The following is a 57,671-nucleotide window of genomic DNA, read 5'->3' as shown; positions in this document are numbered from 1 at the left end:
TGCCATCGTATTCTCCGTGCCCACTATTTAGACGCCAACCTGCCACAAGACTTCCAAATTCTTGATTCAGACGATCAGCAGCGTTTGCTACGTCGGTTAATTAAAGCGCAAAACTTGGATGAAAAACACTGGCCCGCCAAGCAAGCGAGTTGGTATATCAATGGCAAAAAAGATGAAGGCTTGCGTCCCAAGCATATTGATACCCGCCATGATCCGGTTGAAAGCACTTGGTTGCGGATTTATCAGGCGTATCAAGAAGCCTGTGATCGCGCCGGTTTGGTGGATTTTGCCGAGATTTTGCTGCGAACCTTAGAGTTATTGCGCGACAAAGCGGTGATCCGCGAGCACTATCAAGCACGTTTCCAGCACATTTTGGTGGATGAGTTCCAAGATACTAACAACATCCAATATGCGTGGTTGCGCATGATGGCGGGCCAACAGGCGCATGTGATGATTGTGGGGGACGACGACCAATCCATTTACGGCTGGCGTGGCGCGAAAGTCGAAAATATTCAGCGTTTTCTGGATGATTTCACCACCCCGCAGACCATTCGTTTGGAGCAAAACTACCGCTCAACCAGTACGATTTTGCAAGCGGCGAACACCCTGATTGAAAACAATGCCGACCGGATGGGCAAAAGCCTGTGGACCGAGGGCAAAGAGGGTGAGCCCATCTCTGTGTATGCCGGTTTTAATGAGCTGGATGAAGCGCGTTTTGTGGTCGGGAAAATCAAAACCTGGCAAGACGAAGGCGGCGCGCTCACCGACAGTGCGATTTTATACCGCAACAACGCCCAATCTCGGGTGCTGGAAGAAGCCTTAATTCAAGCCGGTCTCCCTTATCGTATCTACGGCGGCATGCGCTTTTTCGAACGTCAGGAAATCAAAGATGCGCTGGCCTATTTACGTTTGATGGCGAATCGCAATGACGATGCGGCGTTTGAGCGGGTGGTAAACACGCCCACTCGGGGGATTGGTGATCGCACCCTTGAGACGCTTCGTGGCGCGGCGCGCGATCGTGGCCAAACCTTATGGCACACGGCCGAGCAAATCTTGGCAGAAAAAGCACTGGCAGGACGCGCAGCCAATGCGCTGGGCCGGTTTATCGAGCTGGTCAATGCGCTAGAAGATGACACCCGTGACATGGCACTGTATCAACAAACCGATGCGGTGATCCGTCACTCCGGCTTGCGCGCCATGTACGAGCAAGAAAAAGGTGAAAAAGCGCAAGCGCGTGTCGATAACTTGGAAGAGTTGGTGACGGCTACGCGCCAATTTACGCCTCCTGAAGAGGCGGAAGCGGAAGGGATGACACCGCTGTCGGCGTTCTTGGCCCACGCCGCCCTTGAGGCCGGTGAAGGCCAAGCGGACGAGTTTGATGATGCGGTCCAATTGATGACCTTACACAGTGCCAAAGGCCTCGAATTCCCCTTAGTCTTTATGGTCGGGGTGGAAGAGGGCATGTTCCCCAGCCAGATGTCAGCCGAAGAAGCGGGCCGCTTAGAAGAAGAGCGTCGCCTTTGCTATGTCGGCATGACGCGAGCGATGGAAAAGCTCTATCTGACCTACGCAGAAATGCGCCGTGTGTACGGCAAAGACATGTTTCATAAGATCTCGCGCTTTATACGTGAGCTGCCCGAAGCCTGCTTGGAAGAAGTGCGGATGCGTGCCAATGTCTCACGCCCTGCCGCAAGCGGTGGTCGTTTTTCCAAAACGCAGACTCAGGAGAACTTTAACCAAACCGGGTTTAGTTTGGGTCAGCGGGTTCAACACCCTAAATTTGGTGAAGGCACCATCATCAACTTTGAAGGCAGTGGCGGACAAAGCCGCGTGCAAGTTGCCTTTAATGGTGAAGGGATTAAGTGGTTGGTGACTCAGTACGCCAAACTGGAAGCGCTTTAAGCTCGACCGGTTAACGGTAAAAAACGCAATACGCCCAGCCTCGGCTGGGCGTGTTGGTATTTATCCTATCACCTGCGTTTTTCAGCTGCGGCGTTAGCCGAACACGCCGGCTTGCCAAACGACCGCGCCACCTAGCAGCAAAAACAACAACGCACACAGGCCATCGATAACTGGGGCGACTTTGGTGAGCACTTGCTGTACGCGACTGCCTGATAGCAGCCAGGCAAGCGAAGAAAACCAGCCTAATGAGAGTAGGAACACGACCGCCACGGCCATGGCTTTGCCGCTGGCAGACATGCTCGCCGGCACCAAGGTACTCATCAACGAAATAAAAAACACCAAGGCTTTAGGGTTAAAAAGGTTGGTCAGCACCCCTTTCCAAAAGGCCTGTTTTTGGCCGCGTACCGCAGGCGCATCATTGGCGGTTTGCGCCGGTGCTGTGGCGGCGGCGAGCAAGCCTTTGATTGCGCTAAGGCCTAAATACATCAGCATACTGCCCCCCGCCACTTGCACCCACATAAAGAGTTGTGGGTGCTGATGCACCAACAGGCTGATGCCGGTAATGCTCAGTATTGTGTGCGCCAAAATACTGAGCGATAACCCTAGTGCGATCGCTAAGCCAGTGGCACGGCCATAACGGGTCGCATTTTGGAGCACCAAGGCAAAGTCGGGCCCGGGGCTGAGCAGCGCAACCATATGCACCCCCGCCAGCGTGGCGAGAATAGCGAACTCATTCATCCTGATTTTCCTGCTGACAAAGGCGTGGTCTCTATCTTGGCTTCTTGCTGGCGCTTAGCTCGATAGGCATCAAAGCTAAATATCGCCAAGGCGGCCCAAATAAAGGCAAAGGTGGTGGCTTTATCTGGGGTAAAGGGTTCGTCATACAAGCCGACGGCAAGTAAAAACATTAAGCTGGGGCCGATATATTGGAAAAAGCCCAATACCGTCAAGGGTAAGCGGGTGGCGGCGCCGGTAAAGCACAGTAAAGGCACCGTCGTGATCAAACCGGCAGCGGCCAGTAGCATATTCAGGTTGATGGGATTATCGAGCAGGTTGGCGCTGGGTGTATCGGCAAACTGCCACAGATAAATCAGCGCAACGGGCAAGAGTGTGCAGGTCTCCACAAACAAACCCGGCACCGCAGGGAGATTGATTTTTTTGCGCAGTAAGCCGTAAATCGCAAAACTGGTGGCCAGCACCAACGCAATCCAAGGCAGTGAACCAAAGGTGATCAGTTGTACTAATACCCCTACCAACGCTAGCGCGGCGGCAAGCCACTGTAGACGGCGGAAACGCTCACCAAGAAAGATCATCCCCAGCGCTACGTTCACCAGTGGATTAATGTAGTAGCCAAGGCTGGCATCTAGCATGCGGTTATTGACAATCGCCCAGATAAAAATCAGCCAATTACAGCCAATAAAGCAAGAGGTGAGCATCAACATCAACAGCTTTTTCGGCTCGCGGATAATCGGCTTGAGCTGATAAAAACGACGGGTGAAAAAAAGCAGTAATGCCAAAAAAACAAACGACCACAATACCCGGTGCGCTAAAATTTCCGGCGCCGGAATATGGTTGACCGTTTTAAAGTACATGGGGGCGATACCCCACATAATGTAGGCCGCAAGGGCCAATAACACGCCTTGGCGTGTACGTTTTGGATCAGGAATCACAGCGCAGTCTCGTTATAAGTGTCGGTCAGGGATGAACACGAACGTGTGCATGTTGCCTAGATGTAACAAGTTGTAAGGGCGGGCGCAAGCACCTTTCTCTGTGCTCAGGGTTTCATCGCTTACGGGGTGTCGGTAGAATGAGCGCCAGTTTGAGTAATGAGCTTGATTATGTCCGCCACCCCCGCCCATGCCGATGCGTCAACCGCGACTGACGTCGCTACCGCTGATCCTGCCATGAGTCCTGCCCATCAGGTACTCAAAGCGGTGTTTGGTTATCACCAGTTCCGCGAGGGTCAGCAAGCGGTGATTGATGCGGCGATTGCGGGGCGTGACGCCTTGGTGATTATGCCGACCGGGGGCGGGAAATCACTGTGCTATCAGATCCCTGCGTTGGTGCGCACTGGCTTGACCGTGGTGATTTCACCTTTGATTTCATTGATGAAAGATCAGGTTGACCAGCTTAATGCCAATGGTGTTGCCGCGGCGTGTTTAAACTCAGCGATGACGCCTGAGGCGCAAGCGGACACCTTGCGCACGTTAAATCAGGGGGAGGTGAAGCTACTCTATGTGTCGCCTGAGCGCGCGTTAGGGCGCGACTTTATCCATCGCTTAACGGAGTGGCAACTGGCGTTGATTGCGGTCGACGAAGCGCACTGTATTTCCCAATGGGGCCATGACTTTCGCCGCGAATATGCCTCTTTAGGCCAGCTCAAACAGCACTTTCCTGATGTGCCTGTGATGGCGCTGACAGCCACCGCAGATGCCACCACGCGCGAGGATATTTTATCCCGCCTTGCCCTGCACGATCCCTTGGTGCATCTGGGTAGCTTTGACCGCCCTAACATTCGCTACACCTTGCTGGAAAAGCACAAACCTTTGGCCCAATTGGTGCAGTTTCTGAGCGGTCAACGCGGCCAATCAGGGATTGTCTATTGCAATAGCCGTAAGCGGGTTGAGCAGGTCACTCAAAAACTGTGTGATAACAATATGCTCGCCGCTGCCTACCATGCGGGAATGAGCACTGAGGCGCGCGGCTCTGTGCAAGAGGCGTTTCAACGTGACGATGTCAACATTGTGGTGGCGACTGTGGCGTTTGGGATGGGGATCAATAAGCCCAATGTCCGTTTTGTGGTGCACTATGATGTGCCGCGCAATATTGAATCTTACTACCAAGAAACCGGCCGAGCAGGGCGAGATGGACTGCCGGCTGAAGCGGTGTTGTTGTATGACCCCTCCGACATGGGATGGCTCCATCGCTGCTTGGAAGAAAAGCCGGATGGGCCCCAAAAGCAGGTCGAAAGCCATAAACTGACCGCGATGGGCGCGTTTGCTGAAGCGCAAACCTGTCGCCGTTTAGTGCTCCTAAACTACTTTGGCGAGAATCGCCAAACCCCTTGTGGCAACTGTGATATTTGTCTCGACCCACCCACCCATTTTGATGGCACCGAACAAGCACAAAAAGCGCTGTCGTGCGTGTACCGTGTTAACCAAAGCTTCGGGGTTGGATATGTGGTGGAAGTGTTGCGCGGGATGCAAAATCAGCGCATTAAAGATCATGGTCACGACAAGCTCTCTACCTATGGCATCGGGCGAGAGTGGAGCCATGAATACTGGGTGAGTATTATTCGCCAATTGATCCACCGCGGTTATCTGGTGCAAAACATTGCCCGTAGTTCGGTGCTGCAGTTGACCGAACAAGCGCGACCATTGCTGCGCAGCGAGATTGCCCTCGAGCTGGCGGTGCCGCGTATTGGCCTCAGCCCTCGCACCAAAGCCAACAAGCTGAGCCAGCGCCATTACGATAAAAAACTGTTTGCCAAGCTGCGTAAGTTACGGAAAGCCATTGCTGACGAAGAAGATATTCCGCCTTACGTGGTATTTAACGATGCCAGTTTGATGGAAATGGCCGAGATGCTGCCGTCATCTCAAGCGGAGCTCCTGGCGGTGAGTGGCGTGGGGCAGCGCAAGCTAGAAAAATTCGGCGATGCATTTTTGGACTTAATTGATGATCATCTCAGTGTGAGTGAATTTGGTTATGGCACCGAGTAACTGGCAACTGATGGCGTCCGACGGCGCCTTGGCGTTTTATCAGCCGCAGCTGGATGCGGATAATGCTAAAGAAGTCTGTCAGCCATTGTTAGAAACCCTCGCAGCCTCTGTGCTTGAGCGGCAACAAGACGCTGACATGATGACCTGGCTGATTGATTTTGAAGGCACGCGCTTGATGCTTAAAGCGGCACATTATACCCAGAGCGTGTGGTTAGAAGCGCTGGATGAGGAGGGCGACGAGGTGATTAGCTTTTTGCGCCGCTGGTGGACGCGTCGTCCGCCTCTCTAAATTGCACTGGCACCGTCGATTGATTGCTGTATAATTCGCCACCTCGCGCTACCTGCAGACAGGTAGCTAAGTCTTTTGGGTTCCCTCGCCCCCAATAACAAAAAGGTGCACTATGAGCCACTTTTCTCTTGCTCAGCAGCGTAAAGCGCTGGGCTACCTCGTGATTTTTCATTTACTGATCATTGCCTCCAGCAACTACTTGGTGCAGATCCCCTTTACGGTATGGGGGTTTCATACCACGTGGGGAGCGTTTACCTTTCCGTTTATTTTCTTGGCGACGGATTTAACGGTCAGGATCTATGGTCCGGCATTGGCACGCCGTATTATCTTGCTGGTCATGGTACCTTCGCTGCTGATTTCTTACGTATTATCCGTTTTGTTTTACCAAGGCAGCTATCAAGGCATGGAACAGCTGGGTACGTTTAATCTCACCGTTGCGCGAATTGCGATTGCCAGCTTTATGGCTTATCTGCTCGGCCAGATCTTAGATATTCATGTGTTTAACCGGTTACGCCAGCAACGCCAATGGTGGGTCGCGCCGAGTTGTTCTACCTTGTTTGGTAATGCGTCAGACACGCTCGCGTTCTTTGCGATTGCGTTTTACCAAAGCCAGGATGCCTTTATGGCTGAGCATTGGGTTGAAATTGCCTTGGTAGACTATGCCTTTAAGCTGATTATTAGCTTGGGGCTGTTTATTCCTATGTATGGGGTGTTACTCAACTTGATTATTCGACGAATCACACAGGTGACGCCGTCGGCGACGGTACAGCAAACGTCCTAATTAGTAGCAGAATAAAGAGTCGCATCGCGGCTCTTTTTTTACATCAATGCGGGGAGGTGAGATGGAAATTCGTGCTGGGCACTTAGAGGAGGCGGTAACGGTGCTTAACAGCGTGCCCGAGTTGGATGCGGGTGTATCCTTGGAGCAATGCCACGCGCGATTAGCCGGACGCACGGCATTGGTATTGGTGGGATATCTACACGGTGAGCCTGTGGGGGCGAAAATAGGCTATGCCACCAGTGAGACCCAGTTTTATAGCTGGCTCGGCGGAGTGACCAAAGCGGCCCGTGGCAAAGGGGTGGCGAAAGCGCTACTCAAGGCTCAAGAAGCGTGGGTTGATGAGTCGGGGTATCAAACGCTTGCGGTTAAATCACGCAATCGCTTTACCGCGATGGTGTGCATGCTGGTTTGTCATGGCTATCAGATTGTGGCGTTGGAGGAAAAGGGTCAGCCTGCTGACTATCGCCTTTATTTTGAGAAGCAGATCAATAATTGAGCAGTGAATGCAAAATAATCGCATTTTCTTCTTGATGAACGATAATGAGAATGGTTATTATTAACTTGCACTCAGGGCAAGCCCACATGCTTAACCCTGAAGGCACGACATTGCTCACATTGCTTCCAGTGTATTAGCGGGGCGCTTATCAGACAGTGATTAAGTTAGCCTATTTTTGCTAGGCGACACCTTTCGGGGTGTCGCTTTTTTCTTTTCTGGGCAAGGGCTTTTCGAACCCGGGTTGTTGGTGTGATGGCTGTGGGTGCAATGACAGTTTGATGACAGTGAGAGAGTCTGCGCACAAGATCAACAAATGAAAAAGATTCTCAATTAAGTGTTGAAAACGGTAATGAGAATGGTTATTGTTAACTTGTCTTCAGGGCCAAGCCCATATGCTCAGCGCTGAAGGCACGACATTGCTCACATTGCTTCCAGTGTATTGGGGCCAGCAAACTGTTACTAAGACAGCTTTGATTTTGCGCTCACTTGTTATAGCGACGCCCATCTCGGCGTCGCTTTTTTCTTTCCTCTTCTTTGTCTCTTTGTGGATGAGCGTGGCTTAGGCGAGCTCAACCAATTTTTTTACCATACGATTGATGCCAACGGCCGCATCAGTGACGGATGTCGCGAGCATATAGGCGGGGGTGGAAAGCAGATGGTGACGTTGGTCTAACACATAATCCGATACCGGACACTCTATATGTTCACCACCCATACGGTTAAAGGCGGCGGCGATATCAGGCTCATTACCAATGGTGCCTTTGACGCTTTTCGGGTAGATCTGCGGGATCATAATAGGGGCAATACACATATAGCCAGCAGGCTTCTCGGAACGGGCAAAGGCCTGACACACCGCAAACATATCTTGGTGCACCTGAACCGGATCGCCATTGTAGGCAAAATCCGACAAGTTTTTCGCTGCCCCAAAGCCCCCGGGAACCAGTAAGGCGTCGAAGTCATCGGCGTTCAGATCGGTCAGCGGAAGAATATCTCCACGTACAATGCGGCTGGCTTCAGTGAGCACATTACGCGTTTCGCTCATCGCCTCGCCAGTACGATGGTTAATGACATGGTGCTGATCGATATCTGGCGCAAAGCACTGCCATTGGGCATCGTTTTGCTCAAGGGCAAGTAGGGATAACACAGTTTCTTGGATCTCGGCACCGTCAAACACGCCGCAGCCAGATAAGATCACAGCAACCTTTTTCATGACGCTCTCCTTGTATCGGCATTTACAATATTGCAATCAGAGTGGGCAATGCATAAAGCATCGTCTACGCTTAATGGCGTTTGACAGTGTCGCATTGGCCAAGGGCTTATGCGAAATAGTAGTCAAGATCGCAAGATAAATTGGTGATTATCTCCGCAGTTTGTGATGACTTTCTCTGCAACCTTTGACACCGATAGCGATTTCTTTTTCCACACCACAGGATCCTTTTTCGATCAAGATCTAGATCCTGTGTTTTTATTTAAGTTAATGTTTTTATTTAATAAAAAATCCATTTTTCATGCTTGTTTAGACAAAATCAAAATCCTATAAAATAATTACCAACAAAGTTATCCACAGATTGGCGACCTTGTGGGAAAAACCATGGTTAACAGGGGTCGAGACTCGTGGCATGCTTAACGGCTAACGTGTTTAACTGGCGATCAAGATTCTGATATGGCAACTCTTCCCGACAATCCGTTAATCCTTGTGGATGGCTCTTCGTATCTTTACCGGGCATACCATGCGTCTCCCAATCTCACTAATAGCCAAGGCGAACCCACTGGCGCGGTGTTTGGGGTGGTGAATATGCTGCGCAGCCTGTTGCGACAGTACCCGCATTCGCATGTGGCGGTGATTTTTGATGCCAAAGGGAAGACGTTCCGTGACGACATGTACGAGCAGTACAAAGCCAACCGTCCACCGATGCCAGAGGATCTACGCGGGCAAATTGAACCTTTGCACAAGATTATCAACGCGATGGGCTTACCTTTACTGGCGGTAGAGGGCGTGGAAGCCGACGATGTTATCGGCACGCTCGCCGCTCAAGCCTCGAAAGCGGGGATGCCGGTGCTTATCAGTACGGGTGACAAAGATATGGCGCAGTTGGTGGATGAGCATGTCACCTTAATCAACACCATGACTAATGTGGTGATGGATCCTGAGGCGGTGCGTGAGAAGTATGGTTTCGGCCCTGAGCATATTATTGATTATCTGGCTCTGATGGGCGACAAAGTCGATAATATTCCTGGCGTACCGGGTGTGGGCGATAAAACCGCGACCGCGTTGATTGCCAATCTAGGTGGCTTGGACGATATTTACGCCAACCTTGATAAGATTGCTGAGCTCAGCTTCCGCGGCGCCAAAAGCATGGCGAAGAAATTGACTGAGCATCGAGAAGCCGCTTACCTGTCATATCAACTCGCTACGATTAAATTGGATGTAGCGCTCGATTTCACCCCTGAACAGCTGGTCAAGCAAGCGCCTGATAATGACACCTTGGTGACCATGTATCGTGATTTGCAATTCCGCCGCTGGCTCAAAGAGCTGGATGAAGGTGATGCGCCGGAAGAAGTGGTGTCTGATGAACCTATCTCGCAAGCGACCACGATTGACCGTAGTGGCTACCAAACGCTATTAACGCGGGACGCACTAGACACTTGGCTGAAGAAAATTCGTGACGCTGAGGTGGTGGCGGTCGATACGGAAACCGATAGTCTCAACTATATGGAAGCCAATCTGGTTGGGATTTCATTTGCCGTCGCGCCAGGTGAAGCGGCCTATGTACCCGTGGCTCATGATTACCTGGAAGCGCCCGCTCAGTTATCGCTGGATGAAGTGCTGGAGGTGTTACGCCCTTGGTTGGAAGACCCTTCAGCCGCGAAAGTTGGCCAGAATCTGAAATATGATGCCAGTGTGTTTGCGCGTCACGGGATCACCCTAAAAGGGATTGCCTATGACACCATGCTGGAGTCGTACGTCTACAACAGTGTCGCGGGACGCCATGACATGGACAGCCTCGCTGAGCGCTACTTGCAGCACACCTGCATCAGCTTTGAAGAGATAGCGGGGAAAGGCAAGAAACAACTGACCTTTAATCAAATTCCTCTTGAGCAAGCGGCACCTTATGCGGCGGAAGATGCCGATATTACGTTGCGTTTGCATCAATACCTGATTAGTAAAGTCACCAGTGACGAGAAACTGAAAACTATCTTTGAGTTCTACGAGATGCCGCTAGTCAGCGTGTTGTCGCGCATGGAACGTCATGGTGTGCTAATCGACAAAGACAAGCTGGCGACCCAATCAGAAGCGCTACATACTCGCTTGATTGAGCTTGAGCGTGAAGCGTTTGAGATTGCCGGCGAAGAGTTCAACTTAAGCTCGCCCAAGCAGCTACAAGCGATTTTGTTTGAGAAAATGGGCCTGCCGGTGGTAAAGAAAACCCCATCAGGCAGCCCCTCAACCAATGAAGAAGTGCTGCAAGAACTCTCACTCGATTACCCGCTGCCAGCGCGGATTTTGGAATACCGCGGATTGGCAAAACTCAAATCGACTTACACGGACAAATTGCCGCGCATGATCAATGCGCAAACCGGCCGCGTGCATACCTCGTATCATCAAGCCGTTACTGCAACAGGGCGCTTATCGTCCACCGATCCGAACTTACAAAATATCCCCATTCGTAACGAACAGGGTCGCCGTATTCGAGAAGCCTTCACCGCGGAACCGGATCACACCATTTTGGCGGTCGATTACTCGCAAATCGAATTGCGAATTATGGCGCACCTATCCGGCGATAAAGCCTTGCTAGAAGCGTTCCGTGACGGCAAAGATATTCACGCCGCCACCGCAGCGGAAGTGATGGGGGTGAGCCTCGACGAGGTCACCAGCGAGCAGCGCCGCCGCGCTAAAGCGATCAACTTTGGTCTGATTTATGGCATGAGTGCTTTTGGTCTGTCCCGTCAGTTAGGGATTGGCCGTCAAGAAGCACAAAGCTACATGGATACCTACTTTGAACGCTACCCAGGCGTGAAAGCCTATATGGACCGCACCCGTGAGCAAGCGGCGGAAAAAGGCTATGTAGAGACCATTTTTGGTCGTCGTCTTTATTTGCCGGAAATTAAATCGCGTAATGGCATGCGTCGTAAAGGGGCAGAGCGCGCGGCAATCAATGCGCCGATGCAAGGAACCGCCGCCGATATTATCAAGCGTGCGATGATACTGGTTGATCAATGGATTCAAGCCAATGCGGCGGATGATGCTCGCCTAGTGATGCAAGTTCACGATGAACTGGTGTTGGAAGTCAAAACGTCATCAATGTCCAAAGTTGAAAGCCAAGTACGGAAATTGATGGCATCAGCGGCTGACTTGGATGTCCCTTTGATTGCCGAAGCCGGTTTCGGGGATAACTGGGGAGAAGCCCACTAAGTTCAGGGTTTTTATTGACCTTTCTGTCGTTTTATACYGAAAGCCGATATTTTTATCGGTTTTTTTTGGTCACTATCCACCTGATCTTTGGCGTTTTTACTCTAAACCGCCTTATTTTTATGAAAAAAAATTACGTAAGATACTTTTCAATACTGAGTGATTGATATACAGTTAACAACGTAGGGTACAGAGGTAAGATGTTCTATCTTTCAGACCTTTTGTTTCACGTTATTGGATTTGGCTGATTCAGCAGCCCCAGTCAGGATACTGACTGGGGCTTTTTTTATTGGCTAATCGTCAACGCGATGAGTCGACCCTGCCACTGCCTTTTTTSTGTTTTGCTGATTCGCATCATCCCATTCTTTTCAAAAAAATTAGAGTAATTACTTTAATTGTGGCTGGAGGCTTGGTTATAATGCGCACAGCTTCTTGTTCTTTATGTGTCTATGGGGGCTGATTGAGCTCGCTTACGCACAAAGATTCGCCGACTCTCGTATTGAGGGTCGGCTTTTTTTTATCTGCGTAAGCGACAGGTGGGCCCTACCCGTCCAAGAGGGTTAATCGGTTGGCTGTGGGTCGTCTGCGATCACCGGGGGTGTTTGTTGATACCAAGCGTCTAGTTTACGGCGCAATTTATCGACGCCCATCCCTTTGAGCGATGAGTACAACTCGACCTCAACATCCCCGCAAAAGGCCAGTGACGCTTCGCGGATTTTCATCAGTTGCTGCTTACGTGCCCCTGATTTCAATTTGTCGGCTTTGGTCAGTAGCACTAACACCGGTAAGTGAGATTCAACCGCCCAGTAAATCAGTTGCTGATCCAAGTCTTTCATCGGATGACGAATATCCATCAAGACCACTAATCCGCCAAGTTGATCACGTTTTTGTAAATATTCCCCCAGCGAACGCTGCCACTTCTCTTTCATTTCCAACGGGACTTGGGCATAACCATAACCAGGTAGGTCGACAATGTGACATCCTTCGTCCACTTTAAAGAGGTTAATTAATTGTGTGCGCCCGGGTGTCTTACTGGTCTTTGCTAGGCTCTTTTGGTCACAAAGACGGTTAAGGGAGCTAGACTTACCGGCGTTGGAACGGCCAGCAAACGCAATCTCTATCCCCGTATTATCAGGAAGATGGCGAATGTCGGGTGCGCTGGTAACAAACTGGGTGTTACGGTAATTAAGTGATTGCTCCACTGTTAACTCCGTCTCGTCTTGGTGTAGTAGACTGATTACTTTTGTGTGAATTTGTGTAAAATAACCGTGCTCGGTTTTTGATCGGTAATTGTACCATGACGGTAACTAAGTAGTGGTACTGGAAGCTTGATAATTATAAACGGAATGTCATGAAGAAATTAGCGCTAATATTGACTCTCCTCGCCAGCACTTCAGTCTGGGCCCAAGGAGATGCTGAAGCGGGCAAAGCAAAATCCAATACCTGTGTCGCCTGTCACGGTGCTGACGGTAACAGTGTTTTGCCTGATTACCCAAACTTGGCGGGTCAGCACGCCAACTATCTAGAGAAACAACTGAAAGAATTTAAGCTCGGCGCGCAAAGCGGCGGTGAGCAGGGGCGTTATAACGCTGTGATGGCTGGTATGGTGGCACCGCTCTCTGAGCAGGACATGGCAGACTTAGCGGCTTACTATGCAACCTTAACACCCAAGCCTGGCACCACGCCCGAAACGGCCATCGAAGTAGGCCGTCAGCTCTACATGGCGGGCGATCCGGAGCGCGGTATTGCAGCCTGTACAGCCTGTCATGGTCCTCGCGGGAATGGCACCCCTTCTTCTGGTTTCCCGAAAATTTCTGGCCAGCCTGCGAAGTATCTAGCCAGTCAGTTGAAAATGTTCCGTGCCGGAGAGCGTCATAATGATATGAACAAAATGATGCGCTCGGTTGCGGCGAAACTGACGGACAAGGAAATTGATGCACTGTCTAACTACTTAGGCGGGCTCCACTAATAACCGAGCTGTCCAACGAAAACGGTGGCGTAATGTACGCTACCGTTTTTTTTATCTCTTCCATTTATGCGACAGTCTATGGCGCTTGGCACGCATTTTGTCAGCACATCACTGATAGCGACAACGGCGACCTTCTGCGTAAGAGATTGGCTATTCTCTTGCAAGAAAAACACGTCATTTTTTGAAAGACATATTTTAGGTTTATTTAAAATCAGTCAGTTACCTCTGTGTCTTGTTTCCTGACTCAATATTTTATGGCTGGTATTCTAGGCAGTCGCGCTCATTGCGATATGCTACCACTATCAACAGGACGTTGGTCTTAAGGACAAGTGATTGAGCCAAGCAAGGCACATGAGCACCAGGACGGTCTGACCACAGGATGTGGATGTTGCCAAGGTAGGCGCACAAGGACGACGTGACACAGGATGTGTGGTGGGTGTCGAACGACAAGGACGCAGGAAGCGACTGACACGCCGTTTGCGACCCACGATAACAGGACGTTGATACTAAGGCGCCAAGCGCCATGAGTCAGGGATGAACAAGGTACCAGGACGGACACTATCCGCTTATTATCGCAAGCGCGATACGCGACAGGCTTTATGCCTGTCGCTTTTTTATTGACCCACTTTCTGCTACATTCGCGCCAGCTTTTGGCATAGATGAATGATATGCAGCATTGCCCTTTATGTGAGCACACAACAACCCATCTTTATCATACCGACAAACGCAGAGCGTACCTTCAGTGCGCGGCGTGTGCGTTGGTGTTTGTTGAGCGCCAGGCATTGCTCGCGCCTGAAAATGAGAAAGCTATCTATGACTTACACCAAAATCACCCTGAGGATGACGGTTATCAGCGTTTTTTATCGCGCGTGATCAACCCTTTACTCGACCGCTTATCGGTGCCAGCAAAGGGATTAGATTTTGGTTGTGGTCCTGGGCCTGTCTTGGCCAGTATGCTGCGAGACGCAGGGCATGATGTCGCCTGCTATGATCCCTTCTATGCGCCACAAACCGACGTACTGGATGCACATTATGACTTTATTACCTGTACGGAGGCCATCGAGCATTTCTATTGGCCAAAGGTGCAATGGCAGCAGTGGTTGTCGATGCTCAAGCCGGGGGGTTACTTGGGCATCATGACCAAGCTGGTTAAAGATCCAGACGCTTTTTCACGCTGGCACTATAAGAATGATCTGACGCATGTCAGCTTTTTTAGCCGATATACATTCCAGTTTTTAGCTCACCAAGCGGGGTTGGAACTGACGTTTATCGGCAACGACGTAATTTTAATGAGGAAACCAGAGTCATGACGCGTAAAAAGAAAACGCGCCGCGTAGGATCGGAAGGCCCGGCGCAATACGTAGATAAGAATCAGAACGAGCAAGACCGCATTGCGCGAATGCTGAAAAAGCAAAAAAAGCGTAAAGGCAAAAAAGCCGGCTCGCGTCATTCAGAAGAAGACAACAAGCAAGTGCGTCGCAGCGGTGGCAAAAAAGACCCGCGCATAGGCAGTAAAAAGCCGATCCCATTGGGTACGGATGCAGAAAAACCTAAGCAACCCAAGCTCACACCAGAGCAAGAGCTCGCCAAGCTTGAGCAAGATCCACAATTGAACGTGTTGTTGGATAGAATCGAAAATGGCGAGAAATTAGGGGCGGGTTTACAAGCTTATGTGGATGAGAAGCTGGATCGGATTGAGGTGCTGATGGATAAACTGGGCCTGCTTGCCGACGATAACGAGTTGGATGATGGCGACGACCTGCTGGCTAAATTTGAGCAACAGGACGATTAACAAGGAGTAACCGGTGCAGGAGTGGATCTGGATATTGGCAGGACTTGGGGCGCTCATTATTTTAGCGCTATCGGTTTACGCAGGCGTATTGCTGGCGAAGTTAAAGCGACAAACCAAGTGGCAAGCCGAGATGAAAGAGGCAGCGATCAACCAACGCAATGACAAAATCATTGAGAGTGTTGATGTGATTGCGTTTGCCGCACTACAGAATCAATGCGATTTATCGGAGGCTGCGATCCGCCTTTACATGATCATGGATCATCTACAAGGCGATAAACGGGTTGCGTTTGATAGCCGCTACCCGGCCTTGTTTGAACTGTATGAGGCGGTAAAAGATACCCCTCGCGGTGAGGCAAGGAAAGGATTGAAAAAGAATGAGCGCATGCGACTCGACTTAGACCGAGCCAAACATGAAGCGCGTTTGGAAGAGGCGATAAAAGTTGAGCTTGCGGAAATCCTCGCCTTCACCGGCGCGCGTCACATCCCTGATCATATCCTCACGCACTAAGTGTGACTGTCTGGAATGCAGCCTATCGTGGCTGCTTTCCTCTGTCATTTTGCCTCAATACCCTTATAATTATTGGGCGAAAATCGATCTCACCGACACTTTCGCAACACCAGTGCGGGTAGTGCTAAACACCTTACTCAAGGCTGTGGCACACTAGACGCTGTTACTCCTTTCCTAAGCGCTTTTGCGGAATGTAAGCCATGTCATCACCACAAATCATTTGGGATCAAGCCCTTATCAATAAGTACAACTATTCAGGGCCCCGTTATACGTCGTATCCGACGGCACTCGAATTTCATGAGGCGTTTGCGCCCGCGGAATTTGATATGGCGTGTAGTCAGTACCCTGAGCGCCCGTTGTCGTTGTATGTGCATATCCCGTTTTGCCACAAACTTTGTTATTACTGTGGCTGCAATAAAGTGGTGACACGGCACCAACACAAGGCGGATGAGTATTTAGATGCGCTTGAGCACGAAATCCGTCAGCGCGCTTTCTTGCTGGGTTCACGTCGAGTGACTCAGCTGCATTGGGGCGGTGGCACGCCCACCTTTCTCACCAAGGCGCAAATCTCCCGCTTAATGGGATTGTTGCGTCAAGAGTTTGGTTTTGAGCGCGATGCGGAAATCAGCATTGAAGTCGACCCGCGCGAAATTCCACTCGATATGCTCGATCACCTGCGGAGCGAAGGTTTCAATCGCATCAGTATCGGGGTGCAAGACTTTGATAAAAAAGTGCAGCAGCTGGTCAATCGCGAGCAAGATGAAGACTTTATTCACGCCTTGGTTGAACGTGCCCGCGAACTGGGCTTCCGCTCCACCAACCTCGATTTGATTTATGGCTTGCCCAGCCAATCTCCAGAGGGGTTTGCCAAAACCTTAGCGCAAGTTTTGACGATGCGTCCGGGTCGACTCTCAGTGTTTAATTACGCGCACTTGCCTAATTTGTTCGCGGCGCAGCGCAAAATCAAAGAAGAGGATTTACCGTCTCCGGACGCCAAGCTCACCATGTTGCAAGACACCATCAATACGTTAATAGGGGCAGGTTATCAGTTTATCGGGATGGATCACTTTGCTCTGCCTGATGATGAGCTGGCGGTGGCGCAGAGAGAAGGGCGTTTACATCGCAACTTCCAAGGCTATACCACGCAAGGTGACTGTGATCTGCTCGGACTCGGCGTATCGGCGATTTCGATGATTGGTGATTGTTACGCGCAGAACCAAAAAGAGATGAAAGCGTATTATCAGCAAGTGGATGCTGAACGCCATGCACTGTTTAAAGGCGTGATGCTTGAGCCGGATGATCGCATTCGTCGTGATGTCATAAAAGCGCTGATGTGTAACTTCACCTTAGAAAAAGCGGACATTGCGACACGTTACCAGATAGATTTTGATCAGTATTTTGCTGAAGATCTGGCGTTACTGCAGTGCTTTATTGATGACGAGTTGGTGCAAGTGACCGATCAAACGATTACGGTGACCAAAACAGGCCGTATGCTGATCCGCAATATCTGTATGAGCTTTGATGTTTATTTGCGAGATAGAGCGCGTCAGCAACAGTTTTCGCGGGTGATTTAGCCGTAAAAAACCGCCAAATGGCGGTTTTTTTACGGCGCGAGGCTCGTGTGGAGAGGCTCTACGGCGACCTATCGTGTTGCCGCGTGGGCTGTCAGTGCGGCTTTCTCGCTATCAGACAAGAAAGCAATCGAAAGACCATTTTCTTGCAATGTGGTGATTTGCGCAGGGGTTAAGCCTGCGGCAGGGGCAGCCACTTCATACTCATAGGGCAGCTCAATGCCTTCTACCGCTGGGTCGTCGGTATTCAAGGACGCCAAAATGCCATGGTCGAGGAATTGACGCACAGGATGTTGTGCGAGATCGGCAATGGTGCTGGTTTGGATGTTTGACGTCAGGCAAGTTTCGATACCTATCTGGTGTTTAGCCAAATAATCCATCAGCGCTGGGTCCTCTATTGCCTTGACCCCGTGACCGATTCGGGTGGCGCCGAGCTCATTGATTGCCTGCCACATACTGGCGGCGCCAGCGGCTTCGCCCGCGTGCACGGTGACTTGCAGGTCGCTGGCCCGTACTTTGGCAAAGTGCTCGGTGAATTGATCACCTGGTTGGCCCAGCTCATCTCCGGCCAGATCGATGGCGACTAAGTGTGATTTTTGCGTCAGTAGCGCATCGAGCTCGGCCATACATGCTTGCGTGCCGAAAGTACGGCTCATGATACCAATCAAGTTGGCTTTCACGCCAAAGTCGCGGCTACCCGCCTGCACACCATCTACCACGGCTTCTACCACCCCTTCGAGGGGGAGCTGATGCTTCAGCGCCATGTAGTAGGGCGAAAAGCGCAACTCGGCATAATCAATTTGAGCGTTTAAGGCATCTTCTACGTTTTCGTAGGCGACGCGACGAACGGCATCTAAATCACCTAATACTGCCACGCCCCAATCGAGCTTAGACAGGAACGCGACCAAATCGGGTTCGGTCTCAACCACTTGCACATGTGGGCGCAATGACTCGATATCAGTAGCGGGTAGCGGCATCGCAAATTTTTGCCCTAATGCCAAAATGGTTTCGATACGAATATTGCCGTCTAGGTGGCGGTGTAAATCCGTCACGGGTAAGTCTTTTCTTATCATCATCGGTTCCCAGCAGGTGAGTTGGGGCTCAGTATAGCGAGTGACCTGCTCATCGTCAGTAGTCAGTGTGTCGATGGCGTGACAGCTATCGCGTGGGGAGCTTGTCCGTTACCCGTTCTGTTGGTTGCTCGGTGAGGGGCAGAGGTTTGGCAAACAAGAAACCTTGTGCAAAATGGCAACCGATGTCGCGCAGCCGCTCTGCTTCTTCCTGGGTTTCTATCCCTTCGGCCACTAGGTGTACATCCATGCCACGTGTCATAGCAACCACGGCTTCAATGATGCGTTGGTTGGTGCTGTTTTCAGTCATCGAGTGAACGAAGCTGCGATCAATCTTAAGGCTATCAAACGCCATTTGGTGAAGGTATGCCAGCGATGAATAGCCGGTGCCAAAGTCATCGATAGCAATTTTAATTCCCAGCGCACGGATTTTGGTTAACCCTGAAGTTGCCAAGTGTTCGTGGCTCATCAGCTGTGACTCAGTGATCTCCAAGGTTAAATTATCCGCTGGCAGTTGAGTACGATCCAGCACGCTTTGCAGTTTGTCGATAAAGTCGGCCGACAGTAGCTGACGAGCGGATAAGTTCACGTGTAGCTGATAATTGGCTGGCCATAAGCCTTTTTGAATCTGCGCCACGGTGTCATAGGCGGCTTGCTCAAGTACCTGCATGCCGATTTGATTAATCAAGCCACTTTGTTCGGCCACGGGAATGAATTCAGCCGGGGAGACCATGCCGCGTGTAGGGTGGCGCCAGCGCACCAAGGCTTCTGCGCCGCAGAACCGGCCATCAAGCAAGCGGACAAAGGGTTGGTAATAGACCTCAAACTGGTGATGCTGAACGGCGTGATGAAGCTCGAGGAGAAGCCGTGATTGCTCTTGAATCCGTGCCTGCATATTGGCTTCAAAGTACACGTACATCGCTGTTTCACTGCGTTTGGCTTCACTCAATGCGAGACCAGCGTGATCAAGGCCTTCATAGATGGCATCGCCAAAGGTGTAGCCAAAGACTACGCCCGCACATGCGTCGACCAGGACATCATCGTTGCCGATGGTGACGGGGCGCTTAAATAAACTCAGTAACTGATCGACCAATGCCTCTGATTGCGTTCGGTTAGTGGTATTGGGCGCGAGAACGGCGAACTCATCGCCACGTACGCGTGCCAGTAGCATCCCAGAGCCATCGGAGAGGGCGCTGAGTCGATCGGCAATCGCGCATAAAAGCGTGTCCCCGCCTTCTTGTCCCAGGCTGTCATTAATATTACGAAAGCCATTGATCCCCAAAATCACCAAGGTATTGGGAGCGTGATAGCGTAAGCCCGTGGCCTGTTCAATCAAGCCTTCCCGCGTATAAAGTTGCGTGAGGTTATCTTGGCGGACTTGTTGGCGCAGCGCATCGAAAGAGTGCTGCAATTTGACCGACATATTGTTAAACGCTTCTTTGAGTATCGCGATTTCCCGCAGGCTTGCGGGTGTATTAATGCGGTAAGTCAAATTGCCGGATGCCAGTTTGGCTGCCGCTTCAGCGGTGTCTCTCAATGGGCGAGTCAGTTGGCGTATAATGAAATACACCACCGCAAGCCCGACCAGTGCCATGGCTACCACCAGATAAATACTGATTTCTTGCTGGCTAAGAAGGTTTTTTAACAGTAGCTGATCGGGCAGTGCGACCACCACATACCACTGATGCTGAAAGGGAGCGGGCATCGCCACTTTTTTAATGGTGCCATAAAAATGGCCCTTATCGGCAATATCGAAATTAAAGGGCTTGCCTAAACGGCTGGGGTCGGGCGGCCACGCATTTGCGACCTGGCTAATCGTATTGTCGAGGACTGGATTATGGGTAATATCAGGAAAATGTAAGATATTGCTGGGGCTCTCTTGGCCACTGTGGGCGACCATTCGGCCCTCATCGTCGACAATAAATAATGCCCCGCCGAGCTTTTGTTGACGTTCGCTGAGGAAGCGGTTAAACGCATTGAGCTTGATGTCGCTGGCGACCACGCCCCACACATTATCATCGACCATCACCGGGGCGATGGCCGATAAGGAGACTTCACCAACTTCATCGGCATCACGGTAAATGTCGGTCCAGCGCGGTTGCTCGCGATTAAAAGCAGGAATGTACCATGGTCGGATGCGTGGGTCGTAATCGCTGTCTTGGTAAACGACGTTAGCGTTTGGCGTGCGGCCATCAAAAATACGCAGCGTGCCTTGGGTTGCGTCACTCTGCTCCATCAAAATATATTGACCCGCTTGGCTTTTGCGGTAGCCAAAATACGTCCCTTCGGCATCCACCCCAATACTGAGTACCTGCATGTAAGGCATGGCTTGGTAGAGGGAGGTGTAGCTATTGAGAAGATAATCACGCAGCCCTGAGTCAGTCATTGGCGCATCGCCAAGCCGGGCGGCTAGGCTGTCGGCGACAAAGATGTTGGCATTAAAGGGGTGAGCAAGATACTGGCGCAAGTCTCGCTCAATACCGACGGAGTAGTCTTCGAGTAACAATTTGCCGACAAATTGCGAGCTGGCGCGATAGTGGTTGTTGATGGTAATAATGATCACGACCAACGTCAGTGTTAGGACGAGAAACACGGGAAGCATAACGGCAGCGCGTATTGACAATGGGCGTACGTTTCTCATCAGGACAACAACTTCACTCTTATCAGAAAAATAACACGATTGTTGGATTTTACCTCAATCTCTTTACTTAAATTTAGCAGAGGTTCAAAGAGTGTCAGTTTCAATAATGAGTTACGACTCAATATTTAGCTCTTTGAGTTTGCGTGTCAGGGTATTACGTCCCCACCCTAAAATTTTAGCCGCCTCTTGTTTGTGGCCATGAGTGTGCTTGAGCGCCGACTGCAACAAGATGCGTTCGACGCTGGGTAGCGCTTGTTGCAAAATGCCGTGTTGCCCTTGTGTTATCGCATCTTGAGCCCATTGGGTGAGGGCTTGCTGCCAATCATGTGCTTCACTGTCGGCCACCGTGCTGGGCTGGTTGAGCAGTTCCCTTGGGAGATCGGAGGGAAGCACTTCCTTACTGCTGGCCATCACGGTCAGCCATCGGCAGGTGTTTTCTAGCTGGCGGACGTTACCCGGCCAAGGTAACTGGCTCATCATGGTTTCTGTGTCTGGGTGGAGTTGCTTGGCTTCGACATCCAGCTCTTTGGCGGCGCGGGCAAGAAAATGCTGACATAGCTGGGGAATATCTTGGCGCCTATCTTTGAGTGAGGGTAGATGAACGCGGATCACGTTCAAGCGGTGAAACAGGTCGTCTCGGAAACTGCCTTCTGTCACCAAGCGTTCGAGATCTTGGTGGGTAGCCGCGATAATGCGCACATCCACATCGACCGCCGCGTGACCGCCGACCCGATAGAATTGACCATCCGCTAGCACACGCAGTAAACGCGTTTGCACATCCAATGGCATATCGCCAATTTCATCGAGAAATAACGTCCCCCCATTGGCTTGCTCAAAGCGTCCTTGCCTGACCGCGTTGGCTCCAGTAAATGCGCCTTTTTCATGACCGAACAGCTCGGACTCAATCAAGTCTTTGGGGATGGCGGCCATATTCAGGGCGATAAAGGCTTGATTGGCCCGCGGACTATGACGATGTAGCGCTTGGGCGACTAGCTCCTTACCCGTGCCCGACTCACCATTGATTAACACCGAAATCGAGGAGCGTGACAGCCGGCCAATGGCACGAAACACCTCTTGCATCGCGGGGGCCTCGCCGATGATCTCTGGTGTCTGCGTTTGCGGCTGTTGTGACGTTTGTTGCTTTTGCTGCTCTTTATAGTGGGCCAGTGCGCGCTCAACCAGAGCCAGCGCTTCATCAATATCAAACGGCTTGGGCAGGTATTCAAACGCGCCTTTTTGGTAGGCGTTAACCGCGGCATCTAAATCCGAGTGCGCGGTCATGATGATCACGGGTAAGTCAGGGTGTTGCTCTTGTACCGCTTTTAGCAGCGCCAGCCCATCGCTACCTGGCATGCGAATATCGGAGACCAACACATCAGGGCGACGTTCATGCAGGGCACTGAGTACATTTTCAGCATTGCTAAACGTATCGCAGGTGAGGCCGGCGGCACTGAGGGTGCGTTCCATCACCCAACGAATGGAGCTGTCATCATCAACAATCCAAATGGTCCCTTTACTCATGTGGCGTGTCCTTTTCAATGATTGGCAATTGGATGGTGAAGCAGGTATGGCCTGGCCAGCTATTCACGTCAATTTTGCCTTGATGCTGATCGATTAAATGATGGGTGATAGCGAGTCCAAGCCCATTGCCGTCAGCCTTGCTCGTCACCATGGGGTAGAACAAGGTGTCCTGCAGATGCGGCGCGATCCCGGGCCCATTGTCGATGATTTCAATTTGCGCGACCACTCGGTGACGCTCGCCATGGATCACGGTTTGAAAGCCTGTGCGCGTGCGGAGCGTCAAACAGGCGTCAGGCTGACCGCGTATGGCATCGGCAGCATTGGTGGCGACGTTGAGAATCGCTTGCTCAAGCTGCTCAGGATCCATCTCAAAATCGGGTAAGCTGGGGTCGTAATCGCGAATGATCTGGATGCCTTCGTGGTTATCGAGGCTGATCAATTGGCGGACTTTTTCCAACACAACGTGAATGTTTTGTCGTTGGCGCAACCCAGGGCGCTGTGGCCCCAGTAAACGGTCGACCAAGTTTCGCAATCGGTCGGCTTGCTCGATAATAATTTGCGTATATTCAGCCAAGCTCGCATCAGGCAGCATCTTTTCTAGCAACTGTGCCGCCCCGCGTAAGCCGCCGAGCGGGTTTTTTATTTCATGTGCCAAGCCGCGTACCAACTCTTTTGCCGCTTGTTGTTGCGCTTTTTGGGTAAGCTCCTTACTGATCCTTTGTTGTTGGCTGACCACATTCACTTCCAGTAACAGCCGTCCCTCATCTGCTTGATCAAACAACGGACTGGCGCTGAGTTGCACCTTTTGTGGCTGGCCGTCCACCACCCAGGTCACATCACTGTCCGTCAAGCTTTGCCCGGCACGTGTGGTGTTGGCAATTTGTCCCCAGTCGACGCTGGCGTGCTGAATCTGCGCGGTGAGCGGTTGTGTCAGCAGGCGCCTGGCACTTTGGTGCATCAGCTGCTCGGCGGCCGCGTTGACGTACTGAATACGCCATTGGCTATCCACCACAATGATCGCGGTGAGAAGATGATCGAACAGTTGAGCGGGGGTCATCTGTGTTGCGTCCTTGTTTGCACTATTTTGGTGCATTGAGTGTAATCGAGATCCTTGCTTGATGCAGCTTGCACTGCTGGGTTTGTGAATTCATCGGCGTTGTCGCGGGTTAATCATGCGTTCGATGTGGCTGATTCACATGGGCGCGATGCAAATACACTTGATGCTCAGAGGATGATGCAATTACCTTGCCGCTTTCTAAATAGCGGACTTGAAAACGATGGGTGCCCCTGTCTACCGGGCCGAGGTGCCATTGTAGTGTGAGCTGTGAGGCGCTGCGCGTCTGTTTAGGGTGAGCCTGAACGGGGTTACCGTCCATCACCAGCTGGACCTGGTCGCTTGGGGAAGCCGCCGGAGCAAGGGTGGCTTTTACTGAAACCTTACCGGGATTACTACGTAACGTCGCGCCATCACTGGGGTGAACCAGTGTGATCGCCACGTTTGATTGACTGGCGGGCTGGGTGGTTGTCTGCGGCGGTTGCGTTAACGATGGCGACACCGGCGAGGGAGCATAATGCCGCACTTGGTGGGGCGCATTGGGAGGCTGATCACTGATATGCCATTGTCCGTTTTGATCCCGCCATTGGTAAATCGTGCCAGCCTGGCAGGTGACAGTGAGGCTGAACACGATGATGGCTATCCAGCGCATCGCTTACCCTTCTTTTTCTGCAGATATGGACCATGATAAGCCACATCGTGCGGGTAAAAAGCACAAAAAAGCCCACCTGCGAGGTGGGCAACAATTTGCGTTGTTTGCGCGCTTATACCGAGTAGTACAGCTCGAATTCTACGGGATGCGTGGTCATTTGGATGCGCTCAACATCTTCGCCTTTCAGCGTGATGTAAGAATCAATGAAGTCATCCGAGAATACGCCACCTGTGGTCAAGAATTCACGATCCGCGTCAAGCGCTTGCAGGGCCTCTTTCAGTGACTCGGCAACGGTTGGGATTTCCGCTGCTTCTTCCGCTGGCAAGTCGTACAAGTCTTTGTCCATGGCATCGCCAGGATGAATCTTGTTCTTAATCCCGTCTAGGCCAGCCATTAGCATGGCAGCGAAGCAGAGATACGGGTTGGCTGTTGGATCGGCAAAGCGAAGCTCAATACGGCGTGCTTTCGGGCTCGGTACCACAGGGATACGGATTGACGCTGAGCGGTTACGTGCTGAGTAAGCCAACATGACCGGCGCTTCAAAGCCTGGGACCAGACGCTTATACGAGTTGGTTGAGGCGTTGGCGAATGCGTTGATCGCACGCGCGTGCTTGATGACACCGCCAATGTAGTACAGTGCGGTTTCAGACAAACCACCGTATTTGTCACCGGCAAACAGGTTTTGACCATCTTTGGCAAGCGACTGGTGGACGTGCATCCCTGAACCATTGTCACCAACCAGTGGCTTAGGCATAAAGGTTGCCGTTTTACCAAAGGCGTGCGCGACATTGTGAACCACGTATTTGTAGATTTGAATTTCGTCGGCTTTGGTGGTCAAGGTGTTGAAACGGGTGGCAATTTCATTCTGACCCGCGGTCGCTACCTCGTGGTGATGTGCTTCAACCACTAGACCCATTTCCTCCATCACTAATGACATGGCAGAACGGATGTCTTGTGATGAATCAACCGGTGCAACTGGGAAATAACCGCCTTTCACACCAGGGCGGTGACCTTTGTTACCCCCTTCGAGAGCAGTGCCTGAGTTCCAGCTTGCTTCGACGTCGTCAATTTTGTAGAACGAGCCAGCCATATCGGTGGCAAATTTGACGTCGTCGAATAAGAAGAACTCTGGCTCAGGACCGATGAGAACGGTATCGGCGATGCCGGTTGCGCGCATGTAATCTTCTGCGCGTTTAGCAATTGAGCGTGGGTCACGGTCGTAGCCTTGCATGGTTGAAGGCTCAAGAATGTCACAACGGATATTCAGGGTGCTTTCCTCGGTAAAAGGGTCAAGCACGGCAGAGCTTGGGTCAGGCATCATCACCATGTCTGACTCATTAATGCCTTTCCAGCCCGCAACCGATGAGCCATCAAACATTTTGCCTTCTTCAAAGAAGTCATCATCAATCTGATGTGAGGGAATAGAAACATGCTGCTCTTTACCCTTGGTATCGGTAAAGCGCAGGTCGATGAATTTCACCTCGTTTTCTTGGATCAGTGCGAGCACGTTTTCTACTGACATGTGAAATAACCTCCGGTGTCAAATTGAGTAAATAGCGAGTTGGCTCCTTGCTTCATGACAAAGCGAAAACCGTGCCAACAATTTTAAGCCGCGCCAAACCGCGTTTAACGCGATAAAACCGTGTGCAGCCTGGGTCAAAAGCGTGCATTGTGCACCATTGTAGTGCAAACATGATCGCATATGGTGCAAGGGGCAAAGACGGTGCGCCGCTTTGCACGAGATGCGTGCAGGCATCGTCCCCTCTCTTTGTAGCAGACAATGCATGACAAGAGTGTGGACGGTCTTTAAAAATTCATTTTTTCTCTCATCACGATGAATCCTTGTATTTGCACAATAAATAATCAACTGTGACAGGGTGAACCCTGAGTGACGGTGAGCCAATTCACATAATAAGGTGGGTTTTGCGACAAAATCTGGTACATTACGGCCGTTTTTTTAATCAGGTGGCGGTGCCGTCGTGTTAGCATAGCTCGCCAACTTCGGCGCGCGCCCCGTCTATCGAGTGAAAAAGAGAGTCCATGACCAAAATACAGACAGATAAACTAAGAAATATCGCCATTATTGCCCACGTTGACCACGGTAAAACCACGCTAGTGGATAAGCTGCTGCAGCAATCCGGTACGCTGGCTTCCCGCGGTGAGGTGGAAGAGCGTGTCATGGACTCAAACGACATTGAGAAAGAACGTGGCATTACCATCTTGGCCAAGAACACTGCCATTAACTGGAATGACTACCGCATCAACATCGTTGATACCCCAGGACACGCCGACTTTGGTGGTGAGGTTGAGCGTATCATGTCGATGGTTGACTCCGTACTACTGGTCGTCGATGCGGTAGACGGCCCGATGCCGCAAACCCGTTTTGTGACCCAAAAAGCCTTTGCCCATGGTTTGAAACCGATTGTGGTGATCAACAAGATTGACCGCCCTGGGGCGCGTCCTGACTGGGTGATGGATCAAGTCTTTGACTTGTTTGACACTCTCGGTGCGTCGGATGAGCAATTGGATTTCCAAGTGGTTTACGCGTCAGCCCTTAACGGCTGGGCGAGCCTAGAAGAAACCACAGAAGGCGAGGATATGGAGCCGCTGTTCAATGCGATCGTTGATAACGTTGATGCACCGGATGTCGATATCACCACGCCGCTGCAAATGCAGGTGTCTCAGCTGGATTATAACTCTTATGTGGGTGTGATCGGCGTGGGTCGTATTACACGTGGCTCGGTTAAGCCGAACCAGCAAGTCACGATTGTGAGTGCAGATGGCAGCAAGCGTAACGGTAAAGTCGGCAGTGTTTTGGGCTACATGGGCCTAGAGCGTCATGACGTTGATGAAGCCTCTGCGGGCGATATTATTGCCATTACGGGATTGGGTGAGCTGAAAATCTCAGACACGATTTGCGATCCAAGTAATGTGGAAGCCTTGCCTGCACTGACGGTGGATGAGCCCACTGTGACCATGACCTTCCAGGTGAATACCTCGCCGTTTGCAGGTCTCGAAGGTAAATACGTTACGTCACGTAATATCCTTGAGCGTCTGCAAAAAGAGCTGGTCCACAATGTGGCACTGCGCGTGGAAGAGACCGATAACCCAGATAAATTCCGCGTGTCTGGCCGTGGTGAACTCCATCTGTCTATTTTGATCGAAAACATGCGTCGCGAAGGCTTTGAGCTGGCGGTATCGCGCCCAGAAGTGATCATCAAAGAAGAAAACGGCGAGAAATTCGAACCGTTTGAGACAGTGACCATTGACGTGCTCGAAGAGCATCAAGGTGGCGTGATGGAAAGCATCGGTCTGCGTAAAGGCGAGCTGACGAACATGCTTCCAGATGGTAAAGGCCGTGTACGCATGGACTTTGTGATGCCATCACGTGGTCTGATTGGTTTCCAAACAGAGTTTTTAACACTGACCTCTGGCTCGGGGCTGATTTATCATACCTTTGACCATTACGGTAAGTACAAAGGTGGCGATATTGGCCAGCGCATTAATGGTGTGTTGATCTCAAATGCGGCAGGTAAAGCACTGACTTACGCACTGTTTAACTTGCAAGACCGCGGACGCTTGTTTGCCGAGCACGGTGACGAAGTATACGAAGGTCAGGTGATTGGTATTCATAATCGTGCCAACGATCTGACCGTTAACTGCTTGAAAGGTAAGCAGCTGACCAACGTTCGTGCATCAGGTACTGATGACGCGCAGGTATTGAGCCCAGCGATCAAGTACACCTTGGAGCAGGCGCTTGAGTTTATCGATGATGATGAACTGGTTGAAGCGACGCCGGAGAGCATTCGTATCCGTAAGAAGCTATTGACCGAAACCGAGCGTAAGCGCGCAGGTCGTAAAGGTTAATCACGCGGGCATCACCGCGCGATGTGGACAAAGGGCACCCTCGGGTGCCTTTTTTATTGGCTAGCGTTTAATTGAGGGTTTGGATAAAGCGATTTGACGCTTGGATTGCGCGTTGCATGTCAGCGACTGCGCGGTCTATCTCGCCCGAAAGGGCATCCAACTCACCTTGTAATGCACCAATCGCGCGGGCATTGAGGTTGTGTTTGAGATAAAGGCGGTTATCTTGCAGCGTGTTTAGCACTGGCGTCATGGTTTTTTCCGCACGACGCATCGCATCACGTAACCGCTCGTACTCCTTGCGGGTTTGACGCAAGCGTTGCTCACTATCACGCTGCAGGCGTCGATTGGTGTACAAGTCTAATTCTTCTTCCCACTCATCAAACAGCGCTTCAGAGACGGACTCAAGCGCATCAATCCGCTCGCGCACGCGGGTGACCGCATCATGACTTTGTTGATACTGGTTATCCACTGCCTCGTAAGCAGCTTGTAACTCACCGCCGTCAAACTGGGTAAGCTGGCTTAATGCTTGCCGTGCATCCTTAAACTGAGATTGCGCTTCTTGCTGCGCATCAGCGGCGTCTTCCACGCGATCAACCATGATATCGCGCTTATGGATGCCCACTTGCTCCATGGCCGAGTAGTAGGCAGACTGACAGCCAGTGAGTAGGGTGAAGCCGATAACAAAAACAAAGATAGCCCGCACAGGCAACTCCTTAATCATAAATCATGTACACTCATTACGCTTAAGGCTAACACAAGGTTAAGGTGGAAGGATGCGCAAAATTGGGATCCTGGATGAGAAAAGGTGGTGTCATTATCGTCATTGGTTGATGGCGATGCTGACCCATTTATGGCGGCGTATGGGCGAAGATCGGCTCACGGTGAGTGCGGGCCATATGGCGTATGTGACCCTATTATCTTTGGTCCCCTTGGTGACCGTGGTTTTATCCGCCTTTTCGAGTTTTCCTGGTTTTTCAGAGGTGGGTGAGACGTTACAGCAGTTTGTGATTAACAACTTTGTGCCAGCTGCTGGCGAGGTGGTGGCACGCTACCTCAATGAGTTTGTTGCTAATGCCGGTAAAATGACGGCAGTGGGGGTGAGTTTCTTGTTTGTGGTGGCCATCATGCTGATTTCCGCCATCGACAAAAGCCTGAATCACACCTTTAAAATTCAGACCAAGCGACCCACAATGATCGCCTTTTCCATCTATTGGATGGTGCTCACCTTAGGGCCAATCCTTATTGGCACCAGCATTGCGTTGAGCTCCTATTTAACCTCGCTGTCGTTATTACAAAGCGGGATTGCCAATGATTTGTTTACCACCTTATTGCGCGTTTTGCCCTTTATCCTGACCACATTGACCTTCATGGGGCTTTATACGTTGGTCCCCAATACGCGCGTGCGTCTGCGCCATGCCTTTGCCGGGGCGGCGGTGGCGAGTATCCTGTTTGAATTAAGCAAGAAAGTCTTCGCCCTCTATGTGACGCACTTTCCTTCTTATCAACTGATTTATGGCGCGTTGGCGGTGATACCCATTCTCTTTGTCTGGGTGTATTTTAGTTGGTGTATCGTCTTGTTTGGTGCCCAAGTGACGGCGACGCTGAGAGAGTCTGAACGTTGGTGGCCGCGCGCGGAGGGCGACGCTTCTCATTTTGGGTCGAGCGCTCTGGATGCGTCATCTCCCCCTTTAACCATTGAAAAAGAGGAAACCCATGATCGCCCTCATTCAACGCGTGAGTGAAGCCAATGTGACCGTAGAAGGCACTCGCGTGGGCTGTATAGGAAAAGGCTTGGTCGTGCTGCTAGGTGTCGAGAAAGGCGACACCGAGACTCAGGCAGCCAAGCTGGCGCATAAAGTGCGCGGTTATCGCGTCTTTGAAGATGACGAAGGAAAAACGAATCTCAATGTGTCACAGGCAGGGGGATCGTTACTGGTGGTCTCTCAGTTCACCCTCGCGGCTGACACGAAAAAAGGAATGCGTCCAAGTTTTTCAGGGGCCTCACCCGCCGAAGCGGAACGCCTGTATGAGGTGTTTTGCCATGATTGCCAACAGGCTGGCGTGAAGACGCAAACCGGTCAGTTTGCTGCAGATATGAAGGTGAGCTTGGTCAATGATGGGCCGGTGACTTTCTGGCTTCAGGTATAAATGTGCGCCTAACAGGGAGAGATAGGCATGTTTAAAATCGTCACGCCACGCACAGAGCAAGAGCTTGCGCGTTATTATGACTTTCGCTATCGCATGTTGCGCGAGCCTTGGCATGCGCCGCGCGGCTCAGAGCGCGATGCCTACGATGGCAATGCCTGTCATCGCATGATTGTCGACAGTGATGATGACCCCGTTGCCATCGGGCGTCTTTACTTAACCCCAGACAACGATGGTCAGATCCGTTATATGGCGGTCTCTCCCGATTTTCGTAATCGTGGCCTCGGGGCGCTCATATTAATGGCACTAGAGTCATTGGCCCGGCAAGAGGGGGCCAAGCGTCTTGTGTGCAGTGCGCGAGAAGAGGCGGTAAGCTTTTATGCTCAACATGACTTCATTCGTCAGGGGGATCTCAGTGATGAGCGCGGGCCGATTCGTCATCAACAGATGGTGAAACCCTTAGACCCTTTGTCTGATGTGGTACGTCATCCTGAGTGGTGTACCGAGCTGCAGCAGCGCTGGCAAGAACAAATCCCTATCAGCGATAAAATGGGGGTGCAGATCAGCCAATTCACCGGCTATCACTTTGAAGTGTGTGCCAATTTAAATGCCAATTTGAACCCGCGTCACACCATGTTTGCGGGCAGCATTTTTAGTCTTGCCACGCTCGCGGGTTGGGGAATGGTGTGGCTGTTAATGAAAGAGCGTCAACTCAGTGCGGATATTGTCCTCGCAGACAGCCACATTCGTTATCGTCGCCCGGTGGCGGAGCGGCCAAGGGCGAGTGTATCGCTGGATAACTTGAGCGGTGAGCTTGATAGGCTGGAAAACGGTCGTCGGGCGCGTGTCACGCTCGAAGTCGAGTTTTTTAGTGGCGACGATAAGGCCGGCGTGTTTACCGGCACTTATGTGTTGCTGCCATCAGACGATGGCGCCACCGCACAGCCTGCCCCTCAGTTGGCACTACTGCGTTAACGTACACTTGGGGTGGCGGTTTGATAAATCGGCCAATCAATCGACACGGATGTGTCCCCCTGAAGAATACCCGTGATATGGCCACGGTCGGCTTTTAGAGAAAGTTGTTCAAACGGGAACGACCGCGACTGGCGTTGCTGGGTTGGYGCTTTTTGAAACCACCCAGACATTCGTTCTGGCCAGCCTTTATCTGGCGTGACATCCGCGTGACCATTCAGCAGGGTAACCGCAAGGGTGCCATTTAACCCCACGTTGAAACTTTCGGTATCAGACGCCAGCCCAGACCATTGCCCTTGAAGATCGTGAAACCCGCTTAAAGGCAGCGGCCAGTCAAACCATGATTGATAAAGGGATAAGGGGACGTGTAGGCCGTCAATTTGGAATGACCATGGTAGGCTCGGCGTGTTGTAATTCCACTGGCCGGAGGCAGCAAGCTGACCATCGGAAAAACCCAGTAATAATTGACGTAGATTGACGAGCCCATCGCTCGCTTCTACGCGTAAGTAGGGTTCAGCCAGCCACTGCTGATTGATGCTGGCATAGCTGGCGCTCGCGGTCAGTGTTCCATGGCGTAATTGCCACTGCGTGTCATGCCGCAGACGCAGATCGCGCCCATCGATATCAATGCCATCCACCTTGATCGGGAACCCTGGCGATAACGCTAACCACTCATTGTGTTTCAGCGACAGATCGGTAATGACGATATGTGGCGGCCAATCTGGCAATGCGCCTATCAGCGGCCTAAGCCGTTCGCGGCTGAGGGTGAGGCCATTGGCGCGTAGCCTGTCTATCTGCCAAGCCTGGGGCGAAAATTGGCCGGAAAGCGCGATAAATCCTTCATGCCACTGGCTGGTGAATTGATTGACTATCCACGTATCACCGCGACGCTCCAGCTCCCCTAACGGTTGCTCCCACGTTTGCCCTTGCCAACGGATATAGTCGGCATTAAACGAGGCGCGTAGCTGAGGTTGATGCCACCAAGGCGACTGAGGGGTAAACGCTAATTGTTCCGCTGAAAAGGTCAGGGCATTGACCGACAGATGATCCGTTTCGGCACTGAGTTGACGGACGTCCGCTCGAGCGATGGTGACCTGGGTGTTTGACGGCCAATGTGACAAGGCTTCGCGGAGCCGCTGTTGTGTTTGCTCACTATCCACAATGGCATTGCTAATGGTCAATTGGCTCAAGGCGAGTGCACCAGGTTGCCATTGCCCTTGGGCGCTAAAGGCAGCACGTTGCCATTGAAATGAGACGCCATTGAGTTGCCAGCCTTTTGGCGAGGGTTGGGCATCTAGGAGGGCATCAGAGACCGTTAGGTCGTGCCAATCGATCTGTTTGGCTTCCCATTGCGCGCGACCACGGACCGATCCCCATGGTGAGTCGCCCTTTTGCCACTTATCAAGCTGGGCACTCACTTGGTGCGCTTGCCAATCTCCTCCAATGAGATTTAGGTCGTTGAACAAGATACGACCGATTTGCAGGGACGCAGGCAACATCTCTAGGCTAGGTGGTGGCGTGCGGCCCGTCAGATCGATAGACAGGCCATCAATCCGCAGCCAGTGAATGTGTGGCAATCGCGTAGCATCAAGTTGTACGCGCAGCCGGTCGGCCTGCCAGTGTTGCGGACCGACGTGATAGCTAGGCTTAGTGAGGGTCAAACTCAGTGGCTGACGCCAATGATAGACCACCTGTTTGGCGGAGAGATCGCCCGGCAGCAAAGGTGACACGACATGATGAAACAGCGCGGTGCTGTAGCGCGTGTGAAAGAGGACTGCTAACACCAATAATGCGGTGACACAGAGAATGAAAAAGCTGGCGAACAGTTTGGCCAGGATGCGCATGAACCAACCCTATCAAGGCAATCAGTAGCAATAAGACTGGCGCAAAAGTGTCGTCACTTCAACTATTAGCCAGTATCTCGGTCGGGGAAGAGGCCCCCATATCGCACGCGCGATACGGGGGTAGGGGGTTAGTCTAGCTTAGGTCCGGCTGAGACCAGCGCGGCTCCTTCGGGGGTGTCGGTATATTTTTCAAAGTTATCGATAAAGCGTTGTGCCAGATCGTTGGCTTTGCTTTCCCACTGAAGAGGATCGACATAGGTGTCACGCGGGTCAAGAATGCCGTCGCTCACTTCGTCGAGTGAGACGGGCACTTCCAAATTAAAGATTGGAATTGACTTGGTCTCCGCTTTTTCGATGGAGCCATCTAAAATCGCATCAATGATCGCACGCGTATCCTTGATGGAGATCCGCTTGCCTGAGCCGTTCCAGCCAGTGTTGACCAAATAGGCTTCCGCGCCGGCGGCTTCCATGCGTTTGACCAACACCTCTGCGTACTTGGTCGGATGCAAGGTCAAGAAGGCGGCACCGAAGGCGGCGGAAAACGCTGGTGTGGGCTCGGTAATACCACGCTCAGTGCCCGCGAGCTTAGCCGTGAAGCCAGATAAAAAGTGGTACTTGGTTTGCTCTGGCGTCAGCTTAGACACCGGGGGCAGCACACCAAAGGCATCCGCCGACAAGAAAATCACCTTGTTGGCATGCCCCCCTTTTGATACCGGCTTAACGATGTTATCGATGTGGTAAATTGGGTAGGAGACACGGGTGTTTTCTGTTTTGGTGTTGTCGTCAAAGTCGATGGTGCCATTGCCACGAACGGTAACGTTTTCCAGCAATGCATCACGGCGAATGGCGTTGTAAATATCGGGTTCTGCTTCTTTCGAGAGCTTGATGGTTTTCGCGTAGCACCCGCCTTCGAAGTTAAACACACCATGGTCGTCCCAGCCGTGTTCATCATCACCAATCAGCTGGCGTTTGGGATCGGTAGAGAGGGTGGTTTTGCCGGTGCCGGATAAACCAAAGAAGATGGCGACATCACCGTCTTTACCCATGTTCGCCGAGCAGTGCATCGAGGCGATATCTTGCAGTGGCAAGAAGTAATTCATCATCGCGAACATGCCTTTTTTCATCTCGCCGCCGTACCAGGTACCGCCGATGAGCTGCATGCGTTCGGTGAGGTTGAATACGGTGAAGTTTTCCGAGTTCAAACCTTGCTCGCGCCATTTGGTGTTGACACACTTGGCACCGTTCATCACCACAAAGTCGGGCTCAAAGTCTTTCAGCTCTTCATCGGTTGGGCGGATAAACATGTTTTTCACGAAGTGTGCTTGCCACGCTACCTCGGTGATCACGCGAATACGTAATCGGGTATTTGGGTTGGCGCCACAATAGCCATCAATCACAAACAGGCGTTTGCCTGATAATTGATCAGTGACGAGGGCTTTCAGATCTTTCCATACCGCTTGGTCAATCGGCTTGTTGTCGTTTTTGCCTTGATCAGACCACCAAATGGTATCGCGGGTGGTGTCATCGCGGACGATGTACTTATCTTTTGGTGAGCGGCCGGTAAAAATACCCGTATCTACCGCCACCGCGCCGAGCTCGGTCACCACGCCTTTTTCGTAGCCTTCCAGCCCAGGTTTGGTTTCTTCCTCGAACAGTTGCTCATAAGAGGGGTTACGGATGACTTCTTTGACATTTTCCAGACCATGACGGGAAAGATCGATGTCAGCGACCTCGGGTTCGACGTTCAGGACAGTCATAGGTGCTCCTTGGGGTAAGATGTTGTTAACTGTCTTTGTGCTAGCAACCTGAATATGTGATTTCAGGGACTGACTCCATATAAGACTGCACACTGGGGTTATTTTGATTGTAGGGTACGGACCACCAGGTGCCATGTCATAGACATGGTAACGCTTAGTTAATCGTTTGCGCTACCCAAAGACCTATTATTGTTTGTACAAAAATAATGCGAGAAAAAATGTGAGTTAAGTCGGGTAGGAATAAGAAAAAAGCCAGCATAATGCTGGCTTTTGAACTCCGTCAGGTGGATTTGCTTCGGAGCGCTAAAAATGTAGCACGCTGTTACTGCATTTGTGAGGAAGAATCCGCGTTTTGCTCGAAAATAGCTGCAACATCAACACTATCGAAAGCGTAGTCTGTGCCACAATAATCACAATGCAAATGAATCGTTCCCATTTCAGCCACCATTTTATCCACTTCGCTACGCTCAATGGCGGCGATCGCGCTGGCACTGCGCTCACGTGAGCAGCTGCATTTGAATACCACCTCTTGCGCTGGATACAGCGTGACTTTTTCTTGGTGGTACAAACGATACAGCACATCTTTAGCAGACAGGCTAAATAGCTCTTCGTTTTTAATGGTTTCAGTCAACTGCGCCAGATGCTCGAAGTCGCTGTTGTCGCCTTTACCATCTGGCAGGATTTGCAGCATCATCCCAGCCGCATGGGGCTTACCGTCGTGCTCACCCGTGCGCAACCAAAGGCGAGTCATCAGTTGCTCGGAACGGGCGAAGTAATCTTCAAGACAGGCTTGTAAGTTGTCAGACTCAAGACCGACAATCCCTTGATAGCGTTCACCATCGACAGGCTCAATGGTGATGATGAGTTGGCCTTTGCCCATCATCTCCGGCAGGGTTGCATCGTCTTTGACTTCGCCCTTGACGCGAGCCGTTCCCCGCAGCTGCTGGTGGTGATCCCCATTAATCACAGCGAGAGAGACAGGCCCATCGCCTTGCAGTTGCACTGTGATTGAGCCGTTAAACTTGAGCGTAGCGGTCAATAAGCTGGTCGCGGCGAGCATCTCTCCCAGCAAGGCATTGACCGGCGCCGGGAAATCTTGGTTTTCCAGTATGCGCTGATAGGTGTCATCGAGCTTGACCAGCTCACCACGAACAGACACATCTTCAAATAGGTAACGGTGTAGTTGATCGTTTGACATGCAATCTCTCTCCGGCAATGGCGCGAATGCGACCTTAATCTATGCCTTGTTTAAATTTACGAATATCTCGGCGTTGCTTTTTATCCGGCCGCCCATCAGGACGTGGGTTGTGTGCATTTAAGCGACGCATTTCTGACTCGTGCTCGCGCTTGGCGAGGCTGCTCTCGGTTTCTTGATACAAGGTTTGCGCGATCGGCGCCCCCTGCCGCTGCTCCGAAAGCGCCATGACAGTGACGGTTTTTTCATCATTGCCTTGGCGAAGGCGGATTTCTGCACCGACTTCTACCATTTTACTCGGCTTAGCACGTTGGCCATTGTACTGCACTTTGCCCCCGTCAATCATATTGCGCGCAATGGAGCGCGTTTTGTAAAAACGGGCAGCCCATAGCCATTTATCTAACCTGACCGCCGTCAAGGGCGTTGATGCGTGGTTTTTCATCATCCAACTCCTGCGCAATCTGGATCGGCGACATTAGCACAAAATTTACTTTAGAGCAGTATCACAGCATCGCAGTTCCACCTCCCGTCAGGGCAATGACTTCGATAAAATAAAGCCCTATGACTGAAAAAGTCTCACTATCACAAAGCGTTTTTGCTAGCATGCCCAGCTTTTCGTAATCTAATGATGGAATTTGCTGGCAAAAAAAGCCATCAATGGATAAACGGTGACCCAAATTGGTTTAAAAGGAATGATCTCTCAGGCAGGACGCCAACATAATCGCTTCTCTTTTTCGCCACAAACCCTGCGTCGCGCAGCCCCTTGGCTTAATATTGGCTTGGTCTGCGTGCTCGCATGGTTGGCAGGTCGTCTGGTGTGGGCTTTCTATCAACCCGCACCATCGGCTTTTACACCCGTAGTACACGAGGCGGGGACATCGCAGTCATCGACCGCAACCTTGTCGATCGCCCCTGTGATGGATGCCCAGCTTTTCGGGCGTTATCAGGCGTCGAAGGCCCAACGTCGCCAAGCGGTTAGTCAGGTGCCGGAAACCCGGTTGCAATTGACATTGGTGGGCGTGGTTGCCAGTGATCAGCCGTCGCGTGCGCTAGCGGTGATTGCCAATCGCGGTCAACAGGCGACCTATGGGGTGGGTGAGCAGGTGAAAGGCACCCAAGTTAGCATCGAACAGGTGTTGCCTGATCGGGTGATTTTGCGCCAGGGGACACGTCGAGAGGCACTGCTGATGCCGGGTGTTGAGGCTAATAGTACCCCGCAAACCGTCTTTTCACCGTCAAAAGGGAAGGTGACGCCCCCAAAGTCCGCTCCCCATGAGACAGCCAGCGCTGACTGGCCGGCCAATCTTGCGCAGCAGCTTAATCAAAACCCCCAGCGTCTCCTTGATTATGTGCAGCTCGCGCAAGTGGGTGATGCCAAGGCGCTGAAAGGCTTTCGTCTCACCCCAGGAAAAAATCCGGTGTTGTTTGAACAATCTGGGTTGCAGCCCGGGGACATCGCGATTGCGATTAATGGCCTCAAACTCAGTCGTTCAGTGGCACTGCCCGACATTCTCAGTCGCATTCAACAACAGGGCACGCTTGATCTGGTCGTCGAGCGGCAAGGACAGCAACATGACATTTCGATTCAATTATAAATTACAACCACCGCTGCGCGCGGCAGTAGGAGCGTGACGTGAATTTAAGGCAACGACTGATCCCCTATTTCATCGCTGTGACTTTTCTTTTTTCTGGACTGTCGGCGAGCGCGGCTGAATTCAGTGCATCGTTTAAAGGCACTGATATTCAGGAATTTATTGAAATTGTGGGTCGTAACCTAGAAAAGACCATCATTGTTGACCCCTCCGTGAGAGGTACAGTTAACGTACGTAGCTACAACACGTTGACCGAAGAGCAGTACTACCAATTTTTCCTCAATGTCTTGGAAGTATATGGCTTTGCCGTGGTGGAAATGGATAACGGTGTCGTCAAGGTGGTACGCGACAAAGATGCCAAAACGTCGCCCGTGCCTGTGGTGGGTGAAGCCGATAACGTGGTGGGCGATGAAGTTGTCACGCGTGTGGTCGCAGTAAAAAACGTTTCGGTGCGTGAGCTGTCCCCTCTTTTACGCCAGCTTATCAACAATGCCGGTGCCGGCAATGTGGTGCACTACGATCCGGCTAATGTGATCATGATTACCGGACGTGCAGCGGTGGTGAATCGCTTAACCGATATTATTCAACGTGTTGACCAAGCCGGTGATAAAGAGGTTGAGGTCGTGCGCCTAGAGCACGCCTCTGCCGCTGAAATGGTGCGTATTGTTGATGCACTGAATGAGCGGGACAATGCCAACACGCGCCCTGAATTGCTTGAGCCGCGTATTGTCGCCGATGAGCGTCTAAATGCGGTCTTGGTTTCGGGCGAGCCAAAAGTGCGTGAGCGGGTGAAAAAACTGATCCGACAGTTGGACAAAGAGATGGCGACGACCGGAAATAGCCGAGTGATTTACTTGCGTTATGCCAAAGCGGACGAGGTGGTCGATGTGCTCAAAGGAGTGTCGGATAATCTGCTGGAAGAAAAAGAGAAAAAGAGCAAGCCAGGGTCGACACAACAGACGGTGCAGATTTCTGCCCACCAGGGGACCAATGCGCTAGTGATCACCGCGCCGCCCGATATATTGAAAACCTTAGAGAGCGTGATTTCTCAGCTTGATATTCGCCGTGCGCAAGTCTTGATTGAAGCACTGATTGTGGAAATGTCCGAATCCGATGGGGCCAATTTAGGGGTGCAATGGGGGTCGCTCGAAAACGGGGGCATTCAGTTCAACAACACTGGCGTCGGTGTGACCAATTATCTGACGGGACAAAAAGCGACCGAAGATACCACGCGCACGGAAACGCGATTTGATAGCAATGGCGATAGCTACGAAGTACCTATCACGGAATCGGGTGATTACTCGGCGCTCAATGAAGTCTTGGGGGGGCTAAATGGCCTCGCGGCTGGGGTGATCATGGGCGATTGGACGGCATTGGTGACGGCCGTGGCCTCGAACAATGAATCCAATATTCTGTCTTCGCCCAATCTGATGGTACTGGATAACCAAGAAGCCTCGTTTGTGGTGGGGGAAGAGGTACCCGTCATCACCGGCTCGCAAACTGGCTCGAATAACGATAACCCGTTCCAAACGGTCGAGCGTAAAGATGTTGGCATCAAGCTGAAGGTGACCCCTCAAATCAATGAAGGATCGGCGGTGCTATTGGATATCGAGCAGGAGGTGTCTAACGTACTTGGCGCGAGCGGTGCTGTGGATGTGCGCTTTGGCAAGCGCCAGTTGACCACTTCCGTGATGGTAGGCGACCAACAGATGATTGTGCTAAGTGGTTTGATTGATGAACGCACGGTAGAGAGTGAGTCCAAGGTCCCTGTACTGGGAGATATTCCCGTGTTAGGTCACTTGTTTAAGTCGACCTCGACCCAGACTGAAAAGAAGAACCTGATGCTGTTTATCAAGCCGACCATTATTCGTACCGGCTTAACAGCGGATGGCGTGACGCAGCGTAAGTACAACTATATTCGAGCTGAGCAGCTGTTACGGGCACAAGACGGCGTGAAGCTGATGCCGGATGCCGAAAAGCCGGTGCTGCCAGATTACAACAGCGAGGCAGTGATGCCTGCCGAGGTACGCGCGCTAAAAGCGGAGCTAGCAGGATGAGTGATCGCGCGACAGAGCTCAGCCGAGATCCGGACGCTCGTTGGCAGTTGCCTTTTGGCTTTGCCCGCCGTCATGGGGTGATATTACTCAATGACACTGAGCCTGCACGCCTACTGTGCTTGTCGTCTGTGACACCGAACACCCTTGCCGAGGTTCAACGGGTGTTAGGAAAAAGTTGTGCCCCTGAAATTGTGTCAGACAGTGACTTTGACCAACATCTCACCCGTTTGTATCAACGCGATAGCGCAGATGCTCAACAGCTAATGGCCGATATTGGCGCGGATGCAGACAGTGATGATTTTTTCTCTCTCGCGGAGGAGTTGCCTCAAAGTGAAGACCTGCTGGAATCAGAAGATGATGCCCCGATCATCAAGCTCATAAACGCGATGATGGGGGAAGCGATCAAAGAAAGTGCGTCTGATATCCACATTGAAACCTTTGAGCATGCGTTATCGATTCGTTTCCGTGTTGATGGTGTGTTACGAGAAGTCCTCTCTCCGAGTCGAAAACTGGCGCCGCTGTTAGTCTCTCGAGTGAAAGTCATGGCCAAGCTGGATATTGCCGAAAAGCGTGTGCCGCAAGATGGTCGTATTTCAGTCCGTATAGGTGGCCGTGCGGTCGATGTGCGGGTGTCGACCATGCCTTCATCACACGGTGAGCGTGTGGTGATGCGTTTACTCGATAAGAATGCCGTACAACTTGATTTAGCCCAACTTGGCATGGCACCAGCGCTTCACCAAGGTTTCCGAGCCCTTATTCACAAGCCTCATGGTATCTTACTGGTCACCGGGCCGACCGGATCGGGGAAATCCACCACCTTATACGCAGGGTTACAAACCATTAACAGTGAGGATCGGAATATCCTCACCGTTGAAGATCCGATCGAGTTCGATCTGGCCGGTATTGGCCAGACCCAAGTCAACCCGAAAGTCGATATGACCTTCGCCCGCGGTTTGCGTGCGATGTTGCGTCAAGATCCTGACGTGGTGATGGTGGGGGAAATTCGCGACTTAGAAACCGCGCAAATTGCGGTTCAAGCCTCCCTGACTGGCCATTTGGTGATGTCCACATTACATACCAACACTGCCATTGGTGCGGTGACGCGCTTGCGCGATATGGGGATTGAGCCTTTCTTGCTTTCATCATCGCTACTTGGTGTATTGGCGCAGCGCTTGGTCCGTACCCTGTGCGAACACTGCCGAGTGCCCTATCAAGCCGACGCAACGCAGCAACAATTGTTTGCAGATGTGGGGCTTGCCAATCAAGGCGAAACCATCACCTTATATAAACCAAGTGGTTGCGAGCATTGTCACCAAAAAGGCTACCGCGGCCGTACCGGGATCCATGAGTTGTTGACCGTGGATGAGAAGGTACAAGCGCTGATTCACCATGATGCCGGTGAGCATGCCATCGAGGAGGCGGTGCGGGCGCAAAGCCCCAGTATCCGCTATGACGGCTTGGCCAAAGTGCTGAACGGGGAAACCACCCTGGAAGAAGTGATGCGAGTGACCAAGGAGAGTTAATGGCTGCCTTTGACTACCAAGCACTGGATGCGCGAGGGCGCAAACGCAAGGGCGTGATTGAAGCCGATACGGCACGCCAAGCGCGGCAACAATTGCGCGACAAGGGCTTTACTCCCCTCGATGTCCAGGCCACTACCCGTAAGCGTGCGACACAAAAAAGTTCGGCTTCTCAGCCGCTTTTTCGTCAGCGCGGGCGCGGTATTAGCACCCAGGAGCTGTCACTGATCACCCGTCAGTTGGCGACCTTGATTGAGGCGGCGATGCCTCTCGAAGAGTGCTTAAAAGCGGTGGCAGAGCAGGCCGAGAAGCCGCGAATTGGCAACATGATGACCAGTGTGCGCGCGCGAGTGATGGAAGGGTATACACTCGCCGATGCGTTGGCGGATTACCCCAATGTCTTTGACGAACTCTACCGGGCGATGATTTCAGCCGGTGAAAAAGCGGGCCACTTGGGCACCGTCCTCGAGCGCCTTGCGGACTATGTGGAAAACCGTCAACGCATTCAAGCCACTTTGTTGCAAGCCATGCTGTATCCGGCGATTTTGACATTTTTCTCGGTACTGATTGTCGCCTTCCTGTTGGCCACCGTGGTACCTGATATCGTCGGTCAATTTGTCCAAACGGGGCAATCACTGCCCGCATCAACCCAATTTCTCTTAAACGCCAGTGACTTTATCACTCAGTGGGGCGTGTGGGTGGTCGGTGGGCTGGTTCTTGTCAGTATGGGGATTCGTCTATTGCTGAAAGACACCCAGCGTCGTCTTGCCTGGGATAAGCAAAAGCTCGCGTTACCGATACTGGGTCGAGTGGCGCGCGGATTGAACACATCACGCTTTGCTCGGACATTGGCGATTTGTACCGCCAGCGCAATCCCATTGTTGGATGGGATCAAGGTCGCTGCGCAAGTGATCACTAACCAATATGTGCGCAAGCGGGTATTAGAAGCGGCCGATAAAGTGCGCGAGGGGGCTAGCTTACGTGTTGCGCTCGACCAGTCAGGGCTGTTCCCTCCCATGATGCTACATATGATTGCTAGCGGTGAGCGCAGTGGCGAGCTGGAGCCGATGCTCTCACGCGCAGCCGATAACCAAGACAAAGATTTTGAGGCGCAAGTCAATGTTGCCCTGGGAGTATTTGGCCCGTTAATGATTGTAATGATGGCCGGGTTAGTGCTTTTTATCGTGGTGGCCACCTTGATGCCAATTATTGCCATGAATGACATGGTCGGTTTGTGATTTTATGAATTTTAACAAGGAGAAAGAAATGCGTCGTCAACAAGGTTTCACGTTGCTCGAAGTCATGGTGGTGGTGGTGATTATTGGCCTGCTAGCCAGCTTTGTTGCCCCAAACTTGCTGGGCAACAAAGACAAAGCCGCGGTGAAAAAAGCGGTGGCGGATGTCAGTGCGCTTGAAAATGCGCTGGATATGTACAAATTGGATAACAATCAGTACCCCACCACCGATCAAGGCTTAGACGCGCTAGTGACCCAGCCACAAAGTGATCCGGTCCCCCGTAACTACCCCGCGCAAGGTTACATCAAACGTCTGCCGCAAGACCCGTGGAACAATGACTATCGCTATGTCAGCCCAGGCGAGCACGGTGTTGTTGATATCTTTTCTTTAGGCGCTGATGGCCAAGAAGGTGGGGAAGGGGTTAACCAAGACATTGGTAACTGGAACCTCAACGAGCTGCAATAACATGCGTCAAGCGGCCGGCTTTACCTTATTAGAGATCCTGCTGGTGGTCGTCATCGTCGCGGTGAGCACCTCAGGCGTGATAATGGTGATGCCTGAGCCCGCGGACACTCGCACACAAGAAGCCGGGCAAGCACTGTATCAGCGGATGAAGCTGTGGGCAGAGCAAAGTTGGTTGGAAGGACGCACCTATGGCGTGCGTATCGAACAACAGCGCTATCAACTTTTAGTGTTGGGACAAGAGCAATGGCAACCTGTTAGCAGTGACCGCTGGGCGACCCAAGGCCGCCTGCCAGAGCAAAGCCGCTTTGTCTTAACCATGGATGGCTTTGGTTGGCAGCAACAAGATAGGTTGTTCGAGGATAAGCCGCTGTTTGAGGATTTGTTTGACGAAGACGATGAGCAGGCGGTGGCGCCACCGCAAATCTGGCTACTGCCCAATGGTGAGCTGACACCGTTTACCCTGATGGTTGAAACAGATGGCCGTGCGGTCTGGCAGCTCAAAGCGAATGAACTGGCGCAGTTTACTTGGCAGCGTGCAGGAGAGGGTGATGATGTTAGTACGCGCTAACTCGCAGCAGGGAATGACCTTGCTTGAGGTCTTAGTCGCGGTGGCGATCTTTGCCGTGGCGGCGCTGAGTGTGATGAAAGCCACTGGGCAACACACCCGCTCACTGAGTCGCTTAGAACAAAAAACCTTAGCCGCGATGGTGGCGGATAATCAACTCGCCGAGGTGGTGCTCAGCGCTAAGGTGCCAGATAAAGCCACACAAGGCACCACCGAGATGGCGGGGCAACAATGGCAATGGCAGTTGGTGCCAGTCGCCACAGAAACGGGCCAGTTACGTGCGGTTGATATGTCAGTGGCTGCCGCCGCAGAGACCGATAACCCGTTAGTGACGGTGAGGACCTATGTCGCCACGCGTTGAACGAGGATTTACCTTATTGGAAGTGCTGTTGGCGTTAGTGGTATTCGCCAGCATTAGTCTGACCGCATACCAAGTACTGCAAACCGTGCAGCGCAGTGACGAGCAGTCTCAGCAGGTGGGTGAGACCTTACAGAAGCTGCAGCGCGCGTTGGTGATCATGGACAGTGACTTTCGTCAAATGGCGGCAAGACGTCAGCGGGTCGAAGGACAAGCGCCAACAGAGCAGTTGCTGATCGCGGGTTCAGAGGTATTACAAAGTGATGGGATGGGCGTGCGCTTTACCCGCACGGGCTGGATTAACCCACAAATGCGCTTTCCACGCGGAGAAGTGGTAGCGGTCGGGTACCGTCAGAGAGATGGCAAGCTGGAACGCTTGCGCTGGCGTTACCCAGACCAAGCCGCGAGTGATGAACCCGCGGTGGCGACGCTGCTCAGTGATATTGATGATTTGACCTTTCGCTTCTACGTCAAACAGGATTGGCAAGACAGTTTTGATACCAAACATGCATTGCCGAAAGCCGTTCAAGTGCGCTTTACCCATCCCCGCTATGGCCGGTTAGTGCGCACTTATCTCGTGGCTGGGCAAACCTTGCCGGCACCACTGCAGCGGGAGGCACAATGAATCGTCAGCAGGGCGCCGCCCTTTTGGTGGTGATGATGATCATGGCGCTGATGACCGCGATTGCCGGAAGCATGGCGGCGCGGTTATACACCAACTACCACCGCGCCGAAAACCAGCTGCATTTTCAGCAAGCGTATTGGTTTGGCAATGCGGTTGAAGGCTTGGCGGCATCGGTATTGCGCGAGAGCTTAGCAGGCAGTGAAACGGTGAACTTAAGTCAAACCTGGGCAGAGCCCGCTCGAACCTTTCCGCTGGATGGCGGAAAAGTAAGTGGACACTTACAAGATGCGAGCGCTTGTTTTAACCTCAATAGTTTACAGCTACGTGGCGCCAAAGTGGGTGGGGCGACCCCTTATGAGGTCACCGTGTTACGGGCGCTAGTGGGGCAGTATGTGGAAGAGGATTATCAAGCGGATGTGATTGCTCAGGCAAGCCGTGATTTTATTGATGAAAACAATCAGCTGGATCAGTCTCTCGGGGCGGAAGATGCGCATTATGAAAGCGTGCAGCCTGCGTATGTGACGGCGGATGCTTTGCTGGCCGATGTGAGTGAGTGGCGTGCGGTGCGCGGGGTTAATGGTGATGTGTTTCGGCGCGCCTCGCCTCAGCTTTGCGCCTTGCCTAGCGCTGAGCTTAAGGTCAATGTGAATACCTTAACCGAGAAGCAAGCGCCTTTGCTTTCAGCCCTATTTACCTCCGCGTTACCGGTGGAACAAGCCCAGCAGGTGATTGCCCAGCGCCCGGAGGAAGGGTGGAAAAGTGTGGCCGCGTTTATCGACACCTTGAACCTCACCGAGTTTGATGACGCCGAGCGAGAGCGAGTCGTGTCCCATCTCAGCGTGACCAGCGAGTTCTTTTTATTACAAGCCGATGTGCAGGTGGCCTCTGCCCAACGTCACATCCAGGCACTATTGCACTATCAAGACGATGGCGAGGTTTCTGTTTTGCGCCGTCGGTTCGGAGGAATGCGTGAGCGAGCGACTGATAATAAGGATCAGTGATGCCAGCCAGCCCATTTATTGGGCGCAGGTTCGTGCCAGTGATAACCAAGTGGTTGAGAGCGGCAGTTGTCAGCAACTGTCAGCGTTAACCGAGCAAGCACAAACGCGGCGAGTGGTGGTGCTGGTGGACAGCACGTGGCTGACATTAACCTCGGTAACATTGCCCCCAGGCTCAAGGCGCCAACGTGACAAGGTGGTGCCTTACTTGCTCGAGGAAGCCTTGGCGGAAGAGGTGGAAGCAGTACATGTGAGTATTGTTGACACCCAGGCAGACACCGCACATGTCGCCGTGGTAGCGCACCAGCAAATGCAAGCTTGGCAACACGCGCTGGATGAGGCAGGCATTGATGCCCGCCAGTGGATCCCCGATGTGCTTTGTGTACCTTGGTCGTCTGATTCGCTCTCACTCTTGGCATTGGATGAACAGTGGCTGTGCCGTTTTAGTGCAAATCAAGGCGTGGTAGGCTCGGCGGACTGGCTCGCCTTTTGGGTGCAGACTTGGTGGCAACACCGCCAAGACAGTGAGGAAACCCTGTCACCTGAGCAGCCCGACTCTCTCACTATCAAAGGCTATGGCGACGACAAGCCACAGGCTGATAATCCCTTAAGCGCGTTACCGCTCCCTGTCGAGTGGCAGTCAGATCACGCAATGCATCTATTAGCGGTGCAGAGTCATGGCGTGACGGCAAACCTATTGACCGGCGGATATCGCCCTCAAAGCCAAACCAAGCAGACACTTAGACCCTTTTTGCCCGCAGCCTGTCTGTTGATCGCCATGGCTGGATTGCTTGGCGTCGAACAGTGGCTGTCGATTCGTGACACCCAGCAGCAAGCCCGCGCATTACGGGGACAAAGTGAAGCCCTTTTTCGCCAAACCTTGCCCGAGTACGAGCGGATCCCGACGCGCTCATACATGGTGCGGCAAATGGATGCAGAGATAGCTCGGCTAGAAAACCAACAACATGATGCGGCGCTTTTACCCTGGCTGGTCGAACTGGCTCCTCTACTGGAAGATGTGCCTGGTATCGAGCTCGAGGCGCTGCGCTACCAAGCCAATCGAGAAGCCTTGATACTGCGAGCAACCGGCAATGATTTCGCGCAGTTTGAGCGTTTACGTGCCACCTTGAGTAAGCATTATGCGACAGACTTGGGGCAGCTTAATCGCAGTGGTGAGACGGTCAGCGGTGAATTTACCCTAAGGAGCCAATCATGATCGCACGTATTCAGACTCAGTGGCAGTCGATCAGCTTGCGCGAGCAACGGCTCGTGTTGATTGCGGCGGGAGTGCTGCTGTTAAGTTTGCTGTATTGGGGCATCGTGGTGCCGATACAGGCACAGGCGGAGCAAGCGCGCGCCGCATTGGTCAGTGAGCGAAAGGTTTACAATGAGCTACAACAAAAGCGCAATCACATCATGCAATTGCGCTCACAGTCTGGACGCAGTCGCCAAGCAGTGGCCAGTCGAAGCCAACCGCTCAACCAAGTGATCGCGGCCAGTGCGGGTGAGTTTAATCTTACCATTACACGGTTGCAGCCTGGGGAGGACAGCGTGCAATTGGGGCTCGAACCTCTACCGTTTAACCAATTACTACGGTGGATCGAGCAACTCTCTCAGCTGCATGGCATTCAAGTCGCTCGCCTGAGCACTGAAGCGACCGATACGGCCGGTGTGGTGCAAGTAACCCGACTGCAGCTGGAGCGGTAAACGATGTGGAAGAAAACGCTGATAGGGATGGGGTGTGTATTGGTTTTCGTTGTGAGTGCGATAGTGCACGCCCCAGCAACACTACTGCGCTTAGCGCCTTTGCCGGCCGAGCTACAGCTGAGTGGGATCAACGGCACCGTGTGGCAGGGGCAAGTCAGGCAACTGCGTTGGCAAGATCAGGCTGTCGGCCCAATACAATGGGATCTCCATTGGCACCAGCTATTGACCAGCGCCACGCTGGAAGCCGCGATAAAGGTCCAAAGCCCTCAAGGTGTCAGTGGTAAAAGCGTGGTGGGCTTTAATGGCACCGAGCTAACGCTTTCTCAAACCTTGCTCTCTGCTCCCGCGCATCTGCTGACCCGTTCGGTGGCGTTACCGCCGAGTGTGGCGATTGATGGCCGGCTTGATGTGATTGTACGCGAGGCGGTGTTGGCCGAGTCAGGGTGTCAGCAGTTAGCGGGGCAGATTCAGTGGCAGCAGGCCGGACTCACCCTGCCCTCAGGGCGGCTCAATGATATTCCATTGCGTGCTTCTCTCGCCTGTGATGGCCAAGGTGTCGCTGCGCAGGGTCAAGGCGATTCCCCCTCGTTGAGTAATAAGTTTTCATTGTCAATTACACCGTCTGGGCGATACTCTGTGTCAGGATGGCTGAAGCCGGGGCCGGCCTATCCTGAGCCGATGAAAGCACCTCTCTCTTGGTTGGGTGCACCGGATAATCAAGGACGCTATCGCTTTTCTTTTCGCGGCTAACAAGGCCTGATAGGCTTATCAAAAAGGGTGGCAAATCACGATATGACGCAGCGTAAACTTCCTTACATTCAGTCTAAGCAGGTGGTCGCCACTTCTCGCTTGTTTAAAGTGGAGTCGCTGGAACTGATTTTTAGTAATGGCGTCGAGCGTACCTATGAGCGGATGAAACCGTCGGGGCGTAATGCTGTGATGATGGTGCCGGTGACCGAATCGGGCGATCTCTTACTGGTACGCGAATATGCCGCAGGCACAGAACAGTATGAGCTAGGCTTTCCCAAAGGACTGATTGATCCGGGTGAAGCGCCCGAGCAAGCGGCGGTGCGGGAGCTGAAAGAGGAAATTGGGCAAGGTGCCCGTGAGCTAGTGCCACTGAAAGAGGTTGTTCTGGCACCGTCGTACTTTTCTAGCCGCATGACGCTGATGTTGGCACGTGATTTGTATCCAGAAAGCTTGGAAGGGGATGAGCCTGAACCGCTTGAAATCATTCGTTGGCCACTTGCCCAAGCGGAAGAGTTACTCACCCACGGTGATTTTTGTGAAGCGCGCAGTATCACCGCATTAATGATGGCGCTGAAGTACTTACAATCTGAGAGGTGAGGCATGGCATTGCCTGAGTTGTTACCCGAGGTGATTGATATTGCTCGCTCTGCGGGTCAGGTTATTTTAGATATTTACCAAGACGGTGATTTTGAAGCGATCACTAAAAGTGACCAAACCCCAGTAACCAGTGCTGATTTGGCGGCACATAAGCTGATCACGGAAAAGCTCACCGCGTTGACGCCAGACATCCCCGTATTATCAGAAGAAGACTGTGGTGTGCCATTAAGCGACCGTCAGCAATGGCAGCGCTATTGGTTGATTGATCCCCTCGACGGTACCCAAGAGTTCATTGCAGGCAGTGGTGACTTCGCCACTATTATCGCGCTGGTGGAGGACAACCATCCCGTCATGGGCGTGGTCTATGCCCCCGTCTCCGGGGTGACCTACTATGCTTGCCAAGACAAAGGGGCCTGGAAAATCACCCCAGATGGCGAAATGCATCGCATCTCGACAATGAAGCGAGAAGAGACGATTACCTCACTCTCTATCGCCATCAGTCGCCGTCAAGATATTCATGCGGTCACCGAAAAGCTGGCACCTGAAATTAATTATGATTTGGTGCCATTAGGCTCCGCGGCACTCAAAGCCTGCTTGGTCGCAGAAGGCGCGGTCGACTGTTATTTACGCCTAGGGCCGACGGGGGAGTGGGACACTGCCGCTACCCAATGCATTGTTGAGCAAGCGGGTGGACGTATTCTGAGCACAGAGCTGGGGGCCTTATCGTACAACGAACGGGACTCATTACAGAACCCTAACTTTATTGTGTTGGGGGATGAGTCGCTCGCGTGGTCGTCGATACTGCAGGCATCGTAATGATTGACGGCACCGCCAGGTGCCGTTTTCTTTTATGACCGGTTCAGAACAAACGATTTAAGCCATTGAGGGCTGCCACCCGGTAAGCTTCGGCCATGGTCGGGTAGTTGAAGGTGGTATTCACAAAATAATCGATGGTATTCCCTTCGCCTTTTTGCTCAAAAATCGCTTGGCCGATATGAATGATTTCCGAGGCGCGCTCGCCAAAGCAATGAATGCCTAATATTTCGCGGGTATCGCGGTGGAAAAGGATTTTTAAACTGCCGACATCCATCCCCGCGATTTGCGCGCGTGCTAAGTGCTTGAATAGCGATCGGCCAACTTCATACGGGACTTTTTCTGCGGTGAGCTCTTGCTCGGTTTTACCCACTGAGCTGATTTCTGGAATGGTATAGATCCCCGTGGGGATGTGTTCAATCAAGCGCACGTTGGCGTTGCCTTGGCAAATGGCTTCGGCCACCACGCGCCCTTGATCATAAGCGGCACTGGCAAGGCTAGGATAACCAATCACATCACCGACGGCATAGATATGCCCTACTTCTGTTGCGTAGCTTTCGCTATCAACGTCGAGCTGCCCACGCGAGTTAGGTGTAAGGCCGACCGAGGACAAATTGAGTTTATCGGTATTGCCTGCGCGGCCATTGGCATACAGCAGGCAATCTGCTTTCATTTTTTTGCCTGACTCCAGGTGCACAATCACGCCATCGTCGGTGCCCTCAATGCGCTCATAGGTCTCATCATTGCGGATCATGACACCACTGCTGCCAAAGTGATAAGACAAAGCATCAGAGATTTCGTTGTCCAAAAACGACAGCAAGCGATCACGGGTGTTGATTAAATCCACTTTGACCCCGAGCCCACGGAAAATAGACGCATATTCACTGCCAATCACGCCTGCGCCATAAATAATCACGTGGCGCGGGTCATGGGCTAACGACAAAATGGAGTCACTGTCGTAGATGCGTGGGTGGGAAAAATCCACATCAGCGGGTTGATAAGGGCGAGAGCCGGTAGCAACCACAAAGTGATCGGCTGTATAGGTATCAGCGCTGCCATCACTGTGATGCACGGTTAAGGTATGCGCATCGACAAATTCGGCGCTACCATGGAGCAGGGTACATTGGTTTCGGTCATAGAACCCTTGGCGCATACGGGTTTGTTTGCCTATGACCGATTCAGCATGGCTGAGAATGTGTGAGAAAGTACTGTGGATACTCTTGCTGTTTTGGGTGTAGATAGGGCTTTGATTGAATTCAATGATCCGGCTGACAGTGTGGCGTAGTGCTTTAGACGGGATGGTGCCCCAATGGGTACAGCCACCGCCAACGGTGCTTTCTCGCTCAATCACTGCCACCCGCTTACCCGCTTTGGATAAGCCCATGGCGGCACCTTCACCACCGGGGCCACTACCTATCACGATCGCATCAAAATGATCTTGCGGGCGAGGGCTCGACTTGCTCATAGGGTTCAGACCTTATTTTCATTATTGCAACATCTATTTATGACCAGTTTAACGCTTATTATCCGTAAGGTTAACTTTCGCGAGCAAATCTGTGTTCAAATCCGCGCCGCCGCGATGGGGAACACTGCCTGGATTGGCTGATTTAAACGCTAAAATTGCGTATAGTGGCAGCATGGTGTCCATGGATAGAGTGCGATGGGTATTCGAGCACAACAAAAAGAAAAAACGCGCCGTTCTGTCATTGATGCGGCGTTCAGCCAGCTCAGTGCTGAGCGCAGTTTTTCCAGCCTCAGCTTGCGCGAAGTGGCGCGAGAGGCGGGAATCGCGCCCACCTCTTTTTACCGCCACTTTAAAGACATGGATGAGCTGGGGTTAACCATGGTTGATGAGGGCGGGTTATTGCTCCGTCAACTGATGCGTCAGGCGCGTCAGCGGATAGCGGCTGAAGGCAGTGTGGTGCGTACTTCGGTCGAAACCTTTATGGAGTTTATCGAGAGCAGCCCAAATGTGTTTCGGTTGCTTTTGCGCGAGCGTTCAGGCACCTCTTCGGCGTTTCGTGCCGCCGTGGCAAGGGAAATACAACATTTTGTTGCTGAGTTGACCGAGTATTTACAATCTCGTACGCAGCTCACCTATGAAGAAGCGTACAATCAGTCAGAAGCGTGTGTGATTTTGGTCTTCAATATGGGTGCGGAAGCGCTTGATCTTGACCCTCACGCCCGCGCAGAATTGGCAGAGCGAATGGTGTTACAATTGCGCATGATAGCCAAGGGAGCTTACTGGTATCGAAAAGACCGTGAGCGGCGAGCCTTACAGGAAAAACTGTCATAAAACAGGTGAAGACATGGAACACGAGCAAGTGAAATCAGAACGTAAATTTTTGCTGCTGGCACTGGTTACCGGCATTTGTGGAAGTGCAACACTCGCGACACTGTTCGTCAGTGGTGTGGCATTTTCTATTTTTCCCATTCTTGCGTTTGTACTGGCCGTGCACGCTTGCTACCAACTTCACGAACGCCAGCCACTGACGGAAGGCACGCCGCTGATTGCGTTTGCCTGCTTCTTGGTGGGGGCATTTGGCTATTCAGCGTTTATTCGTATGCAAATGCCAGAGCTGGGCGGCAACTTCTTCTCGATTTTGGTTGCCATGGCACTGGCGTTCTGGGTCGGCCACAAACTGGGTTTTTTCAGCCGCAAAGCGAAAAACGATACCGCCTCTGACGTCTAATTGCCTCTAAAACAGCTGTGATTGAAACCCAAAAAAGGCGTCGAGAAGACGCCTTTTTACGTTTATCCGAGCTTGCTTGCCGTGACTATTTGCGCTCTAACCACACCCCGGCTTCGGTATGGTGGGTGAACGGGAATTGATCAAACAGCGCACAGCGACTAATGCGGTGTGTTTGGCTGAGGCGTTCTAGGTTTTCGGCTAAAGTTTCAGGGTTACAGGAGATATATAAAATCCGATCGTAACCTTGCACCATTTTGCAGGTTTCATCATCCATGCCCGCACGCGGGGGATCGACAAAAATGGTATTGCACTGATAGTCACTCAGTGTCACCCCTTGATCTTTTAAGCGGCGAAACTCGCGCTCGCCATTGATCGCCTGAGTGAATTCTTCGGCAGACATGCGAATAATCTGCACATTGTCGATGTTGTTAGCGGCAATATTGTACTGCGCCGATTGCACTGAGGGTTTCGCCAGCTCGGTGGCGAGAACGCGGCGAAAGTTTTTCGCCAAGGCGAGGGAAAAGTTGCCGTTCCCGCAATACAGCTCCAGCAAATCACCTTGGCTATCGCGGGTGCAATCAATGGCCCATTCCAGCATTTTCTCCGCTACGGGTCCGTTAGGTTGGGTAAAGCTGTTTTCAATTTGCTGGTAGATCAGCGTCTGTCCATCGGCATTGAGCTTTTCTAAAACGTAGTCGCGGTCTAGCACTTTCTTTTGCTTGCGCGCACGGCCAATCAAATTGAGATTAAAGCCCTCATCGTTCAAACGTTGTTTAAGCGCTTGCGCGGCGCTGTCCCACTCTTCGTCTAGCTGGCGATGATAGAGCAACGATACCAAGATCTCACCGCTTAAGGTGGAGAGGAAATCAACCTGGAACAGTTTACGTCGCAAGGCGTCGTTGGGCTTGATGGCCTCCATTAATAGCGGCATGAGGTCATTGATTAAGCGGCTCGCGGCAGGAAAGGTATCGACCCGGTACTTCTGCTTGGTCGCAGGATCAAACATGATGTAATACAAGTCGTCGCCTTCATGCCATACCCGAAACTCTGCGCGCATCCGATAGTGGGTTTCCGGTGAGCGAAAGATCTCTAGCTCAGGTGCGTGAAACGGCGTGAGTTGTGCATTGAGTCGTTGGACTTTCTCAGCAAGCTGTGTGTCGTAGTCAACGGCGGTGTGAGCCTTGGTCATGATGGCTGCCTCAGCGATTGGAAAATGAGCGCAGATTTTAGACAAATCCCCAGCCATGTCCACCCTTGCTCACGATTCTCCCTTATTCAATAAGGTTATTAATGGACAATATCCATCTAGATGGCTAATATCCAGGCGTGGGAAAGTGATCCTGTCTTGCAATATGTGACGGGTCACAGGAATGCGGTGAGAGCCCGCAACTGACGCGCAGCGGTATTAGAGAACGACCCTAACCGGCCTTAGGCCAGACACTGTCGCCAATACCGATTGATGGTATGCGATGGGAAGTCGTTAGCAGTAGGCGGCGAAAGCCATGCTCTTAAGTCCGAATACAGCCCACACTCGCAGCACAGTGCTGCCTATTCTCGCGATTAGGAAGGAAGATCCAATGAACAAACAGATTGTGGCGAGCCTGGTGGCGACGTCACTATTCCCTGCGGCCGCGTGGGCCGAGCAAAACACTGAAACGGTGGTGGTGACCGCCAGTCGGTTTGCGCAGTCCGATGCCTCGGTATTGCAATCAGCAACCATTTTGACGCGTCAAGACATTGCGCGCTTGCAGGCGCGAAGCCTTGTCGATGTATTGCGTACGGTGCCGAGCATTGAGATTGCGCAAAGTGGGGGCCGTGGACAAATTGCCTCTATTTTTATGCGCGGCACGGAATCAGACCACTCTTTAGTCTTGATTGATGGCATGCGTATGGCGTCATCCATCAAAGGCTCGGTGGATTTTAATCAGATCCCAGTAAACAGTATCGAGCGTATTGAGATTATTCGCGGCGCACGCGCCACACTTTATGGGTCGAGCGCGATCGGTGGGGTGATCAATATCATCACCAAAAGCAATAAAGAGCGAGCCAATGTTTCTGCGACCGTGGGCAGTTTGGATCATCATGCTGTTAGTGGCGCATGGGCAACAAAATTGGGCGATAACGGTCACTTCTCTGGTATTGCTGGGTATGAGTCGAATGATGGATACAATGTTCATCCAACGGCGAGCAACCGGGGAGATCAGCATGGTTTTACCGGCCGCAATGCGCAGCTTGGATACAGTCATCGCTGGAATACATCTTGGTCGGCCGATGTGACGGGGCGCTGGTACCAGAATGAGTACGATTACGATAATTTTGGTAGCTTAAAACATGGTTGGTTAGAAAGCCAAACACTGGCCAGCACGCTGAACTATCGCTCTGATGCTTGGAGTGCAACACTCAGCGCAGAAATCTCCCAACAAGAAAACTTCGACTACAGTCCTGGCAGTGACCGTAAAAACAATAAAACCTCAGATGTTGAGCAAGTCTCTACCTCGTTGGGACTCCAGTATCAAGCCACGGAGGATTGGCTGCTTGGTGGCGGTGTGGATTATCGACAAGACACCTTTAATGAAGGCAGCTTGATTACCAACTCCGATGATATTGCAATCAATCCGCGCGATAACCTGGGCACTTACCTTTTAACGCAATTTAGCCCAGTAGAAGCGCTATCTATTGAGGCAAGCGCACGTTCGGATGATAACGAACAATACGGACAGCATACGACGTGGCAGACGAGTGCGGGTCTTGCGATAGCGGAAGGGTATCAATTGGTCGCTAGCTACGGCACTGCTTTTAAGGCACCAAGTCTGACTGAGCTTTACGGATGGGGCGGTAATGCAACGCTCAAGCCGGAGGAGTCGTCAAATACGGAGCTTTCGCTGCGTGGAGCAACGGCTGACGTTGATTGGTCACTCACAGGCTATATTAACAATATCGATAATATGATCGATTGGGATGCAGAGGCCAAGAAAAATCGCAATATTGGTGAGGTAACGATTAAGGGTATTGAGCTCATTGCGAACTTTGATGTGGCATCACTCCATAACCAGCTTTCGTTGGCGTATAAAGATCCCAAAAAGGATAACACCGGTGAGCAGCTCGCACGCCGCGCCAAACGGGTGGCGAAATGGGATGCGTCGTACCAATGGGAGCGACTGCAGCTCGGTACTCAGTGGCAGTATCAAGGTGACCGTCTGGATTATTCCGGTGGAGAGATGTTGGGAAGCTATAGCCTATGGTCGGTCACTGCATCCTATCAAGCGACCGATAACCTGACCGTGAAAGGCAAAGTCGATAATGTGTTTGATAAAGAGTACGAGACTGCGGGTGGTTATCCTGCCGCTGAGCGCGCCTATTTTATGACGTTGGACTATCAGTACTAGTGATTGCTTCTCGGCGAAACTAGCTTTCTTCACGCCCTTGTCGTTATGATAAGGGCGTTATTGATTGCATGAGTGTCCCATGGCGCAGCCCAATATTTTGATTTTTGACTCTGGTGTGGGTGGCTTATCGATTTACCAGTCGGTACGAGAGCAGCTTCCTGACGCTAACTACACCTATTTGTTCGATAACGAAGCTTTTCCATACGGTGAGTTAGATGACACGCGCTTGGTCACACGGGTGGCGGCTCAAGTGCGCGCTGTGTGTGCGCATCATGATATTGATATCGTCGTCATTGCATGCAATACAGCATCGACGCTGGTATTACCCACGCTCCGTCAGCAGTTGGCGCTTCCGGTCGTGGGAGTTGTACCCGCGATCAAGCCTGCGGCCGCAATGAGTCAGCAAAAGGCGATTGGTTTATTAGCAACACCCGCCACCGTCGCCCGCCCTTATACCGAACAATTAGTGGCGGACTTTGCCAAAGATTGCCAGGTAGTCTCAGTCGGTACCACGGCACTCGTGCATATGGCAGAGCGCAAACTCCGGGGTGAGGCGGTGAACCAGCAAGATCTAGCGGCGATATTGCGTCCGTTTAAAGGAACCGTCGATACCCTCGTGCTCGGCTGTACTCACTTCCCTTTACTGCGTGATGAAATTCAATCAGTGGTGGGGGATGAAGTCCACTTAATTGATTCGGGAGAGGCGATTGCGCGTCGCGTGGTCTCGCTGGTGAGTCTAGATAGCGACGCAAGGGCTACCGCAGCGACGTCGAAGCATTGCGCTTATGCGACGGCAACCCCTATTAAAGCCGATGCCTTGGCGGACTTTATCCGATCGATAGGTTTTACGGATGTCAGCTATTCGCCTGCTTTTTTGGCTCATTCGCTTCACGGACTTTAAGTGTCCGCTCACCATAAACATTATTATTGAGCGCATTGATAGCATCGTCGGCATGCCCGGCGGCCATCACCACAAAACCAAACCCTCGGCGTTTCCCCGTCCGCTTGTCTTTCATTAGACGAACGGCAAACACTTCTCCATGTTCGCTAAACAGCGTGCGTACATCATTTTCATTCGCACGATAAGGCAAGTTTCCAACGTATAGCGTTTTACTTTGCGGAGACTCTTCTTCTTTTTCGCTCGACGAGGTAGATGTAGATGGTGCTTGCTCTGGCTGAATAAAGTTGGGCAAAGGAAGATATAGGCAAGCCAGGCCACTAAGTATCGCACCCACAGCAAACGTGAGTGCGGGTGAGCTGACGTCCATCAGGCTGACAATAATTGCGCCAAGGACGGCGATGCAGATGACTAAAGCAAAATTAACTGGTGATTTCATAAGCGTAATTAAATAGAACGATTAAAGTGATGACATGACAACATTTCGGCAATGCATGTCGTGAAAAAGACCAAGAAAACAAGCCAGCGTTACCTAGCGGTAAAGGTCTCGTATCAATAATGTTTCAAATCGCTGGTTATTCATCATTTTAGGTGGATTATTGCTCAGTCGAAATAAAAAACGTAAAAATCCCTTGTCAGTGTGATCCGCGTCGCTATACTACGCCCCACATCGACACGGCAAGCGATTTACTGCCATGTCGAGGCAAAAAATCAAATAAAAATAAACGCTTGACGTGAGTTTTTAAAAGATTAAGATGCCCGACCTACTTAACGCCAAGCGTTAGGGGAGTCAAAAAGAGGTTTTATTTCACCCGGCGGGTTGAAAATAAAAGATAAAATTTCTTCTTGACTTTAACGGCAAGGCGCGTAAGATACGCAGCCCTGACCAAGCGAAGCAACGCTTCGCAAGTCAACGCTCTTTAACAATTTGACCTATGCAATCTGTGTGGGCACTCGTTGAGAATAGACAACAAGATTTATTCGATGAACTGAGTGACCAAGCGACAACTTTTACAGTTGTTCGGCACAGTCAATTCGTTTGTCTCGTAAGAGGCGAACAAAACAGTATTTATCGAGCCGTTTGTCTTTCCTTTTGGGAAAGCAAACACCAAAACTTAAATTGAAGAGTTTGATCATGGCTCAGATTGAACGCTGGCGGCAGGCCTAACACATGCAAGTCGAGCGGAAACGGCAGTATTGAAGCTTCGGTGGATTTACTGGACGTCGAGCGGCGGACGGGTGAGTAACGGCTGCT

The 57,671-nt window shown here is 51.9% G+C and carries 52 protein-coding genes, 1 rRNA gene and 1 riboswitch (1 of these 54 running past the window's edge); of the genes, 35 read left to right on the top strand and 18 right to left on the bottom strand.

What is annotated here, in order from left to right; genetic code table 11:
• A protein-coding gene (uvrD, locus tag BZG72_RS10590; RefSeq protein WP_069360776.1) for a DNA helicase II crosses the window boundary here: on the top strand, window positions 1-1,902 show its 3' portion. The gene continues 279 nt to the left of window position 1, outside the view; only the last 1,902 of its 2,181 coding nucleotides appear in the window; the start codon falls outside the window, past its left edge; its stop codon occupies window positions 1,900-1,902.
• A 93-nt stretch (window positions 1,903-1,995) separates the two neighbouring features.
• On the opposite strand, the gene BZG72_RS10585 is transcribed toward uvrD, so the two are convergent.
• Window positions 1,996-2,640: a LysE family translocator gene (locus BZG72_RS10585; RefSeq protein WP_077666764.1), complete on the bottom strand. Its 645-nt coding sequence runs from the start codon at window positions 2,638-2,640 to the stop codon at window positions 1,996-1,998.
• On the bottom strand, window positions 2,637-3,569 hold the full coding sequence (rarD, locus tag BZG72_RS10580; RefSeq protein ID WP_077666780.1) for an EamA family transporter RarD: 933 nt from the start codon (window positions 3,567-3,569) through the stop codon (window positions 2,637-2,639). Before rarD ends, BZG72_RS10585 begins: the two co-directional genes overlap by 4 nt.
• A 171-nt stretch (window positions 3,570-3,740) precedes the next feature.
• Between rarD and recQ the strand changes: the two genes are divergently transcribed.
• The 4 genes from recQ to BZG72_RS10560 all read left to right on the top strand — a co-directional run bounded on the left by recQ (window position 3,741) and on the right by BZG72_RS10560 (window position 7,187).
• Complete coding sequence (recQ, locus tag BZG72_RS10575; protein ID WP_077666779.1) at window positions 3,741-5,621, top strand: ATP-dependent DNA helicase RecQ; 1,881 nt, start codon at window positions 3,741-3,743, stop codon at window positions 5,619-5,621.
• Window positions 5,608-5,910, top strand: a complete 303-nt coding sequence (locus BZG72_RS10570; RefSeq protein ID WP_077666763.1) for a DUF3630 family protein — start codon at window positions 5,608-5,610, stop codon at window positions 5,908-5,910. Before recQ ends, BZG72_RS10570 begins: the two co-directional genes overlap by 14 nt.
• Before the next feature lie 112 nt (window positions 5,911-6,022).
• The gene (locus BZG72_RS10565) at window positions 6,023-6,691 is read left to right on the top strand and encodes a 7-cyano-7-deazaguanine/7-aminomethyl-7-deazaguanine transporter (RefSeq protein ID WP_046074459.1); all 669 of its coding nucleotides are present in this window, start codon (window positions 6,023-6,025) and stop codon (window positions 6,689-6,691) included.
• 61 nt (window positions 6,692-6,752) lie between these two features.
• Window positions 6,753-7,187, top strand: coding sequence for a GNAT family N-acetyltransferase (locus tag BZG72_RS10560; RefSeq protein ID WP_077666762.1), 435 nt, complete (start codon window positions 6,753-6,755; stop codon window positions 7,185-7,187).
• Between the two features lie 559 nt (window positions 7,188-7,746).
• Here BZG72_RS10560 and elbB read toward each other — a convergent pair.
• Window positions 7,747-8,397, bottom strand: coding sequence for an isoprenoid biosynthesis glyoxalase ElbB (elbB, locus tag BZG72_RS10555; RefSeq protein ID WP_077666761.1), 651 nt, complete (start codon window positions 8,395-8,397; stop codon window positions 7,747-7,749).
• Window positions 8,398-8,850: 453 nt separating this feature from the next.
• On the opposite strand from elbB, the gene polA reads away from it, so the two are divergent.
• Together polA and BZG72_RS16615 are read left to right on the top strand one after the other, a co-directional pair.
• Entirely contained in the window at window positions 8,851-11,601 is a 2,751-nt protein-coding gene (gene polA, locus BZG72_RS10550; RefSeq protein ID WP_077666760.1) for a DNA polymerase I, read from the top strand.
• A gap of 197 nt (window positions 11,602-11,798) precedes the next feature.
• Window positions 11,799-11,846 carry a hypothetical protein gene (locus BZG72_RS16615; protein WP_438616993.1) on the top strand — a complete coding sequence of 16 codons (48 nt, stop codon included), beginning with the start codon at window positions 11,799-11,801 and terminating at the stop codon, window positions 11,844-11,846.
• Between the two features lie 312 nt (window positions 11,847-12,158).
• Here the strand turns inward: BZG72_RS16615 and yihA are convergent, their stop codons facing one another.
• Window positions 12,159-12,800, bottom strand: coding sequence for a ribosome biogenesis GTP-binding protein YihA/YsxC (gene yihA / locus BZG72_RS10545; protein WP_046074455.1), 642 nt, complete (start codon window positions 12,798-12,800; stop codon window positions 12,159-12,161).
• Window positions 12,801-12,949: 149 nt separating this feature from the next.
• Here yihA and BZG72_RS10540 point away from each other — a divergent pair, with 149 nt between their 5' ends.
• The 5 genes from BZG72_RS10540 (at window position 12,950) to hemN (ending at window position 17,441) form a co-directional block, all read left to right on the top strand.
• Window positions 12,950-13,567: a c-type cytochrome gene (locus BZG72_RS10540; RefSeq protein WP_046074454.1), complete on the top strand. Its 618-nt coding sequence runs from the start codon at window positions 12,950-12,952 to the stop codon at window positions 13,565-13,567.
• A 668-nt stretch (window positions 13,568-14,235) separates the two neighbouring features.
• Complete coding sequence (locus tag BZG72_RS10535) at window positions 14,236-14,877, top strand: class I SAM-dependent methyltransferase (protein ID WP_077607199.1); 642 nt, start codon at window positions 14,236-14,238, stop codon at window positions 14,875-14,877.
• The gene (yihI, locus tag BZG72_RS10530) at window positions 14,874-15,359 is read left to right on the top strand and encodes a Der GTPase-activating protein YihI (RefSeq protein ID WP_077666759.1); all 486 of its coding nucleotides are present in this window, start codon (window positions 14,874-14,876) and stop codon (window positions 15,357-15,359) included. The genes BZG72_RS10535 and yihI overlap by 4 nt, the downstream gene beginning before the upstream one ends.
• A 13-nt stretch (window positions 15,360-15,372) precedes the next feature.
• Window positions 15,373-15,867, top strand: a complete 495-nt coding sequence (locus BZG72_RS10525) for a DUF2489 domain-containing protein (RefSeq protein ID WP_046074451.1) — start codon at window positions 15,373-15,375, stop codon at window positions 15,865-15,867.
• Between the two features lie 200 nt (window positions 15,868-16,067).
• Window positions 16,068-17,441: an oxygen-independent coproporphyrinogen III oxidase gene (gene hemN / locus BZG72_RS10520; RefSeq protein ID WP_077666758.1), complete on the top strand. Its 1,374-nt coding sequence runs from the start codon at window positions 16,068-16,070 to the stop codon at window positions 17,439-17,441.
• Between the two features lie 68 nt (window positions 17,442-17,509).
• Here the strand turns inward: hemN and add are convergent, their stop codons facing one another.
• From add to glnA, 6 genes are all read right to left on the bottom strand, one after another.
• The gene (gene add / locus BZG72_RS10515) at window positions 17,510-18,511 is read right to left on the bottom strand and encodes an adenosine deaminase (protein WP_077666757.1); all 1,002 of its coding nucleotides are present in this window, start codon (window positions 18,509-18,511) and stop codon (window positions 17,510-17,512) included.
• Window positions 18,512-18,596: 85 nt separating this feature from the next.
• Window positions 18,597-21,149 (bottom strand): bifunctional diguanylate cyclase/phosphodiesterase, encoded by a 2,553-nt coding sequence (locus tag BZG72_RS10510; RefSeq protein ID WP_077666756.1) that lies wholly within the window; start codon window positions 21,147-21,149, stop codon window positions 18,597-18,599.
• A 111-nt stretch (window positions 21,150-21,260) separates the two neighbouring features.
• A complete protein-coding gene (gene glnG / locus BZG72_RS10505; protein WP_077579492.1) occupies window positions 21,261-22,670 on the bottom strand; it encodes a nitrogen regulation protein NR(I) in 1,410 nt (469 codons plus the stop codon).
• On the bottom strand, window positions 22,663-23,727 hold the full coding sequence (glnL, locus tag BZG72_RS10500) for a nitrogen regulation protein NR(II) (protein ID WP_046074446.1): 1,065 nt from the start codon (window positions 23,725-23,727) through the stop codon (window positions 22,663-22,665). Before glnL ends, glnG begins: the two co-directional genes overlap by 8 nt.
• 109 nt (window positions 23,728-23,836) lie before the next feature.
• Entirely contained in the window at window positions 23,837-24,376 is a 540-nt protein-coding gene (locus BZG72_RS10495) for a DUF4124 domain-containing protein (protein ID WP_077666755.1), read from the bottom strand.
• Window positions 24,377-24,488: 112 nt separating this feature from the next.
• Entirely contained in the window at window positions 24,489-25,898 is a 1,410-nt protein-coding gene (glnA, locus tag BZG72_RS10490) for a glutamate--ammonia ligase (protein WP_046074445.1), read from the bottom strand.
• Between the two features lie 518 nt (window positions 25,899-26,416).
• On the opposite strand from glnA, the gene typA reads away from it, so the two are divergent.
• Complete coding sequence (gene typA, locus BZG72_RS10485) at window positions 26,417-28,243, top strand: translational GTPase TypA (protein ID WP_046074444.1); 1,827 nt, start codon at window positions 26,417-26,419, stop codon at window positions 28,241-28,243.
• 67 nt (window positions 28,244-28,310) lie between these two features.
• Here the strand turns inward: typA and BZG72_RS10480 are convergent, their stop codons facing one another.
• Window positions 28,311-28,946: a DUF2959 domain-containing protein gene (locus BZG72_RS10480; RefSeq protein ID WP_443508084.1), complete on the bottom strand. Its 636-nt coding sequence runs from the start codon at window positions 28,944-28,946 to the stop codon at window positions 28,311-28,313.
• Between the two features lie 70 nt (window positions 28,947-29,016).
• On the opposite strand from BZG72_RS10480, the gene BZG72_RS10475 reads away from it, so the two are divergent.
• Genes BZG72_RS10475 through BZG72_RS10465 form a run of 3 tightly spaced genes read left to right on the top strand, consistent with a single transcriptional unit; the run spans window position 29,017 to window position 31,363 of the window.
• Window positions 29,017-29,985 carry a virulence factor BrkB family protein gene (locus tag BZG72_RS10475; protein WP_077579495.1) on the top strand — a complete coding sequence of 323 codons (969 nt, stop codon included), beginning with the start codon at window positions 29,017-29,019 and terminating at the stop codon, window positions 29,983-29,985.
• Window positions 29,957-30,391 (top strand): D-aminoacyl-tRNA deacylase, encoded by a 435-nt coding sequence (gene dtd, locus BZG72_RS10470; protein ID WP_077666753.1) that lies wholly within the window; start codon window positions 29,957-29,959, stop codon window positions 30,389-30,391. The genes BZG72_RS10475 and dtd overlap by 29 nt, the downstream gene beginning before the upstream one ends.
• Before the next feature lie 27 nt (window positions 30,392-30,418).
• Window positions 30,419-31,363, top strand: coding sequence for a bifunctional GNAT family N-acetyltransferase/hotdog fold thioesterase (locus BZG72_RS10465; RefSeq protein ID WP_046074441.1), 945 nt, complete (start codon window positions 30,419-30,421; stop codon window positions 31,361-31,363).
• Here the strand turns inward: BZG72_RS10465 and BZG72_RS10460 are convergent.
• The 4 genes from BZG72_RS10460 to hslR form a co-directional block, all read right to left on the bottom strand.
• A complete protein-coding gene (locus BZG72_RS10460; RefSeq protein WP_077666752.1) occupies window positions 31,360-33,204 on the bottom strand; it encodes an AsmA family protein in 1,845 nt (614 codons plus the stop codon). The two genes, BZG72_RS10465 and BZG72_RS10460, sit on opposite strands and share 4 nt — an antisense overlap.
• Window positions 33,205-33,332: 128 nt before the next feature.
• Complete coding sequence (gene pckA, locus BZG72_RS10455) at window positions 33,333-34,961, bottom strand: phosphoenolpyruvate carboxykinase (ATP) (protein WP_046074439.1); 1,629 nt, start codon at window positions 34,959-34,961, stop codon at window positions 33,333-33,335.
• Between the two features lie 322 nt (window positions 34,962-35,283).
• On the bottom strand, window positions 35,284-36,159 hold the full coding sequence (hslO, locus tag BZG72_RS10450) for an Hsp33 family molecular chaperone HslO (protein WP_046074438.1): 876 nt from the start codon (window positions 36,157-36,159) through the stop codon (window positions 35,284-35,286).
• Window positions 36,160-36,193: 34 nt separating this feature from the next.
• On the bottom strand, window positions 36,194-36,598 hold the full coding sequence (hslR, locus tag BZG72_RS10445; RefSeq protein WP_101494489.1) for a ribosome-associated heat shock protein Hsp15: 405 nt from the start codon (window positions 36,596-36,598) through the stop codon (window positions 36,194-36,196).
• Window positions 36,599-36,824: 226 nt separating this feature from the next.
• Here hslR and gspC point away from each other — a divergent pair, with 226 nt between their 5' ends.
• From gspC to cysQ, 14 genes are read left to right on the top strand one after another with little or no spacing between them, the layout of a single operon-like run.
• Window positions 36,825-37,751, top strand: a complete 927-nt coding sequence (gene gspC, locus BZG72_RS10440; protein WP_052708042.1) for a type II secretion system protein GspC — start codon at window positions 36,825-36,827, stop codon at window positions 37,749-37,751.
• Between the two features lie 56 nt (window positions 37,752-37,807).
• Window positions 37,808-39,805 (top strand): type II secretion system secretin GspD, encoded by a 1,998-nt coding sequence (gspD, locus tag BZG72_RS10435; RefSeq protein ID WP_046074493.1) that lies wholly within the window; start codon window positions 37,808-37,810, stop codon window positions 39,803-39,805.
• Window positions 39,802-41,328 (top strand): type II secretion system ATPase GspE, encoded by a 1,527-nt coding sequence (gspE, locus tag BZG72_RS10430; RefSeq protein WP_077666750.1) that lies wholly within the window; start codon window positions 39,802-39,804, stop codon window positions 41,326-41,328. Before gspD ends, gspE begins: the two co-directional genes overlap by 4 nt.
• A complete protein-coding gene (gene gspF, locus BZG72_RS10425) occupies window positions 41,328-42,563 on the top strand; it encodes a type II secretion system inner membrane protein GspF (protein ID WP_077666749.1) in 1,236 nt (411 codons plus the stop codon). Before gspE ends, gspF begins: the two co-directional genes overlap by 1 nt.
• Window positions 42,564-42,567: 4 nt before the next feature.
• Window positions 42,568-43,026 (top strand): type II secretion system major pseudopilin GspG, encoded by a 459-nt coding sequence (gene gspG / locus BZG72_RS10420; RefSeq protein WP_046074434.1) that lies wholly within the window; start codon window positions 42,568-42,570, stop codon window positions 43,024-43,026.
• A gap of 1 nt (window position 43,027) precedes the next feature.
• Window positions 43,028-43,594: a type II secretion system minor pseudopilin GspH gene (gene gspH, locus BZG72_RS10415; protein ID WP_077666748.1), complete on the top strand. Its 567-nt coding sequence runs from the start codon at window positions 43,028-43,030 to the stop codon at window positions 43,592-43,594.
• Window positions 43,575-43,952 carry a type II secretion system minor pseudopilin GspI gene (gene gspI / locus BZG72_RS10410; RefSeq protein WP_227486554.1) on the top strand — a complete coding sequence of 126 codons (378 nt, stop codon included), beginning with the start codon at window positions 43,575-43,577 and terminating at the stop codon, window positions 43,950-43,952. The genes gspH and gspI overlap by 20 nt, the downstream gene beginning before the upstream one ends.
• Window positions 43,936-44,574 (top strand): type II secretion system minor pseudopilin GspJ, encoded by a 639-nt coding sequence (gene gspJ / locus BZG72_RS10405; RefSeq protein WP_077666747.1) that lies wholly within the window; start codon window positions 43,936-43,938, stop codon window positions 44,572-44,574. The genes gspI and gspJ overlap by 17 nt, the downstream gene beginning before the upstream one ends.
• On the top strand, window positions 44,571-45,575 hold the full coding sequence (gene gspK, locus BZG72_RS10400) for a type II secretion system minor pseudopilin GspK (RefSeq protein ID WP_077579504.1): 1,005 nt from the start codon (window positions 44,571-44,573) through the stop codon (window positions 45,573-45,575). Before gspJ ends, gspK begins: the two co-directional genes overlap by 4 nt.
• Complete coding sequence (gene gspL / locus BZG72_RS10395; RefSeq protein ID WP_158075468.1) at window positions 45,544-46,788, top strand: type II secretion system protein GspL; 1,245 nt, start codon at window positions 45,544-45,546, stop codon at window positions 46,786-46,788. Before gspK ends, gspL begins: the two co-directional genes overlap by 32 nt.
• On the top strand, window positions 46,785-47,279 hold the full coding sequence (gene gspM, locus BZG72_RS10390; RefSeq protein ID WP_077666745.1) for a type II secretion system protein GspM: 495 nt from the start codon (window positions 46,785-46,787) through the stop codon (window positions 47,277-47,279). Before gspL ends, gspM begins: the two co-directional genes overlap by 4 nt.
• A gap of 3 nt (window positions 47,280-47,282) precedes the next feature.
• Complete coding sequence (locus tag BZG72_RS10385) at window positions 47,283-48,029, top strand: type II secretion system protein N (protein WP_077666744.1); 747 nt, start codon at window positions 47,283-47,285, stop codon at window positions 48,027-48,029.
• Window positions 48,030-48,071: 42 nt separating this feature from the next.
• Window positions 48,072-48,626 (top strand): ADP compounds hydrolase NudE, encoded by a 555-nt coding sequence (gene nudE / locus BZG72_RS10380; protein WP_046074428.1) that lies wholly within the window; start codon window positions 48,072-48,074, stop codon window positions 48,624-48,626.
• Between the two features lie 3 nt (window positions 48,627-48,629).
• Window positions 48,630-49,442, top strand: coding sequence for a 3'(2'),5'-bisphosphate nucleotidase CysQ (gene cysQ, locus BZG72_RS10375; protein ID WP_046074427.1), 813 nt, complete (start codon window positions 48,630-48,632; stop codon window positions 49,440-49,442).
• A gap of 43 nt (window positions 49,443-49,485) precedes the next feature.
• Here the strand turns inward: cysQ and sthA are convergent, their stop codons facing one another.
• Window positions 49,486-50,904, bottom strand: a complete 1,419-nt coding sequence (gene sthA, locus BZG72_RS10370) for a Si-specific NAD(P)(+) transhydrogenase (RefSeq protein ID WP_077579507.1) — start codon at window positions 50,902-50,904, stop codon at window positions 49,486-49,488.
• 195 nt (window positions 50,905-51,099) lie between these two features.
• On the opposite strand from sthA, the gene fabR reads away from it, so the two are divergent.
• On the top strand, window positions 51,100-51,735 hold the full coding sequence (gene fabR / locus BZG72_RS10365; RefSeq protein ID WP_046074425.1) for an HTH-type transcriptional repressor FabR: 636 nt from the start codon (window positions 51,100-51,102) through the stop codon (window positions 51,733-51,735).
• A 13-nt stretch (window positions 51,736-51,748) separates the two neighbouring features.
• Window positions 51,749-52,132, top strand: coding sequence for a YijD family membrane protein (locus tag BZG72_RS10360; RefSeq protein WP_046074424.1), 384 nt, complete (start codon window positions 51,749-51,751; stop codon window positions 52,130-52,132).
• Between the two features lie 85 nt (window positions 52,133-52,217).
• On the opposite strand, the gene trmA is transcribed toward BZG72_RS10360, so the two are convergent.
• Window positions 52,218-53,321, bottom strand: a complete 1,104-nt coding sequence (trmA, locus tag BZG72_RS10355; protein WP_077666778.1) for a tRNA (uridine(54)-C5)-methyltransferase TrmA — start codon at window positions 53,319-53,321, stop codon at window positions 52,218-52,220.
• Between the two features lie 126 nt (window positions 53,322-53,447).
• Window positions 53,448-53,675, top strand: a riboswitch (cobalamin riboswitch).
• 34 nt (window positions 53,676-53,709) lie between these two features.
• On the opposite strand from trmA, the gene BZG72_RS10350 reads away from it, so the two are divergent.
• Entirely contained in the window at window positions 53,710-55,518 is a 1,809-nt protein-coding gene (locus BZG72_RS10350) for a TonB-dependent receptor domain-containing protein (protein ID WP_077666743.1), read from the top strand.
• A 79-nt stretch (window positions 55,519-55,597) separates the two neighbouring features.
• Complete coding sequence (murI, locus tag BZG72_RS10345) at window positions 55,598-56,419, top strand: glutamate racemase (protein WP_077666742.1); 822 nt, start codon at window positions 55,598-55,600, stop codon at window positions 56,417-56,419.
• Here murI and BZG72_RS10340 read toward each other — a convergent pair.
• Window positions 56,373-56,855, bottom strand: a complete 483-nt coding sequence (locus BZG72_RS10340) for an RNA recognition motif domain-containing protein (protein WP_046074421.1) — start codon at window positions 56,853-56,855, stop codon at window positions 56,373-56,375. The two genes, murI and BZG72_RS10340, sit on opposite strands and share 47 nt — an antisense overlap.
• A 678-nt stretch (window positions 56,856-57,533) precedes the next feature.
• Here BZG72_RS10340 and BZG72_RS16315 point away from each other — a divergent pair.
• Window positions 57,534-57,671 (top strand): 16S ribosomal RNA (locus BZG72_RS16315); the annotation flags it as partial.

Origin of the sequence: Salinivibrio sp. PR6 (assembly GCF_001995955.1) — a bacterium.
Classification (GTDB): Bacteria; Pseudomonadota; Gammaproteobacteria; order Enterobacterales; family Vibrionaceae; genus Salinivibrio; species Salinivibrio siamensis.
This window is presented reverse-complemented; position numbering and strand designations above follow the sequence as displayed.

Bases quoted from the DNA above. Each gene is read 5' to 3' on its own strand.
- recQ (WP_077666779.1), top strand. From the start codon at position 3,741: ATGTCCGCCACCCCCGCCCATGCCGATGCGTCAACCGCGACTGACGTC.
- gspG (WP_046074434.1), top strand. From the start codon at position 42,568: ATGAATTTTAACAAGGAGAAAGAAATGCGTCGTCAACAAGGTTTCACG.
- BZG72_RS10565 (WP_046074459.1), top strand. From the start codon at position 6,023: ATGAGCCACTTTTCTCTTGCTCAGCAGCGTAAAGCGCTGGGCTACCTC.
- gspM (WP_077666745.1), top strand. From the start codon at position 46,785: ATGATCGCACGTATTCAGACTCAGTGGCAGTCGATCAGCTTGCGCGAG.
- BZG72_RS10385 (WP_077666744.1), top strand. From the start codon at position 47,283: ATGTGGAAGAAAACGCTGATAGGGATGGGGTGTGTATTGGTTTTCGTT.
- BZG72_RS10540 (WP_046074454.1), top strand. From the start codon at position 12,950: ATGAAGAAATTAGCGCTAATATTGACTCTCCTCGCCAGCACTTCAGTC.
- glnA (WP_046074445.1), bottom strand. From the start codon at position 25,898: ATGTCAGTAGAAAACGTGCTCGCACTGATCCAAGAAAACGAGGTGAAA.
- pckA (WP_046074439.1), bottom strand. From the start codon at position 34,961: ATGACTGTCCTGAACGTCGAACCCGAGGTCGCTGACATCGATCTTTCC.
- gspE (WP_077666750.1), top strand. From the start codon at position 39,802: ATGAGTGATCGCGCGACAGAGCTCAGCCGAGATCCGGACGCTCGTTGG.
- yihI (WP_077666759.1), top strand. From the start codon at position 14,874: ATGACGCGTAAAAAGAAAACGCGCCGCGTAGGATCGGAAGGCCCGGCG.
- nudE (WP_046074428.1), top strand. From the start codon at position 48,072: ATGACGCAGCGTAAACTTCCTTACATTCAGTCTAAGCAGGTGGTCGCC.
- glnL (WP_046074446.1), bottom strand. From the start codon at position 23,727: ATGACCCCCGCTCAACTGTTCGATCATCTTCTCACCGCGATCATTGTG.
- BZG72_RS10510 (WP_077666756.1), bottom strand. From the start codon at position 21,149: ATGAGAAACGTACGCCCATTGTCAATACGCGCTGCCGTTATGCTTCCC.
- BZG72_RS10350 (WP_077666743.1), top strand. From the start codon at position 53,710: ATGAACAAACAGATTGTGGCGAGCCTGGTGGCGACGTCACTATTCCCT.
- add (WP_077666757.1), bottom strand. From the start codon at position 18,511: ATGATAAGAAAAGACTTACCCGTGACGGATTTACACCGCCACCTAGAC.
- BZG72_RS10475 (WP_077579495.1), top strand. From the start codon at position 29,017: ATGCGCAAAATTGGGATCCTGGATGAGAAAAGGTGGTGTCATTATCGT.
- BZG72_RS10340 (WP_046074421.1), bottom strand. From the start codon at position 56,855: ATGAAATCACCAGTTAATTTTGCTTTAGTCATCTGCATCGCCGTCCTT.
- polA (WP_077666760.1), top strand. From the start codon at position 8,851: ATGGCAACTCTTCCCGACAATCCGTTAATCCTTGTGGATGGCTCTTCG.
- hemN (WP_077666758.1), top strand. From the start codon at position 16,068: ATGTCATCACCACAAATCATTTGGGATCAAGCCCTTATCAATAAGTAC.
- gspF (WP_077666749.1), top strand. From the start codon at position 41,328: ATGGCTGCCTTTGACTACCAAGCACTGGATGCGCGAGGGCGCAAACGC.
- BZG72_RS10465 (WP_046074441.1), top strand. From the start codon at position 30,419: ATGTTTAAAATCGTCACGCCACGCACAGAGCAAGAGCTTGCGCGTTAT.
- typA (WP_046074444.1), top strand. From the start codon at position 26,417: ATGACCAAAATACAGACAGATAAACTAAGAAATATCGCCATTATTGCC.
- BZG72_RS10535 (WP_077607199.1), top strand. From the start codon at position 14,236: ATGCAGCATTGCCCTTTATGTGAGCACACAACAACCCATCTTTATCAT.
- BZG72_RS10585 (WP_077666764.1), bottom strand. From the start codon at position 2,640: ATGAATGAGTTCGCTATTCTCGCCACGCTGGCGGGGGTGCATATGGTT.
- BZG72_RS10570 (WP_077666763.1), top strand. From the start codon at position 5,608: ATGGCACCGAGTAACTGGCAACTGATGGCGTCCGACGGCGCCTTGGCG.
- BZG72_RS10560 (WP_077666762.1), top strand. From the start codon at position 6,753: ATGGAAATTCGTGCTGGGCACTTAGAGGAGGCGGTAACGGTGCTTAAC.
- BZG72_RS10360 (WP_046074424.1), top strand. From the start codon at position 51,749: ATGGAACACGAGCAAGTGAAATCAGAACGTAAATTTTTGCTGCTGGCA.
- BZG72_RS10495 (WP_077666755.1), bottom strand. From the start codon at position 24,376: ATGCGCTGGATAGCCATCATCGTGTTCAGCCTCACTGTCACCTGCCAG.
- glnG (WP_077579492.1), bottom strand. From the start codon at position 22,670: ATGAGTAAAGGGACCATTTGGATTGTTGATGATGACAGCTCCATTCGT.
- murI (WP_077666742.1), top strand. From the start codon at position 55,598: ATGGCGCAGCCCAATATTTTGATTTTTGACTCTGGTGTGGGTGGCTTA.
- sthA (WP_077579507.1), bottom strand. From the start codon at position 50,904: ATGAGCAAGTCGAGCCCTCGCCCGCAAGATCATTTTGATGCGATCGTG.
- dtd (WP_077666753.1), top strand. From the start codon at position 29,957: ATGATCGCCCTCATTCAACGCGTGAGTGAAGCCAATGTGACCGTAGAA.
- cysQ (WP_046074427.1), top strand. From the start codon at position 48,630: ATGGCATTGCCTGAGTTGTTACCCGAGGTGATTGATATTGCTCGCTCT.
- gspH (WP_077666748.1), top strand. From the start codon at position 43,028: ATGCGTCAAGCGGCCGGCTTTACCTTATTAGAGATCCTGCTGGTGGTC.
- trmA (WP_077666778.1), bottom strand. From the start codon at position 53,321: ATGACCAAGGCTCACACCGCCGTTGACTACGACACACAGCTTGCTGAG.
- elbB (WP_077666761.1), bottom strand. From the start codon at position 8,397: ATGAAAAAGGTTGCTGTGATCTTATCTGGCTGCGGCGTGTTTGACGGT.
- hslR (WP_101494489.1), bottom strand. From the start codon at position 36,598: ATGAAAAACCACGCATCAACGCCCTTGACGGCGGTCAGGTTAGATAAA.
- gspI (WP_227486554.1), top strand. From the start codon at position 43,575: ATGATGTTAGTACGCGCTAACTCGCAGCAGGGAATGACCTTGCTTGAG.
- gspK (WP_077579504.1), top strand. From the start codon at position 44,571: ATGAATCGTCAGCAGGGCGCCGCCCTTTTGGTGGTGATGATGATCATG.
- fabR (WP_046074425.1), top strand. From the start codon at position 51,100: ATGGGTATTCGAGCACAACAAAAAGAAAAAACGCGCCGTTCTGTCATT.
- gspJ (WP_077666747.1), top strand. From the start codon at position 43,936: ATGTCGCCACGCGTTGAACGAGGATTTACCTTATTGGAAGTGCTGTTG.
- hslO (WP_046074438.1), bottom strand. From the start codon at position 36,159: ATGTCAAACGATCAACTACACCGTTACCTATTTGAAGATGTGTCTGTT.